The following is a 56,425-nucleotide window of genomic DNA, read 5'->3' as shown; positions in this document are numbered from 1 at the left end:
CCCGGAGACGACGCCCACCGCGCTCATGCACAATCTCAAGCACAACAAGGTGCTGCACGAGAAGAACGTCGTCCTCACCGTGCGCGCCACCGACACGCCTCGGGTGCGCGAGGAGGACCGCGTCAGCGTCGAGCCGCTCGGCGAGAGCTTCTACCGGGTGCTGATGACCTACGGCTACATGGAGACGCCCAACATTCCCAAGGGGCTCACCGCCCTGCGCAAGCAGGGCTTCACCTTCGACATCATGGCGACGTCCTTCTTCCTCTCGCGCCGCGTGCTGCGCCCGGCCGCGCAGTCCGGCATGCCGCGCTGGCAGGACAAGCTGTTCATCTGGCTCTCGAAGACGGCGTCGAACGCCACCGACTTCTTCCAGATCCCGACGGGGCGCGTCGTCGAGGTCGGCACCCAGGTGACGATCTGAGGCGGCGCGCACCGCCGCGCGGCACGGTGACGGGCGATGCGCGTCATCCCCGCCGTCGCGCGCGCTTCGGCAGCGTCTGCTTCGTGTCCGCCATCGCCGCCCACGGGTCGCGCTCGAGATGGGCGAGCCGGGTCGGCAGGTTCTCGACGGTGAAGTGGTCGGGCGCGATCTCCGGGCCGAGCTCGTCCCAGGCGAGCGGGGTCGCCACCGGCGCGCCGGGGCGGGCGCGGGTGGAGTAGGCGGCGACGGCGGTGGCGCCGCGGCCGTTGCGCAGGTAGTCGACGAAGATCCGGCCCACCCGGGCCTTCTTGGCGAGCGTGTCCGTGTATCGGCCGGGCTCGTCCTTCGCCATGGCGGCCGCGAGGCCCGCCGTGTACGCCTTCGCCTCCTCCCAGCCCGCCTTCGGTACGAGCGGCACGACGACGTGCAGGCCCTTGCCTCCCGTGGTCTTGACGAAGCTCTCGAGCCCGTCGGCGGCGAGCCGCTCGCGCACGGCGCGAGCCGCCTCGATCACCTCGGGAAAGCCGACGCCCTCGCCGGGGTCGAGGTCGAGGACGAGCCGGTCCGGCCGCTCGGGGTCGTCGAGGGTGGAGCCCCAGGGGTGGATCTCGAGCACGCCGAACTGGACGAGGCTCAGGAGTCCGCGCAGGTCGCGCACGGCGACGAGCCGGTCGTCGCCGACGCTCGGCGTCAGCACCGCCCGGTCGAGGCCGGCCCAGGGATGCTTGGCGAAGAAGCACTCCTTCTCGGCCCCCGCCGGGCAGCGGACGACGGCGAGCGGCCGGTCGGCGATCTGCGGCAGGATCCAATCCGCCACCTCGACATGGTAGTCCGCCAGCCCCTGCTTGGTGATCCCCTGGCCCTCCCAGAGGATGCGGTCGGGGCTCGTGAGCGCGATCCCCGCGTAGGCGTCGTCGCGTGCGCTCATCCGCTTTCCTCCGGCTCGCCGCTCCGCCGTCCTCGCCCGCCCGCCGGCCGAGGGGACCTCGCGCACCACTTCGCGCGGGTCCTCGTCCTCGCGCAGGCCCTTGTAGGAGGCGTGCCGCAGGAGGCCATCGGGCGTCCAGCCCCGCAACTCGACCTCGGCGACGAGCTCGGGCCGGGCCCAGCGCACCTTCGCGGCGGCCGCGCGCGGGAGCGGCTCGGCGAAGGGCGGGGCGTCCGCGTGAACGGCCTCGATCGCATCGTGGAGCGCCGTCGCGTCGGCTTGCGTGAAGCCGGTACCGACCCGCCCGACATGGACGAGATCGTCGCCCTCGAACACGCCCAGCACGAGCGAGCCCACCGCATTGCGCCGGCTCGTCGCCGGGACGTAGCCGGCGATCACGAATTCCTGACGCGCCGAGCACTTGGTCTTGCGCCAATCCTCGCCGCGGCCCGAGCGATAGGGCCGGTCGGCGCGCTTGGAGATCACGCCCTCGAGGCCGATCCGGCAGGCGTGGCGTACCATCGCCGCACCGTCGGCCACGATGTGCTCGGACAGGCGCACCCGCCCGCCCGCCGGCGCGTCGTCGAGGAGGAGCGCGAGCAGGCGCTTGCGCTCGGCGAGCGGGACGCCGCCGAGATCGACGCCGTCGAGATGCAGGAGATCGAAGGCCTGGTAGACGATCGCCGAGGCGTCGCCCGCCTTCAGCGCCGCCTGCAGCGCGCCGAAGTCGGAGACGCCGCGCGCGTCCTCCACCACCGCCTCGCCGTCCATCAGCGCGGTGCCGAGGCCGAGCCCCGCGAGTGCTTCGGCCAGAGGCGCGAACTTCCGCGTCCAGTCGAGTCCCTTGCGGGTGAGGAGCGCGACCTGCTCCCCCTCGATGCGGGCCTGGAGACGGTAGCCGTCGAACTTGATCTCGTGGAGCCATTGCGCGCCAGAGGGTGCCTTCTCGGAGAGGGTGGCGAGGCAGGGGGGTACGAAGGCGGGAAGCGCGCCCGGCTTCGCGCCGGGCAGGTCGGCGTGGGAGGGCCGCGCCGTCTTCGCCGACGGCTTACGCTTCGGGGCCGGCGCTGCGCGCGCCGACGGCTTCGCCTTCGGATCGGCCACCTTCGCGTCCCAGTCCGCCCGCCGCACGTCGTCCGCCTTCAGGTCGGCGATGGTGCGCCCCGAGACGACGGAGGTCTCCTCCTCGGCCAGGATGTCGTCCGCGCCGGCGGGGCGGGCGGCCTCGTCGTCGGATTTGATGAGGAGCCACGTCTCCTTCGCGCTGGCGCGGCGCTCCTTGCCGGCGCCCGTGCGCACGAGGTGCCAGCGCCCGCCGAGCCTGGAGCCGCGCAGCACGAAGGTGAGGCGCCCGCGCTCCACGCCCACCCGCGGGTCGCCCTCGGGCTCCCAGGCGCCCTCGTCCCAGACGATCATCGCGCCGCCGCCGTAGGAGCCCTCCGGGATCAGGCCCTCGAAGGCGAGGTAGTCGAGCGGGTGGTCCTCGGTGCGCACGGCGAGCCGCCTGTCGCCGGGAACGAGGCTCGGGCCGCGGGTCACCGCCCAGGAGAGCAGCACGCCGTCGAGCTCGAGCCGCAGATCGTAGTGCAGCCGGCGCGCCGCGTGCTTCTGCACGCAGAAGCGCAGCCGCGCCCGCCCGCGGCGGGCGGCGCGGCCGCGGGGCTCGGGCGTCGCGCCGAAGTCGCGCTTGTCGCGGTAGCGCCCGAGCGGATCGTCGGCCTCGCGAGCGGCCTCGGCCGTGCGGCGTGCCATCGGGGCCTCCCGCTCAGCTCGCCTTGCGCTGCTTGGCCGCCGGCTTGCGCGCCGTGGTGGCGCGGCGCGACGCCGCCTTGGAGGCGGTGGACGTCGAGGTGCCCGCCTTCGCGGCGGCGGGCTTGGACGCCGCGGCCTTCGTCGAAGACGTCTTCGCCTTCGAGCCCCCCTTCGCACCCTTCGCGTGCGCCGCATCGGGGACCTTGCGCGCCTTCGCCGTCGTCCGGCCCGGCGGCCCCTTCCTCGCGGGCTCGCCGCCCTCCTCGGCCGCGAGCGAGCGCTTGAGCGCGTCCATCAGGTTGACCACGTTCGAGGGCGGCTGTGCCTTCGGCCGCGGCGCCTCGGCGGCACCCGCCTGCTTGGCGCGGATCATCTCGACGAGGGCGTTCTCGTAGCGATCCTCGAAGGTCTCGGGCTCGAAATGCCCGGTCTTCGTCTCGACGATGTGGAGCGCGAGGTCCTTGACCTCGTCGGGATAGTCGACGTCGGGGATGTCGGCGAACACCTCCTCCTCGCCGCGGATCTCGTAGGCGTAGTGCAGCGTCGTGCCCATCAGGCCGTCGTCGAGGGGCTCGAGCAGGATCAGCCGCTCTCGCCGCGCCATGACCACGCGCCCGATCGCCGCCATGCCCTTCTCGCGGACCGCGTCTCGGATCACCGCGAAGGCCTCCTGCGCCACCTTGTCGTCGGGCGCGAGGTAGTAGGGACTGTCGAGGTAGCGCTCGTCCACCTCCTCGCGCGGGACGAAGGTCTCGATGTCGATCGTGTGGGTCGATTCGAGCTTGAGGGCGTCGATCTCCTCGTCCTCGACCTGGATGTACGCGTTCTTGCCGACCTTGTAGCCCTTGACCTGATCCTCGGGCTCCACCGGCTCGCCGGTGTCGGCATCGACGTACATCCGCTTCACGCGGTTGCCCGTCTCGCGGTTCAGGGTGTTGAAGCGCACCTTGGCGGATGACGTCGCGGCGGGGTAGAGCGCCACGGCGCAGGAAACCAGCGAGAGCTTCAAGTAACCTTTCCAGATCGCGCGCGCGGCCATGAGATGATCTCCAGATCTCGACCCGCATTCGCGAGTCGAGACGACTCGGGTGCGGAGTCGATCGACTCACCAGGCGACTCGAACGTGATTCGCAGCGAGTCGTTCCGGAGGTGCGAAGACTCTCGCATGTCGAGCAAAACCCTCTCCCGGCCAAGAGAGGGGAGCCCGTCAGATCCGCCAGAGGCGCGACGGGTAGTCGATCACGAAGCGGTCCGGCTGCGCCCCCACGGCGGCCATGGCGCGCAGGATGACGTCGTCGGAGGGGAGGCGCATCAGCGGCACGGCGCGGGCGAGCGCCTCGACCGGCGCCTTGTCCTCGAACAGCGCCCGGAAGAGCGCCTCGTCCATCAGCGGCGCCAGCGAGGCGATCACGCCGCCGCGGATCACGACGCCGCCCGTCGCCGCGAAGACGATGCCCATGTCGCCCGCGAACCGGGCGAGATGCTTGAGGAAGGCCGCGACCGTGGCGCGCGCGTGCGCGCTCCCGCCGGAGACCGCCTGGGCGGCGACGCGGGGCGGGTCGGTCTCGACGGCGTCGGGGTCGAAGCCGAAATCGGGCGCCATCGCCCTGTGCAGGCGCACGAGCCCCGGGCCGGAGAGGATCGCCTCGGAGGTGACGCGGCCGAAGTGCCGCTCGAGCCGCGGGAAGACGCGGTAGTCCTCCTCGTCGATCGGCCCGAACCCGACGTGCCCCGCCTCTCCCGGCAGCGGCGCGGCGCGCCCGGCGACGGTGACGAGCGCGGCCATGCCGAGCCCCGTGCCGGGCCCGAGCACGAGCTTGGGCCCGCCGCCGGGCGGGACCGGCGTCCCGATCGGGATCGCGTCCTGCGGCTCGAGCACGGCGAGAGCCAGCGCCGCCGCCTCGAAATCGTTGAGCAGCAAGCCCTGGGCGAGACCGAAATGGCGCGCGAGATCCGCGCCGTCGAAGGTCCACTGCGCGTTCGTCAGCCGCGCCTCGCGACCGAGCACCGGCCCCGCCGCGCACAGGACGAGGCTCCGCGCGCCCGAGGGCGTCGCAGCGATCGCCTGCTCCACGGCGTCGAAGGCGGTCGGCGTCTCCTTCGTGCGCAGCCGGCACACGGGAACGAGCGGCGCGCCCGGCGTCTCGGCGAGCGAGAAGCGGGCGTTCGTGCCGCCGACGTCGGCGACGAGGAGGGGATGCGGAAACGAAGTCATGGCCTCTCAACGCGCGAGGGGCGGAAGGGGTGTCGACGATGGTGATAGGCGACGGGGACGGGCGGGGGCAACAGCCAGGGCGGTACCGGACGCCCTCACGTCGATGCCGCACACCGACCGCCACCTCCCCGCAGGGGAAGGACGGAGGCCGAAGGCCGGAGGGTGGGGAGGACGGCGGGCCGGCTCGCCCAGCCGTGGAACGGCCCCACCGCCCGCGCGGTCCGCGCGGACTCCTCCCCTCCGGGGAGGAAGCGGGGTCGGCGGATGGCGCAAGCGCCTCGCCCCCGCGACCCGCCGCCCCCTTCACAAGCCCCGCCCCCTGACGTAAGCCTCTCGCCCATGAACGGCCCCTCCACCAGCGCCCCCTCGACGAGAGCCCCCGGCCTCGTCAAGATCTGCGGCCTGAAGACGCCCGAGACGCTGGATGCGGCGCTCGCGGCGGGCGCGGACATGGTCGGGCTCGTGCATTTCGCCCGCTCCCCCCGGCACGTCGCGATCGACGACGCCGCCGCGCTCGCCTTGCGGGCGCGCGGGCGCGCCGAGGTGGTCGCGCTCGTGGTCGATCCGGACGACGACCTCCTCCGCGCCCTCGCCGAGCGGGTGCGCCCCGATCTCCTCCAGCTCCACGGCGGCGAGACGCCCGAGCGGGTCGCCGCCGTCCGCGAGCGCTTCGGCATCCCCGTGATGAAGGCGATCGGCATCGCCGAGGAGGCGGATCTCGCCCGCGTCGCGCCCTATGCCGCGGTGTGTGATCGTCTGCTCTTCGACGCCAAGCCGCCGAAGGAGCCGTCGGCGCTGCCCGGCGGCAACGGGCTCGCCTTCGATTGGCGCCTCGTCGCCGCCGTCGATCCCGGCCGTCCGTCGATGCTCTCGGGCGGGCTGACGGCGCACAACGTCGGCGCCGCGATCGCCGCCACGGGGATGCGCGCCGTCGACGTCTCCTCCGGCGTCGAGACCGCGCCGGGGCTCAAGGACCCCATCGCCATCGCGGCCTTCGGGGCCGCCGCCCGCGCCGCCTGGCGCGCACAGGACGAGGCAGGAACGCCGTGACCGCTCCGCAGAAGCCCAATTCCTTCCGCAACGGCCCGGACGAGACCGGGCATTTCGGCATCTACGGCGGCCGCTTCGTGGCCGAGACCCTGATGCCGAACATCCTCGAGCTCCAGGCGGCCTACGAGGCGGCCAAGGCCGACCCGGAATTCGAGCGCGAGCTGCGCGCCTACGCCACGCACTACGTCGGGCGCCCGAGCCCGCTCTACTACGCGGAACGGCTGACCGAGCACGTGCGCGAGACGGCGGCGCCGGACAGGGGCGCGAAGATCTACCTCAAGCGCGACGAGCTCAACCACACCGGCGCACACAAGGTGAACAACGTGCTGGGCCAGATCCTGCTCGCCCGGCGCATGGGCAAGAAGCGGATCATCGCCGAGACGGGCGCGGGCCAGCACGGCGTCGCCACCGCGACGCTCTGCGCACGCTTCGGGCTCGAGTGCATCGTCTACATGGGCGCGGTCGACGTCGAGCGGCAGAAGCCCAACGTCTTCCGCATGGAGATGCTGGGCGCCACCGTCGTGCCCTGCCATTCCGGGTCGAAGACGCTCAAGGACGCCATGAACGAGGCGCTGCGCGACTGGGTGACCAACGTCGAGACCACGTTCTACTGCATCGGCACGGTCGCCGGCCCGCACCCCTACCCCGCCATGGTGCGCGACTTCCAGTGCGTCATCGGCGACGAGGTGCGCTGGCAGATGCAGGAGGCGGAAGGGCGGCTGCCGGATTCGCTCATCGCCGCCATCGGCGGCGGCTCGAACGCCATCGGCCTGTTCCACCCCTTCCTCGACGACGAGAGCGTCGCGATCTACGGGGTCGAGGCGGCCGGGCGCGGGGTCGACACCGGCGAGCACGCCGCCTCGATCTCCGGCGGCAGGCCCGGCGTGCTGCACGGCAACCGCACCTACCTCCTGATGAACGAGGACGGGCAGATCACCGACGCCCACTCGATCTCGGCGGGGCTCGACTATCCCGGCATCGGCCCGGAGCATTCCTGGCTCGCGGACGTGGGGCGCGTGACCTACCTCTCCGCGCGCGACGACGAGGCGCTCGCCGCCTTCCAGCTGATGTCGAAGCTCGAGGGCATCATCCCCGCGCTCGAGCCCGCCCACGCCATCGCAAAGGCGGTGGAGATCGCAGCGGAGAAGCCGCGCGACCACTTGATGGTGATCAACCTGTGCGGGCGCGGCGACAAGGACATCTTCACGGTGGCCGAGCACCTGCGGGGCGGGTTGTGATGCGGGTCTTGCATTCCTGGGTCGACTAGACGACATTGGCCGAAGCCAACGAGAGAAGCACGATGTCGAGCGGCGACGACCAGTCGATTCATACGATGATGGCCACGAAGCACCAGTTCGCAGGTCATCTCCATTCGGTTCTGGAGCACTTGGACCGGATCGCGTCCTCGATGGGCGGACTCTCGGACGAGGTGCGCGTCGGCTTTCGAGCGACGGACGTTCGCATCAGTGCAATCGATGCGAAGCTCGACACGAAATTCGACGAGCTCGACACCAAGCGCGACGAACTCGGCGCGGCGATGCGCGTCGCGCTCGATCGCCAGCGACGCGAGATGAACGCGCGCTTCGCGGCGGTCGGGCGTCGCTTCGACGACGTCGATCTGAGAATGGACAGGCTCGAGACGCAGATGCGTGCGCTTCATTCGGACGTCATCCACATGGAGATGAAGGTTCTCAACGCGACGCAGTCCGCGCTACAGGCGCATATCCGCCTCGACGAGATCGACGCCGACAAGAGCAGCAACCCTGGACCGGACCCCTCATGACCGCCCGCATCGACGCCCGCTTCGCCAAGGCCCGCGCGGAGGGCCGCGCCGCCCTCGTCACCTACGTCATGGCCGGCGATCCCGACCCGGAGACCTCGCTCGCGGTCCTGCGCGCCCTGCCGAAGGCGGGGGCGGACATCGTCGAGCTGGGCCTGCCCTTCACAGACCCGATGGCCGACGGCCCGGCGATTCAGGCCGCGGGCCTGCGCGCGCTGAAGGCGGGCCAGACCACGGCGAAGACGCTCGACCTCGTGCGCCGCTTCCGGGAGGAGGACCGCGAGACCCCCGTCATCCTGATGGGCTACTTCAACCCGATCTACCAGTACGGCGTCCCGCGCTTCCTCGCCGACGCGAAGGCGGCGGGCGTCGACGGCATGATCGTCGTCGACCTCCCGCCGGAGGAGGACGCCGAGCTGTGCCTGCCGGCGCTGGAGGCCGGCCTCGCCTTCATCCGGCTCGCCACGCCCACGACCGACGACCGGCGCCTGCCGGCGGTGCTCGCGAACACGGCGGGCTTCGTCTACTACGTCTCCATCACCGGCATCACCGGCGCGGCGACGCCGGACTTCGGCAAGGTCGCGAGCGCGGTCGAGCGCATCAAGCGCCACACCGATCTCCCCGTGGTCGTCGGCTTCGGGGTGAAGACCGGCGCCCACGCCGCCGCCATCGCGAAGGGCGCCGACGGCGTCGTCGTGGGCTCGGCGCTCGTCGCGACGCTCGAAGCGAGCCTGAAGGACGGCGCCGCGACCGCCGAGACCGTGCAGGGCGTCGCCCGGCTCGTCGGCGAGCTGGCCGAAGGCGTGCGCGGCGCGTCCCGCTGACCCGCTCGGACGAGGTCGGCGGGCGCTTGCCCCCGGCGCCGCCGTCGTCCAAAGTCGCGCGCATGGCCGCTTCGACACAAGCCTCCAACGCCCCGGAATGGTCCGTCTCCGAGCTGTCGGGCGCGCTCAAGCGCACGATCGAGGACGCCTACGGCCACGTGCGCCTGCGCGGCGAGATCTCGGGCTTCCGCGGCCCCCACTCCTCGGGCCATTGCTATTTCTCGCTGAAGGACGAGGGCGCGAAGATCGACGCGGTGGTCTGGAAGGGCACCTACGCGCGGCTGAAGACGAAGCCGCAGGAGGGGCTCGAGGTGGTCGCCACGGGCAGGATCACCACCTTTCCCGGCAAGTCGAGCTACCAGATCGTCATCGACCAGATCGCCCCCGCGGGCGTCGGCGCGCTGATGGCGCTGCTCGAGGAGCGCAAGCGCACCCTCGCCGCGCAGGGCCTGTTCGCCGCCGAGCGCAAGCGCCCCCTGCCCTACCTGCCCCGCGTGATCGGCGTCGTGACCTCGCCGACGGGAGCGGTGATTCGCGACATCCTCCACCGCGTCCAGGACCGCTTCCCCCGCCACGTGCTGGTCTGGCCGGCCCGCGTTCAGGGCGAGACCTGCGCGGAGGAGGTGGCGGCGGGCGTGCGCGGGTTCAACGCGCTCGATCCCGCCGGGCCGATCCCGCGGCCGGACGTCATCATCGTCGCCCGCGGCGGCGGGTCGATCGAGGATCTCTGGGGCTTCAACGACGAGGACCTGGTGCGGGCGGTGGCCGGGAGCGCGATCCCCGTCGTCTCGGCGGTGGGCCACGAGACCGACTGGACGCTCATCGACCTCGCCGCGGACGTGCGCGCGCCGACACCCACGGGCGCCGCCGAGATGGTGGTGCCGGTGCGCTCCGAACTCCTCGCCATCGTTCACGACCGCGCACGGCGGCACGAGGACGCGATCCTGCGCCGGCTCGAGCGCCTGCGCGCCGACCTGCGCTCCGCCGCCCGGGCCCTGCCGCGGGCGGAGGACCTCACTGCGACGCAGCGCCAGCGGCTCGATCTCGCCGCCGCCCGCCTCGCGCCCGCGCTCGCCGCCAACGCCCGTGCCTACGAGCAGCGCCTCGCCGACGCCGCGCGGCGACTCGAGCGCGGCTCGCCCCGCGTGCGGCTGACGCGCGCCCGAGGCCGGCTGGAGGCGATCGCCGGACGGCCGGAACGGGCGCTCGCGGGGGCGATCGCGCGCCGGCGCGACCGGCTCGACGGCCTCGCCGCGCGGCTCGTCGCCGGGCGGGGGCGCCTCGTGGATCTGGAACGGGCGCGCATCGCCCACGGCCGCAAGCAGGTCGACGCCTTGGGCAGCCGCCTGCGCGGCCTCGCGCGCGCCGGCGTCCGCGAGCGGACGCGCACGCTCGCCAGCGTCTGGCAGCTCGCCGAGAGCCTGAGCTGGCGCTCGGTCCTCGCCCGCGGCTACGCGCTCGTGCGTGACGCCGACGGCACGCCGGTGCGCCGCGCCACAGCGATCGCGCCAGGCGCTGCGCTCACCCTCGAACTCGCCGACGGGACGATCGCGGCGCGGGCCGAAGGCGGCGGGGCGCGCGGGCCGTCGAGCGCCGACCCGCCGCGCGGGCCTGCCGCCAGGCCGAAGCCCGCGCGGGCGGCGAAGGCGCCCGCGCCATCGGCGGCACGGGCGCAGGGGAGCCTGTTCGACCCGTGAGCCGCTGCCCCGGGCGCGCTCGCGCGCGCCGCGACGGCCGGTCATCATCTCGTTCGAGCCGATCTCGATCCCGGAAAACTCGGGCGGCATCGTCGAAACGATACGCCATGCTTCGCTTCGTTGGAGGCGGCCGTCGCATCGTCCCATTCGAAGCCACCCTGAGAGTCAGCCCGCCCGTAGGCCTAGCGCGCGCCGCACGGCCTCGGGCTCCTTCTCGATGACAGTGAGGTAGGCGACCAGGGTCTCGTTCGGCAGCAGGCGAACGGCCGCGATCGCCGCGACCCGCTCTGGATCGATCCGGTATGCACGCGCAAAGACGTTTTGGATGAAACGAAGCGTGCTTGGCAGCTCCTATATCGAGTGCGCAAAAACCTGACATCGGCATTGAGTGTTCGGACTTTGCCGTCGTACAGCAAAGACGCGATTTGATTCGCAGGCCGTGTCAGCTGGAGTCAGCCGCCTCCACCACGTCGTCGAACGTCCGCGGCCCCGTGCAAGACGCGTTCACCAGCACCGCCATGTTCCCCGGGGCGTGCTCGTATCCACGTCTCGGGCTTCGACCGCCCTCAGCCCGCGTCCCTCGCCAGCGCGCGCCGGACAACCTCGGGCTCCTTCTCGATGACCGTGAGGTAGGCGAGGAACGTCTCGTCCGGCAGCAGACGGCCGGCCTCGATTTCGGCCAAGCGTGCGGGATCGAGGCGGAATTGCCGCGCGAACGCATCTTGGCTCAGGCCGGAACGCTCGCGAGCGCGGCGGACACGCGTCGCCGAGACCATCCGCGCGATCTCCTCCCGCGTTCGGATGGGATTGTCCGGGTCGCTCGCCGCGACCCGCTCGATCTCTTCGTCCGTCAGTGCGAGCAGGCGGGCGCGCTCCTCCGGTGAGAATCGCGGAGGCGAAGCCCTCAACTCCGCCAATGTCTTTCTCACGATGGCCAAGTCGTTACTCCTCGAGCTTTGCGCGCGCCTGGGCGTAGGAGCGTCTCTCACGTCGGCTCGCCGGCCGCGCCGAGATGATACGGCATATTTCGTTTCGCATCGTGTAAACGATGCTCACGCAACGTCCGTCGACATAGCCGAACGCGGTCAAGCGCCGCTCTCCATAATCCTGGCGATCATCTTCGCCTTCAACGCGCCGGCCTACCCGCCCGCCGCCTCCACCGCGTCGTCGAACGTCCTCAAGCCCGTCCTCGGCGCGCCCACCAGAACCGCCATGTTGCCCGGCGCGTGCTCGTTCTTCCACATCTTCTGGTGGGCGAGCGGGATCTTCTCCCAGGAGAACACCTCGGACATGCACGGGTCGATACGGCGGTCGAGCACGAACTGGTTGGCCGCCGACGCCTGCTTCAGGTGGGCGAAGTGGGAGCCCTGGATGCGTTTCTGGCGCATCCAGACATAGCGCGCGTCGAAGCTCAGGTTGAAGCCCGTCGTGCCGGCGCAGAACACCACCATGCCGCCGCGCTTGGCCACCAGGCACGACACCGGGAAGGTCGCCTCTCCCGGGTGCTCGAAGACGATGTCGACATCCTTCTTCCCCGTCAGCTCCCAGATCGCCTTGCCGAAGCGCCGGGCCTCCTTGGCCCAGGCGTTGTATTCGTCGGTGCCGACCTGCGGCATCTGGCCCCAGCAGGAGAAGTCCTTGCGGTTGATCACGCCCTTGGCGCCGAGCGAGAGCACGTAGTCGCGTTTGGTCTCGTCGGAGATGATGCCGATCGCGTTCGCGCCCGCCGCCGCGCAGAGTTGCACGCCGAACACGCCGAGCCCGCCCGAGGCGCCCCAGACCAGCACGTTGTCCGAGGGCTTGAGCGTGTGCGGCTGGTGGCCGAAGAGCATGCGGTAGGCGGTGGCGAGCGTCAGCGTGTAGCAGGCGCTCTCCTCCCAGGTGAGGTGGCGCGGCTTCTCCATCAGCTGGCGCGACTGCACCCGCGCGAATTGCGCGTGCCCCCCGTCGGGCGTCTCGAAGCCCCAGATCCGCTGCGAGGCGGAGAGCATCGGGTCGCCGCCATTGCATTCCTCGTCGTCACCGTCGTCCTGGTTGCAATGGACGATGACCTCGTCGCCGACCTTCCAGCGCTTCACCTTGGCGCCGACCTTCCAGACCACGCCCGCCGCGTCGGAGCCGGCGACGTGGAAGGGGTTCTTGTGGAAGTCGAGCACCGAGACCGGCTGGCCGAGCGCGGCCCAGACGCCGTTGTAGTTGACGCCGCCGGCCATCATGAACAGCAGCACCTCGTCGTCGCCGATCTCCCAGGTGGGCACGCGCTCGACGACGAGGCTCTCCAGCGGCGGGCCGTGGCGGTCCTTGCGGATCGTGTAGGCCAGCATCGTCGCCGGCACGTGGCCGAGGGGGGGGATCTCCCCGATCTCGTAGGCGTCCTTCACCGGCTGGCTCGACATGGTCTCGTCCTCGTCGTCTCTCGTCCCCAGGCTGCGAGAGTAGCGCGGGAGGGGTGCATCGCAACACGACCAAGGGCGAAGGCGCCCGCTCCGTTCCCCCTTCGCATCTCGGCAAAAGGGATGAGGGCGCGGCCCTGGACCGTGCTCTATATGCGTTGCACCATGCTACGCCCTCCCCGAGAGGCGGGGCGAGGATCGGGAGAGGCGCCATGAGCGACACCGCTGCGAGCGAGACCGGACGCACCCGCGACAAGCCGTGGATCTTCCGCACCTATGCGGGCCATTCCACGGCGGTGGAGTCGAACGCGCTCTACCGCGGCAACCTCGCCAAGGGCCAGACCGGCCTCTCGATCGCCTTCGACCTGCCCACCCAGACCGGCTACGACCCCGATCACGAGCTCGCCAAGGGCGAGGTCGGCAAGGTCGGCGTCTCGGTGGCGCATCTGGGCGACATGCGCACGCTGCTCGACGGCATCCCGCTCGCCACGATGAACACGTCGATGACGATCAACGCCACCGCGCCGTGGCTGCTCGCGCTCTACGTCGCGGTGGCGGACGAGCAGGGCGCGCCCCGCGACGCGCTAACCGGCACGACGCAGAACGACATCGTGAAGGAATACCTCTCCCGGGGCACCTACATCTTTCCGCCGGAGCCGAGCTTGCGGCTCACCCGCGACACGATCTTGTTCGGGCGGGAAGAGATGCCGAAGTGGAACCCGATGAACGTCTGCTCCTACCACCTGCAGGAGGCCGGCGCGACGCCGGTGCAGGAGGTCGCCTTCGCGCTCGCCACCGCCTGCGCGGTGCTCGACCGGGTGAAGGCCAAGGGCGTGCCCGAGGCCGACTTCGCCCAGATGGTGGGGCGCATTTCCTTCTTCGTGAACGCCGGCATGCGCTTCGTCACCGAGATCTGCAAGCTGCGCGCCTTCGCGGACCTGTGGGACGAGGTGTGCCGCGACCGCTACGGGATCGCCGACGAGAAGAGCCGCCGCTTCCGCTACGGCGTGCAGGTGAACTCGCTCGGCCTCACCGAGCAGCAGCCGGAGAACAACGTCCACCGCATCCTCATCGAGATGCTGGCGGTGACGCTCTCGAAGAAGGCGCGCGCCCGCGCGGTGCAGCTGCCGGCCTGGAACGAGGCCATGGGCCTGCCCCGGCCGTGGGACCAGCAATGGTCGCTGCGCATGCAGCAGATCCTGGCGCTCGAGACCGACCTGCTCGAATACGAGGACATCTTCGACGGCTCGGCCGTGATCGAGCGCGAGGTCGCCGCCATCAAGGAAGCCGCGCGCGCCGAGCTCGAGGCGATCGATCGCCTCGGCGGCGCGGTCGCCTGCGTCGAAAGCGGCTACATGAAGCGGGCGCTGGTGGAATCCAACGCCGCGCGCGTCTCCGAGATCGAGGAGGGCGAGCGGGTCGTCGTCGGCGTCAACACGTACCGGGAGGGCGAGCCCTCGCCGCTCGTCACCGGCGACCGGGCCATCATGACCGTCTCCGAGGACGTGGAGCAGGGCGCCATCGCCGCCCTGAAGCAATGGCGCGCCGCCCGCGACGAGAGCGCGGCGCAGGCCGCGCTCGCCGCGCTCGAGGCCGCCGCGCGGTCGACCGACGCCAACGTCATGGAGCCCTCGATCGCCTGCGCCAAGGCCGGCGTCACCACGGGCGAGTGGGGCGAGCGCCTGCGCGCCGTGTTCGGCCAGTACCGCGCCCCGACCGGCGTGACCCTGGAGACCCGGGTCACGCCGCGCGAGCGCGAGGTGCGCCTCCTCGTTACCGAGCTCTCCGAGACACTCGGCCGCGCGCCGACCATGGTCGTCGGCAAGCCCGGCCTCGACGGGCATTCCAACGGCGCCGAGCAGATCGCGCTGCGCGCCCGCGACGTCGGCATGGAGGTCGCCTACGACGGCATCCGCCAGACGCCGGCCGAGATCGTGGCCCGCGCAGCGCAGACGAAGGCGCACGTCATCGGCCTGTCGATCCTCTCGGGGAGCCACGTGCCGCTCGTGCGCGAGGTGATGGCGCGGCTGCGGCTGGAGGGCCTCGACCACATCCCCGTCGTGGTCGGAGGCATCATCTCCAACGAGGACGCGCTCGTCCTCTCCAATATGGGCGTCTCCAAGGTCTACACGCCGAAGGACTACGAGATCGACGCCATCATGGGCGAGATCGTCGGCGTCATCGCCCGCGCCGCCGACAAGCCCCCGGCGCCGGACGCGCCCCCGGCGACAGCGGCGGCCAAGCGCGACCGCAGGGCGGCACGGGGGAGCTATTGAGGCGCAGCCGCCCTCGTTCGGGGCGCGCGCACTCTCAGAACTTCCGCTCCACGAAGCGCTCCCTCGCCGCCCGCTCGGCGTCCTCCGGCGGCGGGGCCCGGCTGGCCGCGGCCTCGAGCATGGGGAGGACCTCGCTCGCGCGCTCGGCGACGAGGTGGCTGAGCTCGAGGCCCGGGCGGATGAAACCCTGCTCGCGCATGTGGGCGATGAGCACGAGCAGCGGCTTCCAGAAATCCTCCAGCGACAGCAGCAGGATGGGCTTCCTGTGGCGGCCGAGCTGCGCCCAGGTGAGCTGCTCGACGAGTTCCTCGAGCGTGCCGATCCCGCCCGGCAGCGCCACGAAGGCGTCGGCGCGCTCGAACATCAGGCGCTTGCGGGTGTGCATGTCGGGGACGACGATCGTCTCCTGCACGTCGTCGAGGAGCTTCTCCTCGCGGGTGAGGAAGTCCGGGATGATGCCGGTGACTTCGCCGCCCGCGTCCAGCGTGGCGCGCGCGACGATCCCCATCAGCCCGAGCGCCCCCCCGCCGTAGACGAGCCGTACCCCCGCCTCCGCCATGGCGCGGCCCAGCTCCTCGGCGGCCGCGCGATGGGCCGGGTCGCGGCCCTCGGCGGAGCCGCAATAGACGCAGATCGACCGGATACGACGCATCGTCGCGCCACCCCTCTGAATTAAGTTGCGATTCGCGCTTGCCGCCCCCACGATTTTGGTTTCAGACGACGCGCAGGGAAAGTAAACCGGTTCCAGGTGCGCACGCCAGTGCGCGCCGCCCGAGACGAGAGGACCAAAGGCCGTGCCAGTCGAACGGCGTCGCATCATAGCGATCATCGTCACGCTCCTGCTCGCGGCGGGCGGGATCGGCGCCTACGTCTCGACCGAGAACCGCGTGAACGAGCGCGTCGAGGACGGCGCCGCGACCGCGGTGGACGCGACGGCGCCGGGAACCGCCGCGGCGGTGCGGCCCACGGTCGCGCCCGCACCGGAGGCGCCGGCGGGGACGCCGGGCGAGACCGCGGAGGCGCAGCCGCCGGCCGTCGAGCCGCCCGAGGCGGAGTCCGTCGTCGCGGACCCCATCGACCCCGAACCGATCGTCCCCGAACCCATCGTGCCCTCACCGGAAGTGGCTGGAGCCGCCGAGCCGGCCCCGGCCGCGGAGGTGGTCGTCGCCGCGGCCGAGCCCGCCGCGCCGGCGGAGCCGGTGGTCGCGCAGCCTTTGGTCGCGCAGCCGACGCCGGAGACGCCGGCGCCCGCACCGGCGGCCGGAGCCGTCCAGAACGCCGAGGCCGACGCCGCCGTCTTCGATCTCGTGCGCGTGGAGCCGACCGGCGACGCCGTCATCGCCGGGCGCACCCGTGCGGGCGCGACGGTCGAGCTCCTGCGCAACGGCGAGCGGCACGACGTGATCGTGGCGGACGCCACCGGCGCCTTCGCCTTCGTTCCCCCGCCGCTTCCCCCGGGCACGCACGAGATCGCGCTCCGGATCCAGGAGGCGGACGGTACCGCGCGACGTGGGCGCCAGAGCGTCACGGTCGTCGTCGCCGAGACGATGGACAGCGCGCCGGTCGTCGCGCTCGCCGAGCCTGGCGCGCCGACGCGCGTGCTCTCGCAGCCCGAGGCGCCCCCACCCGCCGCGGAGGCGCTCGCCGCTGCCGAGGTCGTCGCCCCCGCGGCCGACGTCGTTCCCGAGGACGTCGTCTCCGAAGACGTCGCCTCCGAGGCCGAACCCGCGGTCCAGGTCGCGGGCGCCGATGCCGGCGCGCCGCTTCCGCCGGCGCGGGCGGGCGTGCGGATCGCCAGCGTCGAGGCGGAGAGCGGCGGCGGGCTCTACGTCTCCGGCGAGGCCGCTCCGGAGGCGGCCGTGCGGCTCTACCTCAACGAGACCTTCGTCGGAGGCGCCGCCGCGGACGATGCGGGCGCCGTCTCCTTCGCCATCGGCACCGGCGTGCGCCCGGGCCTCTACCGCGTGCGCCTCGACGAGGTCGGCGGCGGGGACGGCCGCGTCCTCTCGCGCGCCGAGGTGACCTTCGAGATGCCGGCGCTGCCGTCCGCCGCCGCGGTCGCCGCGGCGCAGGACGCCGAGGCGGCGGAGCCGGAGCCGCTCGTGGCGACCACCCCGGTCGCCGCGCAGGAGCCGGTCGCCGAGGTCGAGGCCGTCGAGGCCGAGCCGGCCGAGCCCGCGCCGCGGATCGCCGCCGTGCCGCCGGCGCCGTCGGCCGCCGCCACGCGGGAGATCGCCGCCGTCACCACCACGACGCCGCCCATCTCCGCCGAGGCGACCGGCGAGGCGCGCACGGCCACGCTGACGATCCCCGCGGTGAACACCGCCCTCGTCGTGCGCGGCGACAGCCTCTGGCGGATCTCGCGGCGCATCTACGGCGACGGCATCCGCTACACGGTGATCTTCGACGCCAACCAGGACCAGATCCGCAACCCCGACCTGATCTTCCCCGGCCAGGTCTTCGTCCTGCCCGCGCAGGCGCCCGCGCCCGCCGCGGCGGACGCGGGCGGCGGCTGAGCCGCGCGTCCCGCCCGAGACCGCACGCGTCCCGAACGGAGCCATCGCCCATGCGCCGCGTCCCCCGCATCGCCCTGACGGCGGCCGTCCTCGCCGGCGCGGGCTTCGCCTTCCTGCTCTGGCGCGGCCCGGAGCCGGGAGGCATCGACGACGTCTACACGGCGATGTTCGGCCCCGCCGATCTCGGCCCCGTGACCTTCGAGAGCCTGGCCCGGCGCGACTCGCCCAACGACGCGCTCGCCTGCCCGGAGGACGTCTGCGCCGCCGAGCCCGATTTCGTCACGCCGATCTACGAGGTGCCCGGCGCGCGCCTGCGCGAGATCGTCGCCGAGATCGCGGCGGCCGAGCCGGGCACCGAGCGGGTCTATGCCGGGCTGCGCGAGGAGACGGACCGCTTCCTCGTGCGCAGCCCCACCATGCGCTACCCCGACACGGTGAGCGCGCGCATCTACGGCGCGGGGCCGGGCCGCTCGCGGCTCGCGCTCTACTCGCGCTCGCAGATCGGCTATTCGGACATGGGCGCGAACCGCGCGCGGCTCGAGCGCTGGCTCGAGGCGATCTCGGCGCGCGTCGCCGCCGAGGCGGGCGTCGCGTCGTGAGCGACGCCGCGAGCGGCGGGGACGACCTCGCCGGGCTCCTGGTCGTCTCGCTCGAGCAGGCGGTCGCGGCGCCCTACGCCTCCGGTCGCCTCGCCGACGCCGGCGCGCGGGTTATCAAGCTCGAGCGGCCCGAGGGCGACTTCGCCCGCCGCTACGACGCGGACGTGAACGGCGAGAGCGCCTACTTCGTCTGGCTCAACCGCGGCAAGGAATCGATCTGCGTCGACCTGCGCGAGGAGACCGACCGCGCGCTGGTCCGGCGCATGATCGAGAGGGCCGACGTCTTCATCCAGAACCTCGCGCCGGGCAAGGCGGCGGGGCTCGGATTCGACCCGGAGCGCCTGCGCGCGCAGCACCCGCGGCTCGTCACCTGCTCGATCTCCGGCTACGGCGAGGAGGGTCCCTACCGCGACCTGAAGGCGTACGACCTCCTCGTCCAGGCCGAGAGCGGGCTCTCCGCGATCACCGGCACGCCCGACGGCATGGCCCGTGTGGGCGTCTCGGTCTGCGACATCGCCGCCGGCATGACCGCCTTCCAGGGCATCCTGCAGGCGCTGATCGGGCGCGGCGTCACGGGGCGCGGACGGCACGTCTCCGTGTCGCTGTTCCACGCGCTCGCGGACTGGATGAACGTGCCGTGGCTGCAGTTCGCCTATGGAGCGCGCACGCCGCCGCGGATGGGGCTCGCGCATCCCTCGATCGCGCCATACGGCGACTATGCCTGCGCCGACGGCAAGTCCGTGCTCCTCTCGATCCAGAACGAGGCGGAGTGGGAGGCCTTCTGCGCGCGGGTGCTGGCGCGGCCGGAGATCGCGTCCGATCCGCGCTTTTCCACGAACCCGGCCCGGGTGGAGCACCGCACGGCGCTCGACGCGATCGTCGCGTCGGTCTTCGGCGGGCTCGACCGCGAGGCCGTGATCGCGCGGCTCGAGGCGGCGCGGATCGCCTACGGCCGCGTGAGCACGCTCGACGACCTCGCCCGGCATCCGCAGCTGCGCACCGTCTCCGTGGAGACGCCCGCCGGCCCCGTCACCCTGCTCGCGCCCGGCGCCCTCGCCGACGGGGCGACGCCGCGGCTCGGCCCCGTCCCGGCCCGCGACGCGCACGGCGCGGCGCTGCGCGCCGAGTTCGCGGCGCCCGGCTGAGCCGTCGCCTCAGGTCGCGGGCACGGTCGGCCCGAAGACGTCCTCGAAGGTCGCGCGCATCACCGCGTCGACCTCCGGCATCGTCACCGGCAGGCCGAGGTCGACGAGGCTCGTGACCCCGTGCTCGCGCACGCCGCAGGGCACGATCCCGTCGAAATGCGAGAGGTCCGGCTCGACGTTGAGCGCGATGCCGTGGAACGTCGCCCAGCGGCGCACGCGGATACCGATCGCGGCGATCTTGTCCTCGACGCCCGCGCCCTTCTCCGGCCGGCGCACCCACACGCCGACGCGGTCCTCGCGGCGCTCCCCGCGCACGTTGAATGCGGCCAGCGTGGCGATCAGCCATTCCTCCAGCGCGGCGACGTAGGCGCGCAGGTCCTGGCGGCGGCGCGTCAGGTCGAGCATCACGTAGGCCACCCGCTGGCCGGGGCCGTGATAGGTGTACTGCCCGCCGCGCCCCGCAACGTGGACGGGAAAGCGCCCCGGCGCGACGAGATCGGCCTCCTTGGCGGAGGTCCCGGCGGTGTAGAGCGGCGGGTGCTCGACCAGCCACACCCGCTCGGCCGCCTCGCCCGCGGCGATCGCCGCCGCGCGCGCCTCCATCAGCGCGAGGGCGCCCTCGTAGGCGACGAGCCCCTCCGCGATCGCCCACTCGACCGGGGGCGAGCCGGGCGCGGCATGGAAGCCGCCGGCCGGCGCGGCGCGGTCGTTAACCGAGCGTTCACCATGATCGGCAAGCATCGGCGCGGGTCCTCTCGTGCGGTCGCGGTCGTTCGGGTTCGTTCGTCTCATGTCGGGGAGTTCGCGGCGCGTGTCCAGCATGGAAGGCCTCCACGTCGATCTGACCATCGTCCTCGGGCGCACCCGCATGCCGGTGCACATGCTCCTGCGCATGGGCCGCGGCGCCGTGATCGAGCTCGCGAGTTCGGACACGGACATGGTCGAGATCCTCGCCAACGACCACCCCATCGCCCGCGGGCAGGTGGTCGTCACCGGCACGCGCATCCAGGTGGAGATCACCGAGATCATCCCCAAGCCGACGCAGCTGTCGGACCCCGGCGTCTCCATCGGCGACGCGCTCTCGGTGTCCGATGCGCTGGAGGAAGCGGCCGCGATCATGGCCTCTCAGGTCGGAGCGGTGGCCGCGGACGGCAGTTGACGGGGGTTCGCGGGCGCTTTCGCGATTTTTCGCCGGCGTCCGGAAATGCTGCTTGTCCCCCCCGATTCGATCTGATACACGCTGCGCACCCCGGGGGCGGCGCCCCCGAAAGGCTCCGCGGCCGTGGCGGAATTGGTAGACGCGCTAGCTTGAGGTGCTAGTCCCGGAAACGGGGTGGAGGTTCAAATCCTCTCGGCCGCACCAGAATATGGTGCGGGGCGTCGGAGCTTCGACTGGGTGAATACACGAAAGGCCGCCGGGGCGACCCGGCGGCCTTCGTGCATTTCGAGCGAGACGCGCCGTGGCGCCCGCGCCGTGGGGTCAGCCCACGATCCACGCCACCACCACCGGCGCCGCGAAGGCCGTGACGAGGCCGTTGAGCGCCATCGCCAGCCCGGCGAAGGTCCCCGCCACCGGGTTCACCTGCAGCGCCCGGGCGGTGCCGATGCCGTGTGCGGCGAGGCCAACCGCGAAGCCGCGGGCGCGCCAGTCCGTCACGCGCAGCAGGTTCATCGTCGGCGTCACGAGGGCCGCGCCGGTGATGCCGGTGGCGATGACGAGGACCGCCGTGAGTTCCGGCACGCCGCCGATCTCGCGCGCCACGCCCATGGCGATCGGCGCGGTCACGGACTTCGGCGCGAGCGAGGCGACGAGCGCGCCGTCGAGGCCCACCGCGACGGCGAGGCCGACCGCGCTGGCGATCCCCACCACCGCGCCCACCGTCAGCGCGACGACGAGCGGCAGGAGGTTCGCGCGGATTTCGGCGCGGTGACGCACGATCGGGATCGCCAGCGCCACCGTGGCGGGGCCGAGCAGCACGTGCACGAACTGCGCGCCCTCGAAATAGGTCTCGTAGGACGTCCCCGTCGCCAGCAGCACCGCCCCCAGCGCGACGATGGCGATCAGGACCGGGTTGACGAAGGAGTTGCGGCCCGACCACGCCGAGAGCCGGTCCGCCCCGAGATAGACCGACAGCGTGAGCGCCAGCCAGAACAGCGGCGAGGTCGCGAGATAGACCCAGAACTCGGCGGCGCCTTCGGGGGCGGGCGCGGGGCTCATCGCGGCGCCTCCGTTCCGGGCCGCGCGAGGAGCGCGAACACGCCCGCGGTCACCGCCATCGTCACGAGCGTGGAGAGGACGAGCACCGCGACGAGCCCGACGAGCTCGGCCCGGAGCAGGTCGAGATGCTGCAGCACGCCGACGCCCGCCGGCACGAAGAGCAGGCTCAGGTGCCGCAGGAGCGCGTCCGCCGTCGGCTCGACGGCGCGCCGCAGCGCCGGGACGGCGATCGCGAGGAGCGCCAGCGCCGCGAGCCCGACGACGGGTCCGGGCGTCGGCAGCCCGGCGAGCCGCGCAGCCGCCTCCCCGGCGAATTGGAACAGGACGATGAGGACGAAACCGTGCAGCATGGGCGCCTCCGTGAGAGGCCGCCATGAGAGCACGCCCGCGGGCGCCTGTCGCCCGGCGCCGGATCGTCCTCAATCCGCCAGGATGCCGGGCCAGTTCGCGTCCGCACGGGCGATGAAGCCCGGGATGTCCGCCTCCCAGCGGCGCTGCACGTTTCCGTCGAAGTTGACGTAGAGCCTGCCGTCGACGATGCGCCAGTAGTCGGGATTCCCCGGCGCCCGGTAGCCCTCCGCCGCCGCCCAGGCGCAGTAGCCGCCGTAGGCCGGCGCGTAGGCCTCCGGGTCCGCGCGGAACGCCTCGAGGTTCTCGGCGCTGGAGAAGCGCCAGTTGGCGCCGTTCCACGCGGTCTCGTGCGCACGCACGCCCTCCACGGCTCGACCCTCGCGGAAATAGGCGACCGGGTCGTGGCCTCCGAGCGCGAGGCTCGAGAAGCGCCCGGTGTAGACCGGGTCGGCTGCGGCGCGGGCGGGGCCGGCGCGCAGGGCCGCGGCGGCGCCGATCGCGAGCGGAAGGGCCAGAAGCGTGCGGCGGGAGAGGGTCGTCGTCATCATCGTCCTCCTCAGGTCCAGCGCTGCAGGAAGCGCACGACCTTGCGCGTGCGCTCCGAGAACAGGCTCGGGGTGAAATGCGCGCCGGCCGCGCGCTTGGAGACTTCCGACAGGGTCGGATAGGGCGCGATCGCGCTCGCGACCGCGGCGATCTTCATCTTCTGCGTCACGGCGAGCACCCAGGGCAGGATCAGCTCGCCCGCATGCGCGCCCACGATCGTCGCCCCCAGCACGCGCCCGCCCTTGCCGACGACGACCTTGGCGAAGCCCTCCGTCTCGCGCTCGGCGCGGGCGCGGTCGTTCTCGGCGAAGGCGAAGCGCGCGACCGTGTGCGGCACGCCGCGCTTCTCGGCCTCGGCGGCGCCGAGCCCGACATGGGCGAGCTCGGGGTCGGCGTAGGTCACCCACGGCACGGCGTCGTGGTTCGCCTTCGCCGGCAGGTGGAACAGGGCCTGGCGCACGACGATTCCCGCGTGGTAGCCCGCGACATGGGTGAATTGCGGCCCACCAGCGACGTCCCCGATGGCGAAGACCCGCTTGTTCGTGGTGCGCAGCCGCGCGTCGACCGTGATGCCGCGCGGCGTATGGGCGATGCCCGCCGCCTCGAGGTCGAGCCCCGCGACGTTGGCGCGCCGGCCGGTGGCGACGAGGAGGTGCGAGCCGTCCACCCGCCGGGTCTCGCCGTTCTCGAGGACGGTGACGGCGACGCCGTTGCCGGCCCGCTCGATCCGCTCGATCTTCACGTACTCGCGGATGTCGACGCCCTCGGCGACCAACCGGTCGCGCACGATCGCCGCCGCCTCCGCGTCGTCGCGCACCAGCACGCGCGCGGCGTCGAGCACGGTGACCGCCGACCCCAGCCGGCGGTGCGCCTGCGCCATCTCGAGACCGATCGGCCCGCCGCCGATCACCACGAGATGCTCGATCCGCTCGCCGTTGTCGAACAGCGTCTCGTTGGTGAAGTAGGGCGTCTCGGCGAGCCCCGGGATCGGCGGCACGGCGGGCGAGGAACCCGTCGCCACCACGAAGCGGCGCGCCACGATGCGCTGCCCGGCGGCCTCGACGGTCTTCGCGTCGAGGAAGCGCGCCGGCGCCTCGATCACGGTGACGCCGAGGCCGCGGAAGCGCTCGGGGCTGTCGTGGGGCGCGATGCCGGCGATGACGCCCCGGACGTGGTCGCGCACCTTCGCGAAGTCGACCGCCGGCTCGTGGCCGTTGACGCCGAAGCGCCCGGACGTGCGCACCGCCTGCGCCGCGTGGGCGGCGGCCAGCAGCGCCTTGGAGGGAACGCAGCCATAGTTCAGGCAATCCCCGCCCATCCTGTGCTTCTCGATCAGCACGACGCGCGCGCCCATCTGCACGGCGCCGGCGGCGACGGAGAGCCCGCCCGAGCCGCCGCCGATCACGCACAGGTCGGCGTGGAGGATGTCGGAGGTTGGTACGGTCATGGCTGCGGCTCCGCCCGTCGGCCGCCACGGGGATCGCGGCGGGGAAATTCCGTCGAGCGGAGAATGCCGCGTTCCGCGGCGCGCGCCACACAAGCCTGCATCACGCGCGGTGCCGATCGCGTGAGGCGATCGCGCGCGCGCTTCAACTCTCGTCGAGATCGGCCCCGAGCACCGTCTTCACGTCGAGAAGCGCCGGCCCGTCGCGAAACGACAGCGCCCGCTCGAGCGAAGTCGCCAGATCGTCCGCGTTCTCCGCGCGCAGCCCGAGGCAGCCGAGCCCGCGCGCGGCCTCGTCGAAGCGCGTCTCGGCGAGCTCCGGCGGGGTGCCCTCCCCCTGCGCGTCGGCGGCGGCGCGGGCCGCGCCCGCGTTGGCGACGACGAGGTTGACCGGCAGGCCGAGCCGCCGGGCGGTCTCGAGCGTGGCGAGCGCGCGGGCCGCGCCGCGCTCGCTCGCCAGCGCCACCACGATGCGCCCGGGCGCGGCGAGGGCGGCGCCGATCGCGGCGGCGAAGGCGGAGCCCTCGGCGGAGGGGTCGCGCGCGGCGACGAGCCCGCGCCCGCAGCGCTTGACCGAGAAGCCCGCGTGCGCCGCCAGCGCCTCCGCGCCGGGATCGACGAGCAGGAGACCGTCGGCGGGGATGTAGGCGTCGAGCATCGCCACGATCCGCGCCCGCGAGATCGACTCGGCCGGCGCGCCGCGCACGCGCTCCGCCGCCGCGCGGCGCTCCGCCTGCGCGGCGTTCGCGATCGCGCGGGCCCGTTCCGACCGGTCCGGCGAGGGCGTGGCGCCGCGCTTGTCGAGCACGTGCGCCAGCGCCTCGGTCCCCGCCCGCGGGTCTCCCCAGAGCGGGACGGAGACCGCCCGCACCCGCCCGATCGCCTCCGCCCGCGCCTCGAGCGCGACGAGCGCGGCGGGAAAGCCGACGAGATCCGGCGCGTCCGCCGCGAGTTCGTCGAGCGCGCCGCCGATCGCGAGCACGACATCGGCCTCGGCGAGCGCCCGCGCCGCCACGGTGCCCGGCGCGAGGAGGCCGGCCGCGACGTCCGCCGCGCAGGCGACGGCGCCGTTGCCGCCGGGCGTGTGGGCGACGGGAAGCGCATGACGCTCGGCGAGGTCCTGCAGCGCCTTGGCGGCGCGCGAGACGTGGATGTCGGGTCCCGCGAGCACCAGCGGCCGCTCGGCGGCGGCGAGGCGCTCGGCGGCCTCGTTCAGCGCCTCGAGGTCGGGGCGCGCGCGCAGGGCGCAGGCCGATTCGAAGCGGCCGTGCTCCACCAGGTCGTCGGGGTCGTAGGACGCGACCTCGGACAGCGCGGCGGCGGGCAGGACGAGCGCGACGGGTCCGGGCCGCCCGGTCGTCGCCGCGATGAAGGCGCGGCGCACGAGGGCGGGCACGTCCGCCGCGGCGGCGAGGCGCAGCACCTCCTTGGCCGTCGCGGCGAGCATGCCGGCGCAGACGGCATCCGGCTCCGGCAGCAGCGCGATCACGGGCGAGCCCGCCTCGCGGGCGACCCGCAGGCCGCAGGCGAGCTCGGTCGCGTCCGCCCCGGCGGGCAGCAGCAGGAGCCCGACGCGGCCGGACGCCTCCGCATAGGCGTCGGCCGCGAAGGCGGCTGCGCGGGCATCGACGATCGGCGCATAGGCGAGGCCGAGCGCGGCGATCGCGCGATCGAGGGGTGCGCGGGAGAGCCCGCCGGGAACGAAGATCGGCCCGGCCCCGTGGGCCTGCAGCATGCGCGCGAGCGCCTGCGCGCCGCTCGTCGCCTCGGCGCCGTCCACGTCCATGGTCTCCAGTCCCCGGTCGTTGTCGTGGCCGACAGGTTTGGACCGGGAGGGGCCGGGGTTCAAGAGGCGAGGGGCGAGGTCGCACCGACGTGTTGCAACCGCGGCGCCGATCTGCCACGCTCCGATCGACGTGTTGGTACTTCGGAGAGAGCGGCGTGCGCCAGCGAGTCGTCGCTGTCGGTCTGTGCGCGATGACACTCGCGCTCACCGGCTGCCAATCCCGGACGGGCTTCATCCAGCCGGGGGCGGAGCCCCAGATTCGCTGCTGGAACGACGGAGGCGGCGGCATGGGACGGCTGATGGCGTTCCGCGATCCGGTCACGTTCGCGGAGTTCTTCGCCTGCACGACGACGGACGCCTCGCCGCTCCCGCCGCGCAGCCCGAGCGGCGGCGTGGAGATACGGCGAGCCGAGGAGCAACTCGTCGGCGGCCGCATCGCGGTCGGCGATCTCCTGTGCTCGACGCGGGGCCCGGTCGGGCGCTGCGAGCGACGCTGAGCGAGACCGCCGCCCCGCTCGCGCGCGCCTCAGCTCGCCAGCTGCGGGCGCACCACGTCCGCCGCGGGGCGGGCGAGGCAGACGCGGTTGCGGCCCGAGCGCTTGGCCGCGTAGAGCGCCGCGTCGGCCGCGCGCAGGACGGCGTCCTCGTCCGTGTCCGGCGCGCCTTCCGCGACGCCGAAGCTCGCCGAGACCGCGATTCGCTCGCCGGCGACGTCGAAGCTCTGCGCGGCGAGTCGCTCGCGGATGCGCTCGGCGAGCGCCATGGCGCCCTCCTTGCGGGTGGAGGGCAGGAGCAGCACGAACTCCTCGCCCCCGATGCGACCGATGACGTCCGCGTCGGCGCGCACGGCGGAGCGAAGGAGTTCGGAGACGGCGGCGAGCACGCGGTCGCCGGCGGCGTGTCCGTGCACGTCGTTGATGCGCTTGAAGTGGTCGATGTCCACGGCGACGAGCGAGAACGGGCGCTGGTAGCGGCCCGCGAGCGCGATCTCGCGGCGCAGCGCCGCGTCGAAGCCGCGGCGGTTGAGGGTCTGCGTCAGCTCGTCGGTGTGCGAGAGCCGGCGCAGCTCCTGCTCCAGCGCGAGGCGTTGTTCGATCTCGGCGGCGAGCTCCTCGCGCGAGCACTCGGCCTCGATCAGCGCGTACTTGAGGTCGGTGACGTCGCAGAACGAGATCACGAAGCCGTCGTCCAGCGGCACGATCGTCACCCGCAGCCAGGTGTCGAGGCGCCGGTGCGAGATGTTGATCTCGAAGCGCTCGGTGGCGCGCTCGTCGATCACGCGCACGCAGCGCTCCCAGACGCGCCTGGCGACGAGACCGGGGAACAGCGCCTTGAAGGAGCCGTACACGAGGCGCCACACCGGGTGGCCGGAATACTCGGAGGCCTGCTGGTTCGCCGTGACGATGACCGCGTCGACCACGCGCCCCTGCGGGTCGCGCACGGCGCGCACGCTCATGATGCCGTCCTGCGAGGCCTCGAGCACGGCGGTGAGCAGGTCCTCGCGCGAGAGCCGGGCGGTGACGAAGGTGGCGATGCGGTCGGCGCCGCAGGGCGCCTTGCACGGCAGGATCAGCTTCTCCCAGGAGCGCACGCGCTGCACCGCGAGGGACTGCAGCACGGCGAGCATCGGCTTGCGCTCGCGCCGCACCCGGTGGAGCAGCTCGCGATAGGCCTGGGCGGAGGGCTCGGGCATCTCCGAGACGAGCCGGCCGGCCATGTCGAGGCCGTAGGTCGCCGTCACCGCGGGGCCGTAGCGCAGGTAGAACCAGTCGTCCTCGCCCCATGGCTCGAGCAGCTCGATTCCGCTCGCCACCGCCTCGTCGAGGCGTGCGAACAGCGCATCGACCGGCGCGCGCCCGTCCTCGCCGGCGAGCTCCGCGAAGGCGTCGAGGATCGCGCCGGCCTCGGGGGCGGTGGCGTGATCGCGTATGTCGCTGGTGTGGACGGTGGGAATCATCGAACCGAATCAGCCCTCGTTGATCGAGCCGACCCTAGGCCCCGCCCCCATGCGACCCCGTGAAGGCGATCCGTCGAATTGTTCCGTTTCGGCGGGTTTTTCGGAGCGATCGCCCGATCGGCGCCGGTCGCGAGGGCACGGTTCTTGCGGCAGCGGCGGCGACACGCCCGCCCACGTGCCGAAACGGGACGAAGAGATGCCGATGCTCGTTAACATCCGCCGCGCCGCGGCCGTCGTGCCGCTCACGCTCGGCGCGGCGCTCGCGTCGCCCGCCGCGGCCGACGAGGCGATCGGGACGGGGCGCGCCTGCGGCGGCGAGGCCTGGAGCTACGGCATCGTCCTGCCGCGCTCCGCGCCCGACGGGCGCTGGGCCGTCGGGCCACAGACCTTCTGCGCCGAGGTGGCGCGGGAGGACCCCTACCCCCTCGGGCCGATCGGCATCGTCGTCGATCCCTTCTCCGACCGCGCCGAGCCGGCCCCCCGGCCGGTCCCGCCGCTGCCGCGCTCGCGCTTCTGAGGTCGCGGGCCGTCCCCGCCGAAAGGCCGGCAGCGGGTGCGAAGCGGGCCGCGCGCCCCCATCTCCCGGGCACGTCCCTCCCCCGGCGATGCGCGCATACGTCATTGACCGGAGGCGCGGGATATGTCAGCATTGCTGACGTAAAAACGCGCGACAAGACCGGGATACCCGGCGGGCGCGGCCTCGAGGAGGAGGATGCCATGGACGACGTACGCCGCGCCGCCGGACCCGAGGCACTCGGGACGGACGCCCCCGGGACCGCGCCCGATCGCGAGACCGCCGCGGCCGAGCGCGCCGCGGGCGCCATCGGCCGCGCCCTGCGCGAGGTCTCGCTCGACGACAAGTACGATCTCGGCAAGGAGCGCGTCTTCCTCACGGGAACGCAGGCGATCATCCGCATGCTGCTGATGCAGCGCGCGCGCGATCGGCTCGCCGGCCTCGACACGGCGGGCTTCGTCTCCGGCTACCGCGGCTCGCCGATCGGCGGGCTCGACCTCAACCTGTTTCGCGCCAAGAAGCAGCTCGCCGCGGCGAACATCGTGTTCCAGCCGGGGCTGAACGAGGAGCTCGCCGCCACCGCCGTGTGGGGCTCCCAGCAGGCGCAGATGCGCGGCGAGGGCAGGCACGACGGCGTGTTCGGCGTCTGGTACGGCAAGGGTCCCGGCGTCGACCGCTCCGGGGACGTCTTCCGCCACGGCAACATGGCCGGCTCGGCGGCCAACGGTGGCGTGCTCGCGCTGATGGGCGACGACCACACCGCCGAGAGCTCGACCGTGGCGCACCAGTCCGAGTTCCACTTCGTCGACGTGATGATGCCGATCCTGAACCCCGCGGGCGTCCAGGAGATCCTCGACTACGGCCTGCACGGCTTCGCCATGAGCCGCTTCACGGGCGCGTGGGTCGCCTTCAAGTGCGTGAAGGACAACATCGAGTCCACCGCCTCGGTCGACGCCTCGCTCGGGCGCGTGAAGATCGAGATCCCCGACGACTTCGTGATGCCCCCGGGCGGGCTCAACATCCGCGCGGGCGACGGCATCCTCGAGCAGGAGGCCCGCCTCCACGACTTCAAGCGCGACGCGATGCTCGCCTACGTGCGCGCGAACGGGCTGAACAAGCTCGTGCTGTCCGGCGGGCGCGCACCCAAGATCGGCGTGATCACGGTGGGCAAGTCCTATCTCGACGTGCGCCAGGCCATGGACGAGCTCGGCCTCGACGAGGTCAAGGCCAACGACATGGGGCTTCGCCTCTACAAGGTCGCCTGCCCCTGGCCGCTGTCGCAGCGCGAGCTCGTCGACTTCGCCCGCGGGCTCGATCTCGTCATGGTGGTCGAGGAGAAGCGCTCGCTGATCGAGGTCCAGGTCCGCGAGGAGCTCTACGGCACCGCGAACCAGCCGACCTGCATCGGCAAGAAGGACGAGGAGGGCAAATGGCTCTTCCCCGTCAAGGGCGCGCTCGATTCGAACGAGATCGCGGTGGCGCTCGGCGAGCGGCTGCTGCGCTACCATTCCGACGACGACCTCGCCGGGCGCGTCGCGCGCATCCGGCAGGCGCAGGAGGTGCTCGCCCAGACGACGGACGTCGGCACCCGCACGCCGCATTTCTGCGCCGGCTGCCCGCACAACACCTCGACCAAGGTGCCGGACGGCATGCGCGCCTATGCCGGCATCGGCTGTCACTACATGGTCCAGTGGATGGAGCGGGGCACCCAGGGCTTCACCCAGATGGGCGGCGAGGGCGCGAACTGGATCGGCGAGGCGCCGTTTTCGACGCGCGGCCACGTCTTCCAGAACCTCGGCGACGGCACCTACAACCACTCCGGCGTGCTGGCCCTGCGCTGGGCCGCGCACACGAAGACCAACATCACCTACAAGATCCTCTACAACGACGCGGTCGCAATGACCGGCGGCCAGCCCCACGAGGGCGCGCTCACCGTCGACATGATCGCCCGCCAGGTGCGCGCCGAGGGCGTCGAGCGCATCGCGCTCGTCACCGACGAGCCGGACAAGTACCCCAAGACGGTGAAGTGGCCGGACGGGATCACGATCCACCACCGCGACGATCTCGACGACGTGCAGCGGACGCTCGCTGAGGTGGGCGGCGTCTCCGTCCTGATCTACGACCAGACCTGCGCCTCCGAGAAGCGCCGGCGCCGCAAGCGCGGCACCTATCCCGATCCCGACAAGCGCGTGATCATCAACGAGCTCGTCTGCGAGGGCTGCGGGGATTGCTCGGTTCAGTCGAACTGCGTCGCCGTGCAGCCGCTCGAGACCGAGTACGGCCGCAAGCGGCAGATCGACCAGTCGAACTGCAACAAGGACTTCTCCTGCGTGAAGGGCTTCTGCCCCTCCTTCGTCACGGTGGAGGGCGCCAAGCCGAAGAAGGCGAAGGTATCGGGCTCCGCGGACGCGCTGCCCGAGGCGGTGCCGGAGCCCGCGATCCCCGGCATCGATCGCACCTGGAACTGCATCGTCACGGGCGTGGGCGGCACCGGCGTCGTCACGATCGGCGCCATCCTCGGCATGGCGGCCCATCTCGAGGGCAAGGGCTGCGGCATGATCGACATGGCCGGCCTCGCCCAGAAGGGGGGCGCGGTCTATTCCCACGTGCGCCTCGCCAACACCCCCGACGAGATCCACGCGATCCGCGTCGCGGCGGGCTCGGCCGATCTCGTGCTCGGCTGCGACCTCGTCGTGACGGGCATGAAGAAGGTGCTCGCCGGCGTGTCCGCGGGCCGCACCGCGCTCGTCGTCAACACGGCGGAGACCTACCCGGGCGACTTCACCCGCAACCCGGATTTCTCGCTCCCGGCGGTGCGCCTGCGCCGCGAGATCGAGCGTCACGCCGGCGGCGAAAGGCTCGACTTCCTCGACGCCACCGCCATCGCCACCGCGGTTCTCGGCAACGCCATCGCGGCGAACATGATGATGCTCGGCTTCGCCTACCAACGCGGCGCGATCCCGCTCTCGGGGGACGCGATCGAGCGCGCCATCGCGCTCAACGGCGAGGCGGTGCCGATGAACCTCGAGGCCTTCCGCATCGGCCGCCGTGCCGCGGCGCACCCGCAGGGGCTCGCGACGCTCGTCGCCTCGCTGAAGGCGCCGACCAAGGCGCGCACGCTCTCGGAGACCCTCGACGAGGCCGTGGTCCGCCGCGTGGAGTTCCTGACCGCCTACCAGAACAAGCGTTGGGCGCGGACCTACGAGCGGCTCGTCGCCAAGATTCGCGAGGCGGAGGCGGACAAGGTGCCGGGCTCGGACGCGCTGGCGCAGGCGGTGGCGCGCAACCTGTTCAAGCTCATGGCCTACAAGGACGAGTACGAGGTGGCGCGGCTCTATTCGGACGGCGCGTTCCAGGAGCAGGTGAACCAGACCTTCGAGGGCGAGAACCTGCGCTACACGTTCCACCTGGCCCCGCCGCTGCTCGCGCCCAGGGACAAGACGACCGGCCTGCCGCGCAAGATCACCTTCGGGCCGTGGATGATGAAGGCCTTCGGCGTTCTCGCGCGGTTCAAGGGCCTGCGCGGCACCCCGCTCGACGTCTTCGGCTGGACGGCCGAGCGGCGGATCGAGCGCCGGCTGATCCGCGACTACATGGCGCTGCTCGAGGAGATCGTCGCGCGCCTCTCCCGCGAGACGCACGTCACCGCGGTGGGGCTCGCCTCGCTGCCGGCCAAGATCCGCGGCTTCGGGCACGTCAAGGAGCGCACTCTCGCCGCCGCGAAGGCGGAGGAGGCGGTGCTCGTCGAGCGGTTGCGGAATCCGGGTGAGGCGGTTGTGGCCAAAGCGGCCGAGTAGCCCAGCCGCCGAATCGCCCGGCGAGCGATTGCAGTCGCCGTTCCGCCACCGGGATATCCCGCTCGTCGGGCGTAGAACTGGAGTCCTATTCGTCTTTCGTCGTGCTAAGGTTCGTCGAGAGCGTCGCTCGGCATGGAGCGGCGCGCAGTCGATCTCGCCTCGGAGTGCCTACGTCATGACCACCGCCCCGAACGACGGCGCCCTCGCCAAGCCCGGCCCCGTGTCCGAGCCGCGCGACAAGATGCTCGGCTTCATCATCTACGGCTTGTATCTCGTCGGATTCTTCACGGGCTTCTCGGCACTGATCGGCGTGATCATCGCGCACGTGCGCGTCAAGGAGGCCGACCCGGTCACCGCCACCCACATGCAGTACCAGATCCGGACGTTCTGGTTCGGACTCGTCATGCTCGTCGTCGGCTCCGTGCTGAGTCTCGTGATGATCGGCTGGCTCGTGCTGCTGTTCTTCGTCGTGTGGACGCTGATCCGCTGCATCAAGGGGGGCCTGCGCCTGAACGACGGGCTGCCGGTCGAGGACCCGCGGACCCTCACGTGGTGATCTTCACAGCCGCGCCGAGACGTCCTGCGTCGCCACCACCACCTCCCGCGGCGCGCCGTCGCGCAACACGAGCAGGCGGACGTCGTCGCCCACCTCGACGTCGCCGAGCACGCGGGTGAGGTCGGCGAAGGTCGCGACCGGCGTGCCGTCGACGGCGAGGATGATGTCGCCGATGGCGCCCGTGCGCATGTCGATGCCCTCGAGCCCCGCCTCCTCGGCGGGCGAGGCGCGCACGACGCGCAGCACCACGACACCGTCGATGCCGAGCCGGCGCGAGATCGCGTCCTCGCCGATGACGACGCCGATGCCGGGCGTGGGCACCGTCCCGTCGCGGATGAGCTGCGGCACGACCTCGCCGACCACGTCGATGGGCACCGCGAAGCCGATCCCGGCCGAGGCACCAGAGGGCGAGAAGATCGCCGTGTTGACACCGATCACCCGCGCGGCGGAATCGAGCAGAGGCCCGCCCGAGTTGCCGGGATTGATCGCCGCATCGGTCTGGATCACGTCGGCGATCTCCCGGCCGCGCCCGGTCGGCAGCGTCCGCTGGAGCGCGGAGACGACGCCCGTCGTCAGCGTCTGGTCGAGGCCGAACGGGTTGCCGATGGCGTAGGTCCATTGCCCCACGACGAGCTCGGCGGAGGAGCCGATCGGCAGCGGCGGAGGGATGCGGGAGGGGCGCGACAGCCGCAGGACGGCGATGTCGACGTTGGGCGCGCGGCCGACGACCGACGCCTCGACGATCTCCCCGTCGGCGAACCGCACGGACACCTCCTGCGCGCCCGAGATCACGTGGTTGTTGGTGACGACGTGCCCGGATCGGTCCCACACGAACCCGGAGCCCGACTGCAACCCACCGCCCCGCGGGCCGCCGATGCCGGCGCCGGGCGCACGCCCGAACACGTGGACGACAGATGGCGAGGCCTGCGCGAACACCTCCACGGCGTTGATCTCCATGCCGCCGAGGTCGCCGCGCACGGAGATCGCGCGGGGCTCGCCCTCGGCGAAGAACAGCCGCAGCAGGTAGGGCTCCGCGACGTAGGCGGCGAACAGCGCGACGAGTGCCGCGAAGCCGAAGCGGAAGAAGCCGGTGGTCACATCGTCTCCTGGGTGGCGAGGCACGTTCGAGAACGCGCGCGGCACGGCGACGGTTCGCCCGCGCCCGTCCGTCCCCGGAGGGGCGGAGTCCACGCCTCGACGCGGGCGTTGGGACCGTTCGGCAGCAGGTCGAGCCGGCCCGCCGCCCTCCCCACCCTCCGGCCTCCGTCCTCCGCTCCGGGGAGGGGACGCGCACGAAACACCGCGCCCTCATTGTTTCCATTCTCGAAAAGATCCCTCCCCTCCCCCCGCGATTGAACCCCGGGCGCCGCGCTGCTAGCTCCTGGCCTCGGCCCATCGCGGTCCACGACGAGGGAGGATAGCCATGACGCAGCGCATCGACGCCCACGGCCTCAAGGTCGCCGCCGAGCTCCACGCCTTCCTCGAGGAGGAGGCGCTGCCCGGGACGGGGGTTTCCCCCGACGCCTTCTGGCGCGGCCTCGCGGGCCTGGTGCACGACCTCGCGCCGAAGAACCGCGCGCTGCTCGCCCGGCGGGAGGCGCTCCAGAGCGCCATCGATGCCTGGCACCTGGAGCGCCGCGGCACGCCGCACGATGCCGCCGCCTACGAGGCCTTCCTGCGCGAGATCGGCTACCTCGTCCCGGAGGGACCGGACTTCACCGTCGAGACCGGCAACGTCGACCCGGAGATCGCCACGATCGCCGGCCCGCAGCTCGTCGTCCCGATTACCAACGCGCGCTATGCGCTGAACGCCGCCAACGCCCGCTTCGGCTCGCTCTACGACGCGCTCTACGGCACCGACGCCCTCGGCGACCTCCCCGAGGACGGCGGCTACGATCCGCAGCGCGGGGCGCGGGTGATCGCCTGGGCGAAGGGCTTCCTCGACACGATCGCGCCCCTCGTCCACGGCTCCCACGCTGGCGCGACCGGCTACCGCGTCGCGGACGGCGCGCTCGTCGTCGCCCTCGAGGGCGGCGCCGAGACCCGGCTGAAGGACGCGAGCCGCTTCGTCGGCTACCGCGGCGGCGCGGATGCGCCCGACGGCGTGCTCCTGCGCCACAACGCGCTCCACGCGGAGATCGTCGTCGACCGCGCCCACGCGATCGGCAAGACCGACAAGGCCGGCGTCGCGGACGTGATCCTCGAATCCGCCGTCTCCACCATCATGGACTGCGAGGATTCCGTCGCCTGCGTCGACGCCGCCGACAAGGTCGGCGCCTACCGTAACTGGCTCGGCCTCATGACGGGCGATCTCACCACGGAGGTGACGAAGGGCGGGCGGACCTTCATCCGCCGCCTCGATCCCGACCGCGCCTACATCGATCCGAAGGGCCGGGAGTTGCGGCTCCACGGCCGCTCGCTGATGCTGATCCGCAACGTCGGCCACCTGATGACCAACCCCGCCGTGCTCGACCGCGAAGGGAACGAGGTCTTCGAGGGCCTGCTCGACGCGATGATCACGTCGCTGATCGCCATCCACGACCTGAAGGGCAACGGCCCGGGCAACTCGCGCGCCGGCTCGGTCTACATCGTCAAGCCGAAGATGCACGGCCCCGAGGAGGTCGCCTTCACGAACGAGATCTTCGGCCGGGTGGAGGACGCGCTCGGCCTCGCGCGCTTCACGCTCAAGGTCGGCATCATGGACGAGGAGCGCCGCACCACGGTGAACCTCAAGGAGTGCATCCGCGCCGCGAAGAACCGCGTCGTGTTCATCAATACGGGCTTCCTCGACCGCACCGGCGACGAGATCCACACCTCGATGGAAGCCGGGCCGATGGTCCGCAAGAACGACATGAAGGGCACGGCCTGGATCAGGGCCTACGAGAACAACAACGTCGACGTCGGGCTCGCCTGCGGGCTCGTCGGCCGGGCACAGATCGGCAAGGGCATGTGGGCCATGCCCGACCGCATGAAGGCCATGCTCGAGCAGAAGGTCGGCCACCCGAAGGCGGGCGCGAGCTGCGCCTGGGTCCCCTCCCCCACCGCTGCGACGCTCCACGCCACGCACTACCACCAGGTGGACGTCAAGGCCCGCCAGGAGCAGCTCGCCACCCGCGCCCGCGCGCCGCTGTCCGACATCCTGACGATCCCGCTGGCGGACCGGCCGAACTGGTCGGAGGAGGAGGTCCGCTCCGAGATCGAGAACAACGCCCAGGGCATCCTCGGCTACGTCGTGCGCTGGATCGACCAGGGCGTGGGCTGCTCCAAGGTGCCCGACATCCACGACGTCGGGCTGATGGAGGACCGCGCGACCTGCCGCATCTCCTCGCAGCACCTGGCGAACTGGCTGCATCACGGGGTCGTCTCGCGCGAGCAGGTTCTCGAGACCATGAAGCGCATGGCGGCGGTGGTCGACCGCCAGAACGCCTCCGACCCGCTCTACCAGCCGATGGCGCCCGCCTTCGACGGCCCGGCCTTCCGCGCCGCCTGCGACCTCGTCCTCGAGGGTCGCGTCCAGCCCTCGGGCTACACCGAGCCGGTGCTCCACGCGCGGCGCCTGGAGCAAAAGGCGGCCGGCTGATCACGGAACGCGACCTCGGTTCCTCCCCGCAGGGGAGGATTCCGCGCGAAGCGCGGGCGGCGGGGCCGTTCGACCATACGGGCGGGCCGGTCCGCCGTCCTCCCCACCCTCCGTCCTTCGGCCGTCGTCCTCCCCTGCGGGGAGGAAGCAGCCGAAGCGTGGCCGTTGCCGCATTGCAACAGGCGCCGGGCGCCTGCGTCGCGTCGAGGGTGGGGGCCCACCGACGCTTTGACGAACCCCGCGCCGGCTTATAAGTATCGTAACGATCGCAAAGCAAATTCCATGCCGGGGAGCCCGGCTGGGCGGTCGCGAGGGTATTCATGAGTCTGTCGCAACGAATGGAGCTGCGCCAGGGCCAGTCCCTGGTGATGACGCCTCAGCTCCTGCAGGCGATCAAGCTCCTGCAGCTCTCCCACCTCGACCTCGTCGCCTACGTCGACGCCGAACTCGAGCGCAATCCGCTGCTGGAGCGCCACGAGGAGAACGACGCGCCCGACGCCCCCGAGCGGCCCGAGCCGATTTCGGAAGAGCCCCCGGCGTGGGACACGGACACGCTCAGCTCCGACCGCACGGCCCTGGAGGGCGACCTCGACACGTCCCTCGACAATTCCTTCGATCCCGACGCGGCGGGTGTCGGCCCGCAGCCGGACGCGCAGGCCTTCGCCGAGGGCGACCGGCTGCCGCTCGCGCCCGGCCCCTGGACGGGCGTCGGCCCGGGCGGGTCGTTCGACGGTCCCGAGACCGATTTCGAGGCGCGCCTCGCGCGGGAGACGACGCTCGCGGAGCATCTCGCCTCGCAGCTCGACCTCGCCGTCGTCGACCCGATGGAGCGCCTCGTCGGCCGGTTCCTGATCGACGCGATCGACGAGGCGGGCTGGCTCGCCGAGAGCGTCGAGGCGGTCGCCGAGCGGCTGTCGTGCCCGGTCGCCCTGGTGGAGCGCGTCCTCGCCACGATCCAGCGCTTCGATCCCGCGGGCGTGGGGGCTCGCGACCTCGCCGAATGCCTCGCGATCCAGCTGCGCGAGCGCGACCGTTTCGATCCCGCCATGCAGGCGCTGGTCTCGCGCCTCGACCTCCTCGCCAAGCGCGACCTCAAGGCGCTCGAGCGCCTGTGCGGCGTCGACGAGGAGGACCTCGCGCAGATGATCCGCGAGATCCGCGCCCTCGACCCCAAGCCCGGCCGCGCCTTCGGCGGCGCGCCCGTCGAGGTGCTCGTGCCCGACGTCTTCGTGCGCCCCGCGCCCGACGGCTCCTGGCTGATCGACCTCAACCCGGACACGCTGCCGCGCGTCCTGATGAACCAAGCCTACTACGCCCGCGTCGCCCGGTCGGCCAAGACGGAGACCGAGCGCGCCTTCGTCACCGAGTGCCTGCAGAACGCGAACTGGCTCACCCGCTCCCTCGACCAGCGGGCGAAGACGATCCTCAAGGTGGCGAGCGAGATCGTGCGCCAGCAGGACGGCTTCTTCGCCCACGGCGTCACCCACCTGCGACCGCTCAACCTGCGCACCATCGCCGACGCGATCGGCATGCACGAATCGACCGTCTCGCGGGTCACCTCCAACAAGTCGATCGGCACGCTGCGCGGCGTGTTCGAGATGAAGTACTTCTTCACGGCGGCGATCGCGGGGACGGGCGGCGACCAGCACTCCTCCGAGGCCGTGCGCCACCGCATCAGGCAGCTGATCGACGCCGAGCGCCCCAGCGCAGTCCTATCCGACGATCAGCTCGTCAAGATCCTGCGTGGGGACGGCATCGACATCGCCCGGCGCACCGTCGCCAAGTACCGGGAATCGCTGCGCATTCCCTCCTCGATCGAGCGGCGCCGCGCGAAGGGCGGCTGACGCGGCGCGGCCGGTTCGTTGACGGACGCGCCCCGCCTCCTTACCAAATGGAGGAACGAACGGTGCCAGGCCCGTCGCGGGCGGAGACCCGCCGCGAAGGGGGAGCCCGTCGCAATCGGGGAGAGACAGCCCATGACCCTACGGATCTCCGGCAAGAACATGGACATCGGGGACGCGCTCCGCGCCCAGGTGCAAGGGCGGGTGGACGCCGCCGTCGCGAAGTACTTCGACGGCTCCGTCACCGGCCACGTGACCGTGGAGAGGGAGGGGACAGGCTTCCGCACCGAGTGCGTCATCCACCTGCCGACCGGGGTGACCCTCGAATCGCAGGGCATGGCGCACGACGCCTACGCCGCCTTCGACCAGTCGGCACACCGCATCGAGAAGCGCCTGCGCCGCCACAAGCGTCGCCTGCGCGACCACCAGTCGGACGCCAAGGGCAACAAGATCGCCCCCGTCGAGGCCGCCTACGCCATCCTGGAGGCCCCCGCCGAGGAGGTCGACGACGAGACCGAGGCCGCCGAGGAGGGCTACAGCCCGGTCGTCATCGCCGAATCGACGCGCGCGCTGCACCGCCGCTCGGTGGCGGAGGCCGTGCTCGAGCTCGACCTGTCGGGTGCGCCGTTCATGATCTTTCTCCACGCTGGCACCGGACGCGTGAACGTCGTATACCGCCGCCACGACGGAGCGATCGGCTGGATCGATCCCCCGGAACCGGCGCGCTGACGCGCGCCTCGCACGAGCCGCGCCCCGAGAGGGACCGATCACGAGGAGCTGCGATCTCGGAGACCCGTGTCACGCACCGCGCACCCGCGAGGAGCGCCGGCACGGCCCCGAGGCTGATTGATCGTCATGGCGCTAGTCGAACTCCTATCCCCAGACGCGATCGCTCCCGCCCTGAAGGTCGGCGGCAAGAAGCAGGCTCTCCAGGAGCTCGCGAGCCACGCGGCCGGCCTCACGGGGCTGGACCAGCAGGCCGTCTTCGAGACGCTGCTCCAGCGCGAGCGCCTCGGCTCGACGGGAGTCGGCGAGGGGATCGCGATCCCCCACGGCAAGCTCGCCAAGCTCGACCGGCTTTTCGGCTTCGTGGCGCGGCTCGAGAAGCCGATCGACTTCGACGCCATCGACGGCATGCCCGTCGACGTGCTGTTCCTGCTGCTCGCCCCCGAGGGCGCCGGCGCGGACCATCTCAAGGCGCTCGCCCGGGTCGCCCGCGTCCTGCGCCGCCCGGGCGTGCTCGATCGCCTGCGCGCGGCGCACGACGCGTCGGCGATCTACGCGGTCCTGATCGAGAACTCGGAGCCGGCGGCGGCGTGAGACCCGGCCGGTCGCGCCCGCGTCACTCCACGAGCGCGACGCTGATCGGCCCGAGCACGTCCCCGCCGCAGCGCATGACCACGCGGATGTCGTCGTAGTCCTGGTCGGTCCACTGGCCGATGTGCGGCGGGCGGTCCTCCCAGCCGAAGTACATGTATTCACCAGGATTGCAGACCTCGGTGTTCACGGCGGGGGTGCGGTTGCGCTGGCCGTTGCCGGGGACGATCGAGTCCGGGTGCCCGGGCTGGCACTCCTCCGCGGTTCTGCAGCGAATCGTTTCGATGAGGTCGCGGTACTGGGTGTTGTACTGCGCGACACCGCCGCGCATGGTCGTGTCGGTGTAGTGGTCCCACCGCTCATTGGTTCGGCGCGCGGCCGCGCTCGTGCGCGCGTGGCGGATGTTGACGAGGTGGTAGCTCAGCGCCTCGCCGGGTCCGCATTCCAGCGAGAGCGTCCGCGGCGCCGCGGCGACGCCCTCGTCCGTGTTGTCGGCGATCTTCAGCGACTCCCGCAGGCGCTCGCCCGTCGTGCCGTCGATCGGGCCGAGGCGCTCGTCGCGGCGCTCGTGATAGCAGTAGACGCGCAGCTCGTTGTAGTCCGCCGCCTCGACGCTGAGGTTAGCCCGCTCGATCTCGAAGGGCGTCGTGCGCTGCGTCGCCGCGGCGGTGGCCGTCACACCGACGTCGACCCGCGGCATCAGGAAGGAGGCGAGCGTCATCGGCACCGCGGCCGTGGCGTCGACCTGGACGCGGTGCGTCCCGACGAAGGCCGCGGTCGCGCTCGTGCCGAGCACGTCGACGCCGGTCTCCAGGAGCACGGCGGTGAACACCGCCTGCGCGTCGTGCCGGCGCCCCTCGAGCGATTCCCTGGCCAGATGCAGCGCCGTCGCGTCCGCGGCGCGCTGCAGGTCCGCCTTCACGCTCGTCGCGCGGGCGTAGTCCACGGCCGCCCCGGCGATCGCGATCAGCGGCACGATCGTCAGCGCGAAGGCGATCGCCGTGGCGCCGGAGTGGTCCGCGATGAAACGGTTGACGGGCTGCATGGATCATCTCCACGATTCGATACGCATTTGCGATGCATTCGAGCGAAATGCGTGCCATCGCTCCGTGTGCCGGAACGGCACAGCCGTCGAGGGTTCGGTAAGGTCTCGCCGGAGGCGCACCGGATTGCGTCCGAGCGCCCTAGCGTCTACAGCCGTCGCGACAGCCGGGACCTCGATCATGACCGACGCGACCACGCCCCTCATCACCCCCGCGCTCGTGGCGGAGCACGGGCTCGCGCCGGACGAGTACGCGCGCTTCGTCGCGCTGATCGGCCGCGAGCCGACGCTCACCGAGCTCGGCATCGTCTCGGCCATGTGGAACGAGCACTGCTCCTACAAGTCCTCGCGCATCCACCTGCGCGGGCTGCCGACCTCGGCGCCGTGGGTGATCCAGGGGCCGGGCGAGAACGCCGGCGTCATCGACATCGGCGACGGGCTCGCCTGTGTCTTCAAGATGGAGAGCCACAACCACCCGAGCTTCATCGAGCCCTACCAGGGCGCGGCGACGGGGGTCGGCGGCATCCTGCGCGACGTCTTCACCATGGGCGCGCGGCCGATCGCGGCCGTGAACGCGCTGCGCTTCGGCGCGCCGGACCACCCCAAGACCCGCCATCTCGTGGCCGGCGTCGTCGCGGGCATCGGCGGCTACGGCAATTCCTTCGGCGTGCCCACCGTGGCGGGCTCGGTGGGCTTCCACCGGGCCTACGACGGCAACATCCTCGTCAACGCCATGGCGGTGGGGCTGGCGCGCACCGACGGCATCTTCACCGCCAAGGCCACGGGGGTCGGCAACCCGATCGTCTATCTCGGCTCCAAGACCGGGCGCGACGGCATCCACGGCGCCACCATGGCGTCGGCGTCGTTCGACGACGGCGCCGAGGAGAAGCGCCCCACCGTGCAGGTGGGCGACCCCTTCGCCGAGAAGCTGCTGCTGGAGGCCTGTCTCGAACTGATGGCCACGGGCGCCGTCGTCGCGATCCAGGACATGGGCGCGGCGGGGCTGACCTCGTCGGCCGTTGAGATGGGCGCCAAGGGCGATCTCGGCATCCATCTCGACCTCGACGCCGTGCCCTGCCGCGAGGCGGGCATGACCGCCTACGAGATGATGCTGTCCGAGAGCCAGGAGCGCATGCTCATGGTGCTCGAGCCGGGCAAGCGCGACGTGGCCGAGGCGATCTTCGCCAAGTGGGGCCTCGACTTCGCGGTGATCGGGCGCACCACCGACACCCTGCGTTTCGTGGTCGAGCACCAGGGCCGGATCGAGGCGGACCTGCCGATCAAGGAGCTCGGCGACGAGGCGCCGGTCTACGACCGGCCGTGGACGCCCTCTCCCGAGCGCCCCGTGGTCGCGCCCGCCGAGGTCGCCGCGCCGGTCCCCGACGACGAGGCCCTCCTGAGGCTCGTCGGCTCCCCGGACCTCTGCTCCAAGCGCTGGGTCTGGGAGCAGTACGACCATCTCATCGGTTCGAACACGGTGCAGCCGCCCGGCGGCGACGCCGCGATCGTGCGGGTGCTCGAGGGGCCCAAGGGCCTCGCGCTCACCACCGACGTGACGCCGCGCTATTGCGAGGCGGACCCGGTGGAGGGCGGCAGGCAGGCGGTCGCGGAGGCCTATCGCAACATCTCGGCGGTGGGTGCCCTCCCGCTCGCCGTCACCGACAACCTGAATTTCGGCAACCCCCAGCGGCCCCACTACATGGGCCAGCTCGTCGGCTGCATCCGCGGGCTGGGCGAGGCCTGCGCGGCGCTCGACTTCCCAGTCGTGTCGGGCAACGTCTCGCTCTACAACGAGACGAACGGCCGCGGCATCCTGCCGACGCCCACCATCGGCGGCGTCGGCGTCCTCGACGATTGCGCGGTGCACGCCACGACCCCGTTCCGCCGCGCCGGCGACGCCGTGGTGCTGCTGGGCGCGACGGAGGGCTGGCTCGGCGCTTCGCTCTATCTCGCGCTGGTCTGCGGCCGCGAGGAGGGCGCCCCGCCGCCCGTCGACCTCGCCGCCGAGCGCCGCGCCGGCGAGCTGGTGCGGGCGCTGATCGCCGAGCGGATGCTCGACACCGTCCACGACCTCTCCGACGGCGGCCTCGCGGTGGCGCTGGCGGAGTGCTGCATGGGTCGCGGGATCGGGGCGCGGATCGACGCGCTGCCCGAGGGGCCGTCGGGGGCGCTGCCGAGCCACGCCGCGCTCTTCGGCGAGGACCAGGGCCGCTACCTCGTCGCCGTTCCCGCCGACCGGCTCGACGCCCTCCTCGCCCGCGCGCGGGCGGCCGGCGTGCCCGCGACGCGGCTGGGGGAGACGGGCGGAGACGCGTTGATTCTCCCCGGATCTCGGGCCATATCTGTCGTGTCCTTGAAGGACGCACACGAATCCTGGCTGCCCGCCTACATGGCGGGCGAGCCGGCCTGAGGGGGAGGCGACCCGATGCCGATGGACGCGCGCGAGATCGAGCGCATGATCAAGGAGGCGATCCCCGACGCCGTCGTCGAGATCCGCGATCTCGCCGGCGACGGCGATCACTACGCCGCCACCGTCACCTCGGCCTCCTTCAAGGGCAAGAGCCGCGTCCAGCAGCACCAGATGGTCTATTCCGCCCTCCAGGGCCGGATGGGCGGCGTGCTGCACGCGCTCGCGCTCACCACCATCCCCGCCGAGACCTGAGGAGGGTCTCGCACATCGAGGTCCGGCGCCTTGAACGCCGGGGCAAGGAGACGACCATGGCCGACGCGCAGCAGACGATCGACGCGGAAGTGAAGGGGAACGACGTCGTGCTCTTCATGAAGGGCACGCCCCAGTTCCCCATGTGCGGGTTCTCGGGCCAGGTGGTCCAGATCCTCAACTACCTCGGCGTGCCCTACAAGGGCGTCAACGTCCTCGACGACGAGGGCGTCCGCCAGGGCATCAAGGACTACTCGAACTGGCCGACGATCCCGCAGCTCTACGTGAAGGGCGAGTTCGTCGGCGGCTGCGACATCACCCGCGAGATGTTCCAGTCCGGCGAGCTGCAGCAGTTCTTCACCGAGAAGGGCGTGCCGGTGAAGCAGGGCGCCTGACGCGTCCTGCCCGCGGCGGAATCCGACAGGCATGGGCGAGGCGAAGCGCAAGGCGAAGCTCGGCGTCGCGGCCTCTCCCTGCCGCGGCTGCACCTCTTGCTGCACGCTCCCCGCGATCAATGCCCTCGACAAGCCGATGTACCGCCCCTGCCGGCACATCGCCGCCCAGGCCGCGGGCGGGCTCGGCTGTGGCATCTTCGGCGCGCCCGAGCGGCCCGAGACCTGCCGCGCCTACGAGTGCGCCTACCTCACCGCCCAGCGCACGGGCCACCCGGACCGCCGGCGCATCCCCCATCCGCTCGACGCCGGCGCCTATTTTCACAAGGACCCGCTCGAGAACGCCCTCGTCGTCTTCGTCGACCCGGACCGGCCGCTCGCCTGGAAGCGCTCGGCGCTCGTCGAGATCTTCCGCTCGGGCGTCGCCGCCGGCATGCCCCTCGTGATCTTCGACCGCGGCCGGCGCATGACGATCCGCACGCCGCGCCAGTACGAGGAGATCGTGCGACGCGACATGGTCGCCTTCGCCGACGCGCAGGGCATGCCGCGCGAGATCGCGAGCTTCGAGACCGAGCACCGCCCTCAGCCGAGCGCCGTGTCCTCCGGCTCGGCGATCCCGTAGAGCGCCACCGCGGTGGCGATCGCGAGGTTGAGGCTGTCGGCGCGGCCCTGCATGGGGATGCGCACGAGGTCGGTGCAGGCGGCCGCGATCGCGTCGGTCACCCCCGCCTGCTCGTTGCCCATCACGAGCAGGATCGGCCGGCGCAGGGCCGCGCGACGGTAGTGCGTCGAGGCCGGCAGCGCCGTGCCCACCACGCTGCCGGGCCAGCGGGCGGCGAGCGCCAGGACGTCCGCCTCGCTCCCCTCGAACAGCGGCACGGCGAAGATCGAGCCCATCGAGGCGCGCACGGCTTCCACGGAGGCGGGATCGCAGGTCTCGCCGACGAGCAGCACGCCCCCCGCCCCCACCGCGTCGGCGGTGCGCACGATCGTGCCGAGATTGCCGGGGTCGCGCACCCGATCGAGCGCCACGAAGACCCGCGCGGTGGTGGGGTCGATCACGTCGAAGCCGCGGCGCGTCCAGCGGAAGGCGGCGACGACGCTCTGGGGGTTGTCCTTCTTCGCGATCTTCGCGAGCACCGCGTCGTCGACCTCGAGGCACTCGCCGCCTGCCTCGAGGCAGGCCTTTCGCAGCCGGCGCACGACGTCGCGCTCACGACCCTCGCGGTGATAGACCAGGATCTCCGGCGCGCGCCCGTTGTCGAGCGCCTCCAGCGCGGTGCGCGCGCCCTCCGCTAGGAACAGGCCGCTCTCCCGGCGCCCCTTGCGGTCGTGCAGCGCGCGCAGCTCCTTCACGGTGGCGTTGGAGAGGCTCGTCACCTCGCGCACCCGGGGGTGGTCGGCCATCAGGGCGCCTCCGGCGTCCAGCGCGCGAAGAGCGAGGTGGACAGGTGCCGGTCGTTCGCCTGATCCACCGTGACGAGCTCGCCCGACGCGATCGCACCGCCCCGTGCGCCGAATGCGTCGCGCATCAGCTCGTGCAGCGTCATGAACGAGAGCCGCACCGCGTAGGCGGTGAGCGTGACGAAGCTCGGCTCGTTCGAGAGCAGCTGGCGGGAGAGGTCCATCAGCAGCGGCAGGTGCTCGAACAGGTGCCAGACCTCGCCGTTCGGTCCGCGCCCATAGCGCGGCGGGTCGAGCAGGATCGCGTCGTAGGTGTTGCCGCGGCGGATCTCGCGCTGCGCGAACTTCACCGCGTCGTCGAGTATCCAGCGCACGCCCTCGGCGTCGAGGCCGGACGAGGACTGGTTCTCCTTGGCCCAGGCGATCGCCTTCTTCGAGGCGTCGACATGCGTGACCTTCGCGCCGGCGCGCGCGCAGACGAGGCTCGCGACGCCGGTATAGCCGAACAGGTTGAGCACCGAGACCGGCCGCCGCTCGGCCCTGATGCGCGCCTCCATCCAGTCCCAGTGCACGATCTGCTCGGGGAAGATGCCGACATGGCGGAACGAGGTCGCGCGGCACAGGATCGTGAGGTCGCGCACCGGCACCGGCCAGTCGCCGAGGCGCCCGCGGGCGAACCGCCAGGCCCCCTGCTCGGCCTCCTCGGCGGCGTCGAAGACCGCGTCCGCCTTCGCCCAGAGGCCGGGGTTCCCCTTGGCCCAGATCGCCTGCGGCTCGGGCCGGTCCATGACGACGTCGCCGAACCGCTCGAGCTTGCGCCCCTCGCCCGTGTCGAGCAGGCGATAGCCGTCCCAGCCGTCGGTGATGAGGAGATCCGCGTGGCGCATGGCCGCGGGGTTTAGCAGGGGGGAGCGGGGCGGGCAATGCGGCCGCGCGTGGCGCGGGCGGCGCTGCGATGCTATATCGTCACGCATGGATCACGAGCACGATCAGACCCACGCGCATCCGCACGATCCCTCGGCTCCCTGCGCCCACGCGCACGCCCGTGCCGCCGCTCTCCCCGAGGCGCTCGCGGGCGCCGAGGCCGCGTGCGCCGAGCGCGGCGTGCGGCTCACGCCGATCCGGCGGGCGGTGCTGGAGGCGTTGCTCGAGAGCCATGCCCCGCTCGGTGCCTACGAGATCCTCGACGCGCTCAACGCCAGGGGCGCGGACGAGGGACCCGGGGAGAGCAAGGCCGGCCGCGGGCTCGCGCCGATCGCGGTGTATCGGGCGCTCGACTTCCTGATCGAGCAGGGCTTCGCCCACAAGCTCGAGAGCCGCAACGCCTTCACGGCGTGCCCGCACGCCCACGCGCCGCACGACCTCGTCGCCTTCCTGATCTGCGAGGCCTGCGGCGGCGTCGACGAGCTGGCGCCGGCGCCGCTGGCGAAGGCGGTGGGGCAGATGCTGGCCCAGGAGGGCTTCGCGCCGCGCCGGCAGGTGCTCGAGATCACCGGCGCCTGCGCGCATTGCCGCGCGTGACGGGGGAACGGTGACGCGAGCTCGGCCGTTGATCTCGCCCCGGCCGAGACCGATCCCATGACTCGCAACCGCAGTCCGCTCCACCCGGTCGGCTCCCGGCTCGCCACCGCCTGGGACGCGGTCCAGTCGAGCCTCTGGTTCGTGCCGGGGCTGATGTCGCTCGCGGCCGGGGCCATCGGCCTCGTCCTGCTTCGCGTCGCGCTGCCCGAGGGAGACGACGCCTGGGGCCTGCTGAAGACGCCCGCCGCCTCCCCCTCGGACTTCGTGTCGACGCTCCTGTCCTCCATGATCACGATGGCGACGCTCGCCATCTCGATCACGATGGTCGTGCTCACGCTCGCGGCGAACCAGCTCGGCTTCCGGCTGATCCGCACCTTCATGAGCGATCGACGCACGCAGGTCGGGCTCGGGCTCTTCCTCGCCACCATCGTCTACCTGCTGATCGTGCTGCGGGGCCTGACCCCGGACGCGGCGGCGCGGGAGGCGGCCGCCGCGGTGACCGGTGCGACGGTGCTCGTGCTCGCCTCGATCGCGATGCTGCTGTTCTACGTCCACCATCTCGCGCGCTCGATCGTGGCGGACACGCTGATCAACCGCGTCGGCGACCAGCTCGACGCGACGATCGAGCAGTTCCTGCCGGACCTGTCCCCGCAGCAGCGCCAGCATCCGCGCTCCATCGCGAAGCACGACGACGCCCGGCCGATCCACGGGCGCGCGAGCGGCTACGTCCAGGGGATCGACTACGGGCTTCTCGTGCGCGCGGCCTGCGAGGCGGGGGGCGTCGTCGAGCTGGCCTACCGGCCCGGCCACCATGTCCTCGCGCGGGGCGTGCACGCCTGGGTGACGCCCCCGGAAGCGCTGACCCCGGCGCTGGAGAACGCATTCGCGCTGGCCGTCGTCGTCGGCCCGGAGCGGACCCCGGTCCAGGACCTCGAGTTCGCCTTCCGGCAGCTCGTCGAGATCGGCCTGCGGGCCCTCTCGCCGAGCCTCAACGACGCCTTCACCGGGATCGCGGTGATCAACCGGCTCGGGCGGTCGATCGCCACGGTGATGACCCGCCCCTCGGCCGAGCGGGGCTTCCCGGACGAGGACGGGGTCGTTCGGGTCATCTCCCCGGTCTCGACCTTCGAGGGGCTCGTCGACGTGGCGTTCCACCAGATCCGGCAGTCGGCGGCCGACCAGCCGGCGGTGCTGATGCACCTGCTCGAGACCCTCGCGCAGCTCGGCGAGATCGCCCGGGACCCCGATCGCAAGGCCGTCATCGCCGAGCACGTCGATCTCGCCACGGAGGCCGGCCGGCGCGTCGTCGTCGAGCCACGCGACGTCGCCGCGATCGAGGCGCGGCGCGACGCCGCCCTCGCCGCGCTGACGCGCGACGAGCCGGTCTCCCACGAGGACGGCCTGCGCTGAGCTTGCGGCCCCGCTCGCGCGCGCCCATCTCAGGGGCGTCGCACCCCATCACCGAAGGCTCCCCATGCTCGACGCGAAGAAGCTCCTCGACCAGGTCCTCGGCTCCGCCCGCGCGGGCGATCTCTCCGGGCTCGAAGCGCAGGCGCGCCGCATGCTCGGGCAAGGGGGCGGTTCCGCAGGCGGCGGCAGCGCGGGCGGCGGGACCGGAGACCTGCTCAGGGGCGGCCTCGCCGGGGGCGTCGTCGGGCTGCTCCTGGGAAGCAAGAAGGCGCGTGAGTTCGCCGGCAAGACCGCCGGCACGGCGCTGAAGATCGGCGGCGTCGCCGCGGTCGCGGGCCTCGCCTACGCCGCCTGGCGCAATCGTCAGGCTGCGATCGGTGCGCCCGTCGCCGAGCCCGCGGGCCACGGCGCCACGCACCTGATGCCGGCCGGAGGCGCGGCGTTGCTCGCGCCCCCCGCCGACAGCGGCTTCGCGCCCGCGAATGCGCCCGGCGGCGAGGAGGCGCTCGCCCGCGCGATCCTCGTGGCCATGATCCAGGGGGCGAAGGCGGACGGGCACATCGACGGCGAGGAGCAGGCGCGCATCTTCGCCCACATCGAGCAGCTCGGGCTCGACGCGCAGGCCAAGGCCTTCGTCATGGACGAGCTCGCGTCACCGCTCGACATCGACAAGGTGGTGCGCGCCGCGCGCACGCCGGAGATGGCGGCGGAGCTCTACGCCGCGTCGCTGCTCGCGATGGTGCCGGACCACCCCGCCGAGCGCGCCTATCTCGACATGCTCGCCGCACGGCTCGACCTCGACCGTGGGCTCGCAGCCGAGATCGAGCGGGCGGTCGCGGACGCGACCTGACCGCGAGCCCTCACGCCGGCGGCTCGACGAGGCGCGCGACGATCCGGCGCACCAGCGGCGCGAAGCCGAGCACGCCGGGAAAAGCCACCGCCCAGGCGAAGAGCCAGCCGGTCATCCACTTGAACAGGAACGCGTCGAAGCCGACAGCGCGCAGGGTCGCGATCCCCGAGACGACGAGGGACATGATCCCCGACAGGAACAGCGCGAACAGGATCGGGGCGAAACGGGGCGGGAGCTTGCGCACGGGCGTATCCGACGAGACGAGGCGACCCGCTCCCGACGTCCTCTCGCTCTTGCGCCGAGCGGCGCGGAGCGGCAAGAGAGGGTCGTGCGGGCGCTTCGCTCATAGCCCGGGCGGCGCGCACGGCCAAGCCCGCGACGAAGCCCGCGATCGCGGCCCGCCGGGCAGTCCCGCGCACAGCGCAAGAGGCCATCCGTGACGCCCACCCTCCTCTACCTCGTCACCCCGATCGTCGAGGACCCCGCCGGCTTCGCGCCGACCCTGCGCGCGGCGATGCGCGACGGCGCGGCCGCGGCCGTGCTGCTGCGCCTGCCGCTCCGGGAGGAGCGTCTCCTGATCAACCACGTCAAGGCGCTCGCCCCGATCGCGCAGGAGGCGGGGGCGGCGCTCGTCGTCGCGGTGGAGGGCCGCGGCGGCGCGGAGACGGAGGCCCTCGACCTCGGCCGCGTCGCGACCCGCGGCGGCGCCGACGGCGCCCACGCCCGCGACCTCGCCGAAGCGCGGCTCCTGCGCGAGCGCCTCGAGAGCGACCGCGTGGTGGGCGTCGGCGCGCTCAAGTCGCGCCACGACGCGATGACGGCGGGCGAGATCGGCGTCGACTACGTGCTCTTCGGCGAGCCGCGGCCGGACGGCTCGCTGCCGGCCCTCGACGCCGTGCAGGAGCGCGCCGCCTGGTGGGCGGAGATCTTCGAGACGCCCTGTATCGCCTACGCCGCGAACCTGGACGCCGTGGCCGCGCTCGCGCGGACGGGGGCGGAGTTCGTCGCCCTCGGCGACGCGGCCTTCTCGGACCCCGCGGGACCCGCCGAGGCGCTCGCCCGGGCACGGGAGACGCTCGACGCCGTCGACGCCGAGCGCGTGCGGCGCGCGGCGGAGGACGGCGCGTGAGGCGCGCGCTCCCGCTCCTGGCGCTCGGCCTCACGCTGCTGGCGGCCCCGGCCGGCGCGCAGGCGCCGCAGGTCCCCGCGGCCGAGCCGGCTCCGGCCGAGCCCCTTTCGGTCGAGCCCCTTTCGGTCGAGCCGCCCCTCCTCACGGCGCCCGCGGGGCGCGAGCCCGTCGAGACGAACGGCTTTCGCGACACGACCCTCGCCGCGCCGCCGCCGGTCGGCGCCGAGGCGGACCCGGACGCCGACCTCGCCTACGGTGCGTTCCAGCGCGGCTACTACCTCACCGCCTTCCACCGCGCGACGCAGCGGCTGGAGCGCCTCCCCGACGACGCCGCCGCGATGACGCTGCTCGGGGAGCTCTACGCCCAGGGGCTCGGCGTGCCGCAGGACGTCGCCCGCGCCGCCGACTGGTATCGCCTCGCCGCCCGCCGAGGCGACCCGAACGCGCTGTTCGCGCTGGCCATGATCGCGATCGAGGGCGAGGGCGTGCCCGCGGACCCGCGGGAGGGCCGCGCGCTCCTGGAGCGTGCCGCCGAGGCGGGCCATCCCCGCGCCGCCTACAACCTCGCCCTCCTCCTTCTCGGCTCGGAGGAGGAGGCGGACCTCGCCCGGGCGGCAGAGCTGATGCGCCTGGCGGCGGAAGCGGACGTCGCGCCCGCGCAGCACGCGCTCGGCGTCCTCTACGCCGAGGGGCGCGCCCTCGAGGAGGACCCGATCGCGGCCGCCGCCTGGTTCTCCCGCGCCGCCCGCAGCGGCGACGTCGCCGGCATGGTCGAGTACGCCATCGCGCTGTTCAACGGCGCGGGTCTGGCGGCGAACGAGGAGGAGGCGGCGCGCTGGTTCCGCGAGGCGGCCTTCCGCGGCAACGCGGTCGCACAGAACCGCCTCGCGCGCCTGCACGCACAGGGCCGGGGCGTCGCGCAGGACCCCGTCGAGGCCGCCGCCTGGCATCTCGCCGCCGCGTCGCAGGGGCTCGACGACGCCTGGCTCGACGAGGCGCTCGCGCGCCTGACCCCCGACGAGCGGGCCGACGCGCTCGCGCTGGCCGAGAGCCGGCTCTCGCAACCCTGACGGGATCACCCGCCACGGACCCGATCCGCACCGCCGCGGCAACTCCCGGGCGGCTCGACGAGCTTCGTTCGCAGTTCGCGAAGATCGATTAACCGCGTGTTTACCTTGACGGGGAAAAGTCGAGGCGTCGGCGCATGTCCGCAACCGACCGTCAACTTTCGGCGGCGGCGGGCGGCGTCGGGGCAGGCGCGTCGGGGCGGCGCCGGGCCCGGCCGCGCATCCCGAGCGCGACGCCACCGACGAAACGTCCCGCGGCCATCCGGCCGGCCAACAGGACCGAGAGCGCGGCGATGCGGCAGAACGTTTCACAGTCCGCCCCCTGGGGCCTCGACGGGCTCGATCCCGAGGTCCGCGACGCGGCCCGCGAGGCGGCCCGGCGGGCCGGGATGAGCCTCGACGAATGGCTCTCGGTCGCCATCGCCGATCGCGCGACGCGCGCCTACCAGGAGGCGCCGGTGCGCCGGCGCGCCGGCCAGCCGGCTCGCGCCTCCGATCACGGCGGCGGCTACGACGAACTCGACGGGGTCGCCTCGCGCCTCGGCAAGATCACCCGCGGCGGCGCGAGCGCCGCCGCTCCGCAGGCGCGTGTCCAGGCCTCGACCCGCAACCTCGACCAGGTCATCGCCTCCCTCACCGCCGAGCAGGACCGCCGCGCCCGCGAGAGCGCGGCGAAGACCGCCGAGGCGCTCGATTCCGTGGCGCGCTGGATCGAGCGCGCCGAGGACCGCATGGCGGAGACCACGAAGTCGGTCGCGGAGCGCCAGGACCGCACCGCGACCGTGCTCGGCGAGGCGCTCGGGCTGATGACCCGACGTCTCGACGACATCGATCGGCGCGTGGCCGAGGGACATCAGCCCTCGATGAAGGCGGCGCTCGACGCCGTGGCCAAGGTCGAGAAGCACCTGGCCAACCTGGAAGTCCGCCGCCGCGAGGAGACGAGCGCGGCCCGCGAGCGCGACGCCGCCCGCGAGTCGGCGATCGACGAGAAGATCGAGCGGGCGCTGCGCGGCTTCGAGGAGCGCATCGCCACCATCTCCGAGCGGATCGCCGAAACGGCGGCGCCCGAGCGCGGGCGCGGCCGTCGCGGCCTGTCCGTGCGAGACGAGCTCAAGGAGGCGGTCGCCGAGATCCGCTCGCGCCAGCAGGCGCTGGAGGACCCCGACGGCGCCGCCGCCGCGCCCCCGCCGGCGCTCGCCGCCCGCTTCGCCCCGCGCGCCGAGGCCGCGCCGCGCGACGGCCGCTCGCACGCCGAAATCCTGGAGGGGCTGCGCGCCGACATCTCGAAGCTCGCCGGCCAGCTCGACAGCGTGCGCCCGCGCGACGAGGAGACCGCGCCCGCGGTGGAAGGCGTGCGCCAGGAACTGGCGCAGCTGCGCGAGACCGTGTCGGGGCTCGCCACCCGCGGCGAGGTCGGGCAGCTCGAGGACATCCTGCGCACGCTCTCCCGCGAGACCGCGCAGGCGATGATCCAGGCCAGGCTCGGCAATACCGGACCCGACGCGGCGGCGATGGGCGCGACGCTCTCGCGGCTCGAGGGCGAGGTCCGCCGCCTCTCCGACGAGGTCCAGCGCAACGCACCGCACGGCCTCGTCCAGGCGGTCGAGACCATCTCCCACAAGGTCGACCTCATCGCCGACGCCGGGCTCGACCCGCAGACGGTGCAGGCGCTCGCCGGCGAGGTCGCGGACCTGCGCGGGCTGCTCGGCGAGATCGCCGAGCCGAGCCGCGTCGGCGATCTCGCCGAGCAGGTCGCGGAGCTGTCGCGCCAGGTCGAGCGGATCGCGCGCGGGCAGGTCGACCCGCTCGAGTTCGCCGGCATGCGCGCCGCCGTGGAGGACATCCGCGAGCATCTCGCCACGCCGCGCCCGGAGGCGGACGGGGCCGCGCTCGGCGCGCTCGGGTCGCGCATCGACACGCTGGGCGAGAAGCTCGAGGCCGCCACGGGTCTGCTCTCGCGGGCGGACACCGGAGCGCTCGCACGCCAGATCGACGGCCTCGCCGCCTCCGCCGCGAAGCTCGAGGCCGGCGGCGCGCCCGCCGCGACGGTCGATCTCGGGCCGCTGGCGAGCCAGATCGAGGCGCTCGGTGCGCGGCTCGACGCGCTCTCCACCCGGCCGACCCAGGTCGACGTCTCTCCGGTCGCGCAGCAGATCGAGATGCTGGAGAAGCGGCTCGGCGCCCGCCAGGAGGCGCTCGCTCCCGCCGCGCTCGTGGCGCGGCTCGACGTCATGGCCGAGAAGCTCGACGCGCTGCGCGAGGCGCCGCGGCCCGAGCCGTCGCTCGACCTCGACGGCCTGATGCGCCGGCTCGACCGGATCGACGAGCGCCTCGCCGCGCCGGGCGAGGACGAGCGGCTCCGGCCGCTCGAGGCCATGCTCGCCGGCCTCGCCGCGAAGCTCGAGGAGCCCCAGCGGGAGGGCTCGGACGGGCTCGAGGCGCTGGAGCGCCAGATCACGCAGATCGCCGCACGGCTGGAGCGCGAGCGCGACCCCGACCCGGCGCTCGCCGCGCTCGAGCGCTCGATGGGCGACCTGATGGCGCAGGTCGCGGGCCTCGAGGACGGCCTGCGCGGGAGTGCGCCCACCGCCGGCAAGGACGCCTCGAAGGACGGCGCCTTCGCCGATCTCGCCCGCACCATCGAGAGCCTCAAGGCCTCGCAGGCGGAGGCCGACCGGCGCAGCCGCGATACGCTCTCCGCCGTCCACGGCACGCTGGAAGCCCTCGTCGGGCGCCTGGCCTCGCTCGAGGCCGGCCCGGGCCGGGAGAAGGACGGGCGCGACAGGGACGCCCGCCGCCAGAAGCCGGCGGAGGCGACCGCCGCGCGCAGGTCGGCGGCCGAGGCCCGGCCCGTGCCGGGAGCGCCCGTGCTCGACGAGGAGACCGCCCCCGCGGCCGCCGGCGGAGCGTCCGCCCAGGCGCGCGAGGAGCCCGCGATGCCGCGGGGCTTCGACATCTCCGCCTTCCGCGCCGCGGCCCCGCGCAAGCCGGAGCCGGAGGCGCAGGCGCCGGTGCTCGACACCGGCGCCGCCGCGCTCCTCTCCGAGGCGGACGCGCCCGCCGCGATGCCCGCGATCGACGAGATCCTGCTCGAGCCGGGCTCCGGCCGTCCGCAGCCTGGCAAGGGCCGCAAGGCCGCCGCGCCGGCGCCCGCCGCGAGCGAGGAGCCCGACGCCGGCGACATCAAGGCGAGCTTCATCGCCGCCGCCCGCCGTGCCGCGCAGTCCGCCGCAGCGGAAGCCGCCGCGGCGCGCAGCGAGCCCGCGGAGATCGACGCCGACGGCGCCTCCCCCGCGAGCCTCGCCGGGCGCATGAAGCGCGTGCTCGCGCGCCGCCGCAAGCCGCTCCTGCTCGGGCTCGCCGCGATCGTGCTGGCGCTGGGCGCGCTCCAGGTCTCGACCATGCTCCAGCGCGGCGGCGACGGTCCGGTCGCGAGCGTCGCCCCCCCGGCGCAGGTCTCGACGGAGGCGGCGCCGGCGGCGCTCCCCGCCCCGATCGACGCCCCGGCCGTCACGATCGCGCCGGAGGCCGACCTGCCGGCCGTGCCCCGGGCGGATCCGACGACGACGCAGACCATTCCGGGCGCGGACGCGTCGCGGGTGCCGAGCTTCATGGGGCTGCCTGCGGCGCCGCTGTCGAGCGGCATCCCCGCGGGCGACCTCGTCATCCCCGCGCCCACCTCCGCCGACGCCGCGCGGGAGATCATGCTGCCGCCGCGCCGCGACGAGGCCACCGCCTTCGCCGCGCGCATCGTGCCGCCGACGGCGACCGACGCAGCCGCCGCGCCGATGATCCCGACCGGTCCGGTCTCGGCCCTCGTCGCGGGCCTCGTCATCCCCGACGCGGTCGCCTCGTCGCGGCTGGGCGAGGCCGCCCGCGCCGGCGACGAGGCCGCCGTGTTCGAGCTCGCCGCGCGCCTCTCGGACGGGCGTGACGCGCCGCGCGACCCGGCGCTGGCCGCCACGCTCTTCGAGCGCCTGGCGGAGCAGGGCGTCGTGCCGGCGCAGTACCGGATCGGCCAGATCCACGACAAGGGCGTGGGCGTCGCGCGCGATCCGGCCGCCGCCGAGATGTGGTATCGCCGCGCCGCGGAGAGCGGCAACGTCACCGCCATGCACAACCTGGCCGTCCTGCTCGCCGAGGGCGCGGTCGGCGGTGCGCCGGACTACACCGGCGCCATCGGCTGGTTCCGCCGGGCGGCGGAACACGGCGTTCGCGACAGCCAGTACAACCTCGCCGTCCTCCTCGCCCGCGGGCTCGGCGCGCCGCAGGACCTCTCCGCCTCCTACACCTGGTTCGCCATCGCCGCCGCGCAGGGCGACGGGGACGCCGCCGCGCGCAAGGACGAGCTCGCCCAGCGCCTCGACGAGGCCGGACGGGTGCTCGCCCAGTCCGCCGCGGACGCCTGGCGGCCCGAAACACCCGATCCCCGCGCGAACGAGGTTGCCTCGCCGGCCCATGGATGGAACGATCGCGCGGCCGGCCTGCCGGAGCGTCGGTTCGCGGCGTGATCGATCGCTCTCGGTCGTGACCGCGGCCACACGGCCGTCACGGACGCGAGGCAGGAAGGGGTCGCGGCCGTGACGGCCGCCCGCATAGCGTCACGAGCCGGGGCCACGGCCCCGGCCCCGAGGAACCGTAACCGTGTCGATCTACCTGCCCGTCGCCGAGCTCACGGTGAGCCTGTTCATGATCCTGGGGCTCGGCGCCGCGGTCGGATTCATCTCGGGGCTGTTCGGCATCGGCGGCGGCTTCCTGATGACGCCGCTCCTGATCTTCCTCGGCATCCCGCCCGCCGTCGCGGTCGCGACGCAGACGGCGCAGATCGTCGCCTCCTCGACCACGAGCGGCCTCGCGGCGCTGCGCCGACGCGCGCTCGACCTCAAGCTCGGCGGCGTCCTCGTGGTGGGCGGCCTCGTCGGCACCGCGCTCGGCGTCTGGCTCTTCGCGGCGGCGCGGCGCGCGGGCCAGCTCGACCTGCTGATCGTCGTCTCCTACGTGACGCTGTTCACGATCGTCGGCTCGCTGATGCTGCGCGAGAGCATCCGGGAGTTCCTGCAGTCGCGCAAGGGCAAGCCGCGCCCACGCCGGCGGGCGGGCGAGCACCCGGCCTATCTCGGCCTGCCGCTGCGCATGCGCTTCCACCGCTCGAAGCTCTACGCGAGCGTGATCCCGCTGTGGGGGATCGCGATGTTCATCGGCTTCGCCGGCGCGATGCTCGGCATCGGCGGCGGCTTCATCCTGGTGCCGGCGCTGCTCTACCTGTTCCGCGTGCCGACCAACATCGTGGTGGGCACGTCGCAGTTCCAGATCCTGTGCACCACGCTCGCCGCGCTCGTGCTGCACGCGGTCGCGAACCAGGCCGTCGATCTCGTGCTGGCGCTGATGCTGATCGTCGGCGGCGTCTTCGGCGCGCAGTTCGGGGCGCGGGCGAGCACGCACCTGCGC

General features: G+C 72.9%; 49 protein-coding genes and 1 tRNA gene (2 of these 50 only partly in view). 31 read left to right on the top strand and 19 right to left on the bottom strand.

Annotated features, from left to right (window positions below):
• On the top strand, positions 1–421 hold the final stretch of the coding sequence (locus AB9M23_RS14500) for a potassium transporter Kup (protein WP_372425266.1). It extends 1,514 nt beyond the left edge of the window; the window shows 421 of its 1,935 coding nt (coding positions 1,515–1,935); the start codon falls outside the window, past its left edge; its stop codon occupies positions 419–421.
• 43 nt (positions 422–464) lie between these two features.
• On the opposite strand, the gene ligD is transcribed toward AB9M23_RS14500, so the two are convergent.
• The 3 genes from ligD to AB9M23_RS14485 all read right to left on the bottom strand — a co-directional run bounded on the left by ligD (position 465) and on the right by AB9M23_RS14485 (position 5,316).
• Positions 465–3,101: a DNA ligase D gene (gene ligD, locus AB9M23_RS14495; protein WP_372425265.1), complete on the bottom strand. Its 2,637-nt coding sequence runs from the start codon at positions 3,099–3,101 to the stop codon at positions 465–467.
• Between the two features lie 13 nt (positions 3,102–3,114).
• Positions 3,115–4,140: a non-homologous end joining protein Ku gene (ku, locus tag AB9M23_RS14490; RefSeq protein WP_372425264.1), complete on the bottom strand. Its 1,026-nt coding sequence runs from the start codon at positions 4,138–4,140 to the stop codon at positions 3,115–3,117.
• Between the two features lie 168 nt (positions 4,141–4,308).
• Positions 4,309–5,316, bottom strand: coding sequence for a glucokinase (locus AB9M23_RS14485; protein ID WP_372425263.1), 1,008 nt, complete (start codon positions 5,314–5,316; stop codon positions 4,309–4,311).
• 339 nt (positions 5,317–5,655) lie between these two features.
• On the opposite strand from AB9M23_RS14485, the gene AB9M23_RS14480 reads away from it, so the two are divergent.
• The 5 genes from AB9M23_RS14480 to xseA all read left to right on the top strand — a co-directional run bounded on the left by AB9M23_RS14480 (position 5,656) and on the right by xseA (position 10,667).
• On the top strand, positions 5,656–6,366 hold the full coding sequence (locus AB9M23_RS14480; RefSeq protein WP_372425262.1) for a phosphoribosylanthranilate isomerase: 711 nt from the start codon (positions 5,656–5,658) through the stop codon (positions 6,364–6,366).
• Complete coding sequence (gene trpB, locus AB9M23_RS14475) at positions 6,363–7,604, top strand: tryptophan synthase subunit beta (protein WP_372425261.1); 1,242 nt, start codon at positions 6,363–6,365, stop codon at positions 7,602–7,604. Before AB9M23_RS14480 ends, trpB begins: the two co-directional genes overlap by 4 nt.
• A gap of 62 nt (positions 7,605–7,666) precedes the next feature.
• On the top strand, positions 7,667–8,149 hold the full coding sequence (locus AB9M23_RS14470; RefSeq protein WP_372425260.1) for a hypothetical protein: 483 nt from the start codon (positions 7,667–7,669) through the stop codon (positions 8,147–8,149).
• Positions 8,146–8,970 (top strand): tryptophan synthase subunit alpha, encoded by an 825-nt coding sequence (gene trpA / locus AB9M23_RS14465; RefSeq protein ID WP_372425259.1) that lies wholly within the window; start codon positions 8,146–8,148, stop codon positions 8,968–8,970. Before AB9M23_RS14470 ends, trpA begins: the two co-directional genes overlap by 4 nt.
• A 62-nt stretch (positions 8,971–9,032) precedes the next feature.
• The gene (gene xseA / locus AB9M23_RS14460; protein WP_372425258.1) at positions 9,033–10,667 is read left to right on the top strand and encodes an exodeoxyribonuclease VII large subunit; all 1,635 of its coding nucleotides are present in this window, start codon (positions 9,033–9,035) and stop codon (positions 10,665–10,667) included.
• A 566-nt stretch (positions 10,668–11,233) separates the two neighbouring features.
• On the opposite strand, the gene AB9M23_RS14455 is transcribed toward xseA, so the two are convergent.
• Genes AB9M23_RS14455 through ccrA form a run of 3 tightly spaced genes read right to left on the bottom strand, consistent with a single transcriptional unit; the run spans position 11,234 to position 13,063 of the window.
• Positions 11,234–11,596 (bottom strand): helix-turn-helix domain-containing protein, encoded by a 363-nt coding sequence (locus AB9M23_RS14455; RefSeq protein WP_372425276.1) that lies wholly within the window; start codon positions 11,594–11,596, stop codon positions 11,234–11,236.
• Between the two features lie 13 nt (positions 11,597–11,609).
• The gene (locus AB9M23_RS14450) at positions 11,610–11,909 is read right to left on the bottom strand and encodes a BrnT family toxin (protein ID WP_372425257.1); all 300 of its coding nucleotides are present in this window, start codon (positions 11,907–11,909) and stop codon (positions 11,610–11,612) included.
• The gene (gene ccrA, locus AB9M23_RS14445) at positions 11,807–13,063 is read right to left on the bottom strand and encodes a crotonyl-CoA carboxylase/reductase (RefSeq protein ID WP_372425256.1); all 1,257 of its coding nucleotides are present in this window, start codon (positions 13,061–13,063) and stop codon (positions 11,807–11,809) included. The genes AB9M23_RS14450 and ccrA overlap by 103 nt, the downstream gene beginning before the upstream one ends.
• A 209-nt stretch (positions 13,064–13,272) precedes the next feature.
• Between ccrA and AB9M23_RS14440 the strand changes: the two genes are divergently transcribed.
• Complete coding sequence (locus AB9M23_RS14440) at positions 13,273–15,336, top strand: ethylmalonyl-CoA mutase (protein WP_372425255.1); 2,064 nt, start codon at positions 13,273–13,275, stop codon at positions 15,334–15,336.
• A gap of 34 nt (positions 15,337–15,370) precedes the next feature.
• On the opposite strand, the gene AB9M23_RS14435 is transcribed toward AB9M23_RS14440, so the two are convergent.
• A complete protein-coding gene (locus AB9M23_RS14435) occupies positions 15,371–15,988 on the bottom strand; it encodes an LOG family protein (RefSeq protein WP_372425254.1) in 618 nt (205 codons plus the stop codon).
• A 142-nt stretch (positions 15,989–16,130) separates the two neighbouring features.
• Here AB9M23_RS14435 and AB9M23_RS14430 point away from each other — a divergent pair, with 142 nt between their 5' ends.
• From AB9M23_RS14430 to AB9M23_RS14420, 3 genes are read left to right on the top strand one after another with little or no spacing between them, the layout of a single operon-like run.
• Positions 16,131–17,852, top strand: a complete 1,722-nt coding sequence (locus AB9M23_RS14430; RefSeq protein WP_372425253.1) for a LysM peptidoglycan-binding domain-containing protein — start codon at positions 16,131–16,133, stop codon at positions 17,850–17,852.
• 50 nt (positions 17,853–17,902) lie between these two features.
• The gene (locus AB9M23_RS14425) at positions 17,903–18,451 is read left to right on the top strand and encodes a DUF1499 domain-containing protein (RefSeq protein ID WP_372425252.1); all 549 of its coding nucleotides are present in this window, start codon (positions 17,903–17,905) and stop codon (positions 18,449–18,451) included.
• Positions 18,448–19,596 carry a CaiB/BaiF CoA transferase family protein gene (locus AB9M23_RS14420; RefSeq protein WP_372425251.1) on the top strand — a complete coding sequence of 383 codons (1,149 nt, stop codon included), beginning with the start codon at positions 18,448–18,450 and terminating at the stop codon, positions 19,594–19,596. The genes AB9M23_RS14425 and AB9M23_RS14420 overlap by 4 nt, the downstream gene beginning before the upstream one ends.
• A 9-nt stretch (positions 19,597–19,605) precedes the next feature.
• Here AB9M23_RS14420 and lipB read toward each other — a convergent pair whose 3' ends face one another.
• Positions 19,606–20,337, bottom strand: coding sequence for a lipoyl(octanoyl) transferase LipB (gene lipB, locus AB9M23_RS14415; RefSeq protein ID WP_372425275.1), 732 nt, complete (start codon positions 20,335–20,337; stop codon positions 19,606–19,608).
• 79 nt (positions 20,338–20,416) lie between these two features.
• Between lipB and AB9M23_RS14410 the strand changes: the two genes are divergently transcribed.
• Positions 20,417–20,755 carry a FliM/FliN family flagellar motor switch protein gene (locus AB9M23_RS14410; RefSeq protein WP_372425274.1) on the top strand — a complete coding sequence of 113 codons (339 nt, stop codon included), beginning with the start codon at positions 20,417–20,419 and terminating at the stop codon, positions 20,753–20,755.
• Between the two features lie 117 nt (positions 20,756–20,872).
• Positions 20,873–20,959, top strand: a tRNA-Leu gene (locus tag AB9M23_RS14405).
• A 117-nt stretch (positions 20,960–21,076) separates the two neighbouring features.
• Here the strand turns inward: AB9M23_RS14405 and AB9M23_RS14400 are convergent.
• From AB9M23_RS14400 to AB9M23_RS14380, 5 genes are all read right to left on the bottom strand, one after another.
• Complete coding sequence (locus AB9M23_RS14400) at positions 21,077–21,814, bottom strand: LrgB family protein (RefSeq protein ID WP_372425250.1); 738 nt, start codon at positions 21,812–21,814, stop codon at positions 21,077–21,079.
• Positions 21,811–22,164 carry a CidA/LrgA family protein gene (locus AB9M23_RS14395; RefSeq protein WP_372425249.1) on the bottom strand — a complete coding sequence of 118 codons (354 nt, stop codon included), beginning with the start codon at positions 22,162–22,164 and terminating at the stop codon, positions 21,811–21,813. Before AB9M23_RS14395 ends, AB9M23_RS14400 begins: the two co-directional genes overlap by 4 nt.
• A gap of 69 nt (positions 22,165–22,233) precedes the next feature.
• A complete protein-coding gene (locus AB9M23_RS14390; RefSeq protein ID WP_372425248.1) occupies positions 22,234–22,710 on the bottom strand; it encodes a YHS domain-containing (seleno)protein in 477 nt (158 codons plus the stop codon).
• Positions 22,711–22,721: 11 nt separating this feature from the next.
• On the bottom strand, positions 22,722–24,158 hold the full coding sequence (locus AB9M23_RS14385) for a dihydrolipoyl dehydrogenase family protein (RefSeq protein WP_372425247.1): 1,437 nt from the start codon (positions 24,156–24,158) through the stop codon (positions 22,722–22,724).
• Positions 24,159–24,300: 142 nt separating this feature from the next.
• Positions 24,301–25,941 carry a thiamine pyrophosphate-dependent enzyme gene (locus AB9M23_RS14380; protein ID WP_372425246.1) on the bottom strand — a complete coding sequence of 547 codons (1,641 nt, stop codon included), beginning with the start codon at positions 25,939–25,941 and terminating at the stop codon, positions 24,301–24,303.
• Between the two features lie 155 nt (positions 25,942–26,096).
• Between AB9M23_RS14380 and AB9M23_RS14375 the strand changes: the two genes are divergently transcribed.
• On the top strand, positions 26,097–26,438 hold the full coding sequence (locus AB9M23_RS14375; RefSeq protein ID WP_372425245.1) for a hypothetical protein: 342 nt from the start codon (positions 26,097–26,099) through the stop codon (positions 26,436–26,438).
• A gap of 29 nt (positions 26,439–26,467) precedes the next feature.
• Here AB9M23_RS14375 and AB9M23_RS14370 read toward each other — a convergent pair whose 3' ends face one another.
• Positions 26,468–27,898 carry a GGDEF domain-containing protein gene (locus AB9M23_RS14370; protein ID WP_372425244.1) on the bottom strand — a complete coding sequence of 477 codons (1,431 nt, stop codon included), beginning with the start codon at positions 27,896–27,898 and terminating at the stop codon, positions 26,468–26,470.
• Between the two features lie 196 nt (positions 27,899–28,094).
• Between AB9M23_RS14370 and AB9M23_RS14365 the strand changes: the two genes are divergently transcribed.
• From AB9M23_RS14365 to AB9M23_RS14355, 3 genes are all read left to right on the top strand, one after another.
• Positions 28,095–28,415, top strand: a complete 321-nt coding sequence (locus tag AB9M23_RS14365; RefSeq protein ID WP_372425243.1) for a hypothetical protein — start codon at positions 28,095–28,097, stop codon at positions 28,413–28,415.
• Positions 28,416–28,615: 200 nt separating this feature from the next.
• On the top strand, positions 28,616–32,209 hold the full coding sequence (locus AB9M23_RS14360) for an indolepyruvate ferredoxin oxidoreductase family protein (protein WP_372425242.1): 3,594 nt from the start codon (positions 28,616–28,618) through the stop codon (positions 32,207–32,209).
• Positions 32,210–32,384: 175 nt separating this feature from the next.
• The gene (locus AB9M23_RS14355) at positions 32,385–32,765 is read left to right on the top strand and encodes a DUF4870 family protein (RefSeq protein ID WP_372425241.1); all 381 of its coding nucleotides are present in this window, start codon (positions 32,385–32,387) and stop codon (positions 32,763–32,765) included.
• A gap of 3 nt (positions 32,766–32,768) precedes the next feature.
• Here AB9M23_RS14355 and AB9M23_RS14350 read toward each other — a convergent pair whose 3' ends face one another.
• Positions 32,769–33,863: a S1C family serine protease gene (locus tag AB9M23_RS14350; protein ID WP_372425240.1), complete on the bottom strand. Its 1,095-nt coding sequence runs from the start codon at positions 33,861–33,863 to the stop codon at positions 32,769–32,771.
• Positions 33,864–34,188: 325 nt separating this feature from the next.
• On the opposite strand from AB9M23_RS14350, the gene AB9M23_RS14345 reads away from it, so the two are divergent.
• The 4 genes from AB9M23_RS14345 (at position 34,189) to ptsN (ending at position 39,506) form a co-directional block, all read left to right on the top strand.
• The gene (locus tag AB9M23_RS14345; protein ID WP_372425239.1) at positions 34,189–36,345 is read left to right on the top strand and encodes a malate synthase G; all 2,157 of its coding nucleotides are present in this window, start codon (positions 34,189–34,191) and stop codon (positions 36,343–36,345) included.
• 320 nt (positions 36,346–36,665) lie between these two features.
• On the top strand, positions 36,666–38,189 hold the full coding sequence (rpoN, locus tag AB9M23_RS14340; RefSeq protein WP_372425238.1) for an RNA polymerase factor sigma-54: 1,524 nt from the start codon (positions 36,666–36,668) through the stop codon (positions 38,187–38,189).
• Positions 38,190–38,321: 132 nt separating this feature from the next.
• A complete protein-coding gene (gene hpf, locus AB9M23_RS14335) occupies positions 38,322–38,915 on the top strand; it encodes a ribosome hibernation-promoting factor, HPF/YfiA family (protein ID WP_372425237.1) in 594 nt (197 codons plus the stop codon).
• 126 nt (positions 38,916–39,041) lie between these two features.
• Entirely contained in the window at positions 39,042–39,506 is a 465-nt protein-coding gene (ptsN, locus tag AB9M23_RS14330; protein WP_372425236.1) for a PTS IIA-like nitrogen regulatory protein PtsN, read from the top strand.
• 22 nt (positions 39,507–39,528) lie between these two features.
• On the opposite strand, the gene AB9M23_RS14325 is transcribed toward ptsN, so the two are convergent.
• A complete protein-coding gene (locus AB9M23_RS14325; RefSeq protein WP_372425235.1) occupies positions 39,529–40,548 on the bottom strand; it encodes a TadE/TadG family type IV pilus assembly protein in 1,020 nt (339 codons plus the stop codon).
• 178 nt (positions 40,549–40,726) lie between these two features.
• Between AB9M23_RS14325 and purL the strand changes: the two genes are divergently transcribed.
• From purL to AB9M23_RS14305, 4 genes are read left to right on the top strand one after another with little or no spacing between them, the layout of a single operon-like run.
• The gene (gene purL, locus AB9M23_RS14320; protein ID WP_372425234.1) at positions 40,727–42,955 is read left to right on the top strand and encodes a phosphoribosylformylglycinamidine synthase subunit PurL; all 2,229 of its coding nucleotides are present in this window, start codon (positions 40,727–40,729) and stop codon (positions 42,953–42,955) included.
• A gap of 15 nt (positions 42,956–42,970) precedes the next feature.
• A complete protein-coding gene (locus tag AB9M23_RS14315; RefSeq protein WP_372425233.1) occupies positions 42,971–43,207 on the top strand; it encodes a BolA/IbaG family iron-sulfur metabolism protein in 237 nt (78 codons plus the stop codon).
• Between the two features lie 56 nt (positions 43,208–43,263).
• On the top strand, positions 43,264–43,599 hold the full coding sequence (grxD, locus tag AB9M23_RS14310) for a Grx4 family monothiol glutaredoxin (protein WP_372425232.1): 336 nt from the start codon (positions 43,264–43,266) through the stop codon (positions 43,597–43,599).
• Between the two features lie 31 nt (positions 43,600–43,630).
• Positions 43,631–44,218 carry a hypothetical protein gene (locus AB9M23_RS14305; RefSeq protein WP_372425231.1) on the top strand — a complete coding sequence of 196 codons (588 nt, stop codon included), beginning with the start codon at positions 43,631–43,633 and terminating at the stop codon, positions 44,216–44,218.
• On the opposite strand, the gene AB9M23_RS14300 is transcribed toward AB9M23_RS14305, so the two are convergent.
• The gene (locus AB9M23_RS14300) at positions 44,179–45,003 is read right to left on the bottom strand and encodes a TrmH family RNA methyltransferase (protein ID WP_372425230.1); all 825 of its coding nucleotides are present in this window, start codon (positions 45,001–45,003) and stop codon (positions 44,179–44,181) included. The genes AB9M23_RS14305 and AB9M23_RS14300 overlap by 40 nt on opposite strands.
• Positions 45,003–45,887, bottom strand: a complete 885-nt coding sequence (locus AB9M23_RS14295) for an RsmD family RNA methyltransferase (protein ID WP_372425229.1) — start codon at positions 45,885–45,887, stop codon at positions 45,003–45,005. The genes AB9M23_RS14300 and AB9M23_RS14295 overlap by 1 nt, the downstream gene beginning before the upstream one ends.
• 85 nt (positions 45,888–45,972) lie before the next feature.
• On the opposite strand from AB9M23_RS14295, the gene AB9M23_RS14290 reads away from it, so the two are divergent.
• The 3 genes from AB9M23_RS14290 to AB9M23_RS14280 all read left to right on the top strand — a co-directional run bounded on the left by AB9M23_RS14290 (position 45,973) and on the right by AB9M23_RS14280 (position 48,781).
• A complete protein-coding gene (locus AB9M23_RS14290; RefSeq protein ID WP_372425228.1) occupies positions 45,973–46,521 on the top strand; it encodes a Fur family transcriptional regulator in 549 nt (182 codons plus the stop codon).
• Positions 46,522–46,578: 57 nt separating this feature from the next.
• Positions 46,579–47,931, top strand: coding sequence for a DUF2254 domain-containing protein (locus AB9M23_RS14285; RefSeq protein ID WP_372425227.1), 1,353 nt, complete (start codon positions 46,579–46,581; stop codon positions 47,929–47,931).
• A 64-nt stretch (positions 47,932–47,995) separates the two neighbouring features.
• The gene (locus tag AB9M23_RS14280; RefSeq protein ID WP_372425226.1) at positions 47,996–48,781 is read left to right on the top strand and encodes a tellurite resistance TerB family protein; all 786 of its coding nucleotides are present in this window, start codon (positions 47,996–47,998) and stop codon (positions 48,779–48,781) included.
• Between the two features lie 10 nt (positions 48,782–48,791).
• Here the strand turns inward: AB9M23_RS14280 and AB9M23_RS14275 are convergent, their stop codons facing one another.
• On the bottom strand, positions 48,792–49,025 hold the full coding sequence (locus AB9M23_RS14275) for a DUF2798 domain-containing protein (RefSeq protein ID WP_372425225.1): 234 nt from the start codon (positions 49,023–49,025) through the stop codon (positions 48,792–48,794).
• Positions 49,026–49,217: 192 nt separating this feature from the next.
• Here AB9M23_RS14275 and AB9M23_RS14270 point away from each other — a divergent pair, with 192 nt between their 5' ends.
• From AB9M23_RS14270 to AB9M23_RS14255, 4 genes are all read left to right on the top strand, one after another.
• On the top strand, positions 49,218–49,910 hold the full coding sequence (locus AB9M23_RS14270) for a thiamine phosphate synthase (RefSeq protein ID WP_372425224.1): 693 nt from the start codon (positions 49,218–49,220) through the stop codon (positions 49,908–49,910).
• Positions 49,907–50,980, top strand: a complete 1,074-nt coding sequence (locus tag AB9M23_RS14265) for a tetratricopeptide repeat protein (protein ID WP_372425223.1) — start codon at positions 49,907–49,909, stop codon at positions 50,978–50,980. Before AB9M23_RS14270 ends, AB9M23_RS14265 begins: the two co-directional genes overlap by 4 nt.
• Before the next feature lie 290 nt (positions 50,981–51,270).
• A complete protein-coding gene (locus AB9M23_RS14260) occupies positions 51,271–55,488 on the top strand; it encodes an SEL1-like repeat protein (protein ID WP_372425222.1) in 4,218 nt (1,405 codons plus the stop codon).
• Positions 55,489–55,621: 133 nt separating this feature from the next.
• A protein-coding gene (locus AB9M23_RS14255) for a sulfite exporter TauE/SafE family protein (RefSeq protein ID WP_372425221.1) crosses the window boundary here: on the top strand, positions 55,622–56,425 show its 5' portion. The gene runs 129 nt beyond the window's last position; only the first 804 of its 933 coding nucleotides appear in the window; its start codon is at positions 55,622–55,624; its stop codon lies beyond the right edge, outside the window.

The sequence above is a fragment of the Salinarimonas chemoclinalis genome, assembly GCF_041514305.1.
Classification (GTDB): Bacteria; Pseudomonadota; Alphaproteobacteria; order Rhizobiales; family Beijerinckiaceae; genus Salinarimonas; species Salinarimonas chemoclinalis.
Note: the sequence above shows the minus strand (reverse complement) of the source record. Positions and strands in the feature narration are given on the sequence as shown.

Excerpts from the sequence above, each read along its gene's own strand:
- ligD (WP_372425265.1), bottom strand. The coding sequence starts at position 3,101 with ATGGCACGCCGCACGGCCGAGGCCGCTCGCGAGGCCGACGATCCGCTC.
- ku (WP_372425264.1), bottom strand. The coding sequence starts at position 4,140 with ATGGCCGCGCGCGCGATCTGGAAAGGTTACTTGAAGCTCTCGCTGGTT.
- AB9M23_RS14485 (WP_372425263.1), bottom strand. The coding sequence starts at position 5,316 with ATGACTTCGTTTCCGCATCCCCTCCTCGTCGCCGACGTCGGCGGCACG.
- AB9M23_RS14480 (WP_372425262.1), top strand. The coding sequence starts at position 5,656 with ATGAACGGCCCCTCCACCAGCGCCCCCTCGACGAGAGCCCCCGGCCTC.
- AB9M23_RS14470 (WP_372425260.1), top strand. The coding sequence starts at position 7,667 with ATGTCGAGCGGCGACGACCAGTCGATTCATACGATGATGGCCACGAAG.
- trpA (WP_372425259.1), top strand. The coding sequence starts at position 8,146 with ATGACCGCCCGCATCGACGCCCGCTTCGCCAAGGCCCGCGCGGAGGGC.
- xseA (WP_372425258.1), top strand. The coding sequence starts at position 9,033 with ATGGCCGCTTCGACACAAGCCTCCAACGCCCCGGAATGGTCCGTCTCC.
- ccrA (WP_372425256.1), bottom strand. The coding sequence starts at position 13,063 with ATGTCGAGCCAGCCGGTGAAGGACGCCTACGAGATCGGGGAGATCCCC.
- AB9M23_RS14440 (WP_372425255.1), top strand. The coding sequence starts at position 13,273 with ATGAGCGACACCGCTGCGAGCGAGACCGGACGCACCCGCGACAAGCCG.
- AB9M23_RS14435 (WP_372425254.1), bottom strand. The coding sequence starts at position 15,988 with ATGCGTCGTATCCGGTCGATCTGCGTCTATTGCGGCTCCGCCGAGGGC.
- AB9M23_RS14425 (WP_372425252.1), top strand. The coding sequence starts at position 17,903 with ATGCGCCGCGTCCCCCGCATCGCCCTGACGGCGGCCGTCCTCGCCGGC.
- lipB (WP_372425275.1), bottom strand. The coding sequence starts at position 20,337 with ATGCTTGCCGATCATGGTGAACGCTCGGTTAACGACCGCGCCGCGCCG.
- AB9M23_RS14410 (WP_372425274.1), top strand. The coding sequence starts at position 20,417 with ATGGAAGGCCTCCACGTCGATCTGACCATCGTCCTCGGGCGCACCCGC.
- AB9M23_RS14400 (WP_372425250.1), bottom strand. The coding sequence starts at position 21,814 with ATGAGCCCCGCGCCCGCCCCCGAAGGCGCCGCCGAGTTCTGGGTCTAT.
- AB9M23_RS14395 (WP_372425249.1), bottom strand. The coding sequence starts at position 22,164 with ATGCTGCACGGTTTCGTCCTCATCGTCCTGTTCCAATTCGCCGGGGAG.
- AB9M23_RS14390 (WP_372425248.1), bottom strand. The coding sequence starts at position 22,710 with ATGACGACGACCCTCTCCCGCCGCACGCTTCTGGCCCTTCCGCTCGCG.
- AB9M23_RS14385 (WP_372425247.1), bottom strand. The coding sequence starts at position 24,158 with ATGACCGTACCAACCTCCGACATCCTCCACGCCGACCTGTGCGTGATC.
- AB9M23_RS14380 (WP_372425246.1), bottom strand. The coding sequence starts at position 25,941 with ATGGACGTGGACGGCGCCGAGGCGACGAGCGGCGCGCAGGCGCTCGCG.
- AB9M23_RS14370 (WP_372425244.1), bottom strand. The coding sequence starts at position 27,898 with ATGATTCCCACCGTCCACACCAGCGACATACGCGATCACGCCACCGCC.
- AB9M23_RS14365 (WP_372425243.1), top strand. The coding sequence starts at position 28,095 with ATGCCGATGCTCGTTAACATCCGCCGCGCCGCGGCCGTCGTGCCGCTC.
- AB9M23_RS14360 (WP_372425242.1), top strand. The coding sequence starts at position 28,616 with ATGGACGACGTACGCCGCGCCGCCGGACCCGAGGCACTCGGGACGGAC.
- AB9M23_RS14355 (WP_372425241.1), top strand. The coding sequence starts at position 32,385 with ATGACCACCGCCCCGAACGACGGCGCCCTCGCCAAGCCCGGCCCCGTG.
- AB9M23_RS14345 (WP_372425239.1), top strand. The coding sequence starts at position 34,189 with ATGACGCAGCGCATCGACGCCCACGGCCTCAAGGTCGCCGCCGAGCTC.
- rpoN (WP_372425238.1), top strand. The coding sequence starts at position 36,666 with ATGAGTCTGTCGCAACGAATGGAGCTGCGCCAGGGCCAGTCCCTGGTG.
- hpf (WP_372425237.1), top strand. The coding sequence starts at position 38,322 with ATGACCCTACGGATCTCCGGCAAGAACATGGACATCGGGGACGCGCTC.
- ptsN (WP_372425236.1), top strand. The coding sequence starts at position 39,042 with ATGGCGCTAGTCGAACTCCTATCCCCAGACGCGATCGCTCCCGCCCTG.
- AB9M23_RS14325 (WP_372425235.1), bottom strand. The coding sequence starts at position 40,548 with ATGCAGCCCGTCAACCGTTTCATCGCGGACCACTCCGGCGCCACGGCG.
- purL (WP_372425234.1), top strand. The coding sequence starts at position 40,727 with ATGACCGACGCGACCACGCCCCTCATCACCCCCGCGCTCGTGGCGGAG.
- AB9M23_RS14315 (WP_372425233.1), top strand. The coding sequence starts at position 42,971 with ATGCCGATGGACGCGCGCGAGATCGAGCGCATGATCAAGGAGGCGATC.
- grxD (WP_372425232.1), top strand. The coding sequence starts at position 43,264 with ATGGCCGACGCGCAGCAGACGATCGACGCGGAAGTGAAGGGGAACGAC.
- AB9M23_RS14305 (WP_372425231.1), top strand. The coding sequence starts at position 43,631 with ATGGGCGAGGCGAAGCGCAAGGCGAAGCTCGGCGTCGCGGCCTCTCCC.
- AB9M23_RS14300 (WP_372425230.1), bottom strand. The coding sequence starts at position 45,003 with ATGGCCGACCACCCCCGGGTGCGCGAGGTGACGAGCCTCTCCAACGCC.
- AB9M23_RS14295 (WP_372425229.1), bottom strand. The coding sequence starts at position 45,887 with ATGCGCCACGCGGATCTCCTCATCACCGACGGCTGGGACGGCTATCGC.
- AB9M23_RS14290 (WP_372425228.1), top strand. The coding sequence starts at position 45,973 with ATGGATCACGAGCACGATCAGACCCACGCGCATCCGCACGATCCCTCG.
- AB9M23_RS14285 (WP_372425227.1), top strand. The coding sequence starts at position 46,579 with ATGACTCGCAACCGCAGTCCGCTCCACCCGGTCGGCTCCCGGCTCGCC.
- AB9M23_RS14280 (WP_372425226.1), top strand. The coding sequence starts at position 47,996 with ATGCTCGACGCGAAGAAGCTCCTCGACCAGGTCCTCGGCTCCGCCCGC.
- AB9M23_RS14260 (WP_372425222.1), top strand. The coding sequence starts at position 51,271 with ATGCGGCAGAACGTTTCACAGTCCGCCCCCTGGGGCCTCGACGGGCTC.